At 37.1% G+C, this 57,671-nt stretch carries 48 protein-coding genes, 2 tRNA genes and 1 pseudogene (1 of these 51 running past the window's edge); 13 read left to right on the top strand and 38 right to left on the bottom strand.

Features of this window, described 5'->3' with window-relative positions:
• Positions 1-192: 192 nt before the first annotated feature.
• Positions 193-735 carry a hypothetical protein gene (locus FNN09_RS16310; RefSeq protein WP_143303502.1) on the top strand — a complete coding sequence of 181 codons (543 nt, stop codon included), beginning with the start codon at positions 193-195 and terminating at the stop codon, positions 733-735.
• Positions 736-994: 259 nt separating this feature from the next.
• On the opposite strand, the gene FNN09_RS16315 is transcribed toward FNN09_RS16310, so the two are convergent.
• Complete coding sequence (locus FNN09_RS16315; protein WP_143303504.1) at positions 995-2,107, bottom strand: IS91 family transposase; 1,113 nt, start codon at positions 2,105-2,107, stop codon at positions 995-997.
• Positions 2,104-2,970: a tyrosine-type recombinase/integrase gene (locus FNN09_RS16320; RefSeq protein ID WP_221932521.1), complete on the bottom strand. Its 867-nt coding sequence runs from the start codon at positions 2,968-2,970 to the stop codon at positions 2,104-2,106. The genes FNN09_RS16315 and FNN09_RS16320 overlap by 4 nt, the downstream gene beginning before the upstream one ends.
• Before the next feature lie 378 nt (positions 2,971-3,348).
• Here FNN09_RS16320 and FNN09_RS16325 point away from each other — a divergent pair, with 378 nt between their 5' ends.
• Positions 3,349-4,350, top strand: coding sequence for a transposase (locus FNN09_RS16325; RefSeq protein WP_255434150.1), 1,002 nt, complete (start codon positions 3,349-3,351; stop codon positions 4,348-4,350).
• 270 nt (positions 4,351-4,620) lie between these two features.
• Positions 4,621-5,154, top strand: a complete 534-nt coding sequence (locus FNN09_RS16330) for a hypothetical protein (RefSeq protein ID WP_143303508.1) — start codon at positions 4,621-4,623, stop codon at positions 5,152-5,154.
• 422 nt (positions 5,155-5,576) lie between these two features.
• Here the strand turns inward: FNN09_RS16330 and FNN09_RS16335 are convergent.
• From FNN09_RS16335 to FNN09_RS16350, 4 genes are all read right to left on the bottom strand, one after another.
• Positions 5,577-5,659: transfer RNA gene (locus tag FNN09_RS16335), tRNA-Leu, on the bottom strand.
• 17 nt (positions 5,660-5,676) lie between these two features.
• Positions 5,677-5,749 (bottom strand) — tRNA-Gly (locus FNN09_RS16340).
• 125 nt (positions 5,750-5,874) lie between these two features.
• Positions 5,875-6,924 (bottom strand): hypothetical protein, encoded by a 1,050-nt coding sequence (locus FNN09_RS16345; RefSeq protein ID WP_143303510.1) that lies wholly within the window; start codon positions 6,922-6,924, stop codon positions 5,875-5,877.
• A gap of 13 nt (positions 6,925-6,937) precedes the next feature.
• Positions 6,938-7,711, bottom strand: coding sequence for a polyphosphate polymerase domain-containing protein (locus tag FNN09_RS16350; protein ID WP_143303513.1), 774 nt, complete (start codon positions 7,709-7,711; stop codon positions 6,938-6,940).
• Between the two features lie 524 nt (positions 7,712-8,235).
• Between FNN09_RS16350 and FNN09_RS16355 the strand changes: the two genes are divergently transcribed.
• Positions 8,236-9,675 (top strand): family 16 glycosylhydrolase, encoded by a 1,440-nt coding sequence (locus tag FNN09_RS16355; protein WP_143303514.1) that lies wholly within the window; start codon positions 8,236-8,238, stop codon positions 9,673-9,675.
• An 80-nt stretch (positions 9,676-9,755) separates the two neighbouring features.
• On the opposite strand, the gene FNN09_RS16360 is transcribed toward FNN09_RS16355, so the two are convergent.
• Positions 9,756-10,889, bottom strand: coding sequence for a carboxypeptidase-like regulatory domain-containing protein (locus FNN09_RS16360; protein WP_143303516.1), 1,134 nt, complete (start codon positions 10,887-10,889; stop codon positions 9,756-9,758).
• Between the two features lie 374 nt (positions 10,890-11,263).
• Here FNN09_RS16360 and FNN09_RS16365 point away from each other — a divergent pair, with 374 nt between their 5' ends.
• Positions 11,264-11,983: a hypothetical protein gene (locus tag FNN09_RS16365; protein ID WP_143303518.1), complete on the top strand. Its 720-nt coding sequence runs from the start codon at positions 11,264-11,266 to the stop codon at positions 11,981-11,983.
• A gap of 88 nt (positions 11,984-12,071) precedes the next feature.
• Here FNN09_RS16365 and FNN09_RS16370 read toward each other — a convergent pair whose 3' ends face one another.
• Positions 12,072-13,850 carry an SLC13 family permease gene (locus FNN09_RS16370; protein WP_143303520.1) on the bottom strand — a complete coding sequence of 593 codons (1,779 nt, stop codon included), beginning with the start codon at positions 13,848-13,850 and terminating at the stop codon, positions 12,072-12,074.
• Positions 13,851-13,972: 122 nt separating this feature from the next.
• On the opposite strand from FNN09_RS16370, the gene FNN09_RS16375 reads away from it, so the two are divergent.
• Complete coding sequence (locus FNN09_RS16375) at positions 13,973-15,817, top strand: U32 family peptidase (RefSeq protein WP_185969040.1); 1,845 nt, start codon at positions 13,973-13,975, stop codon at positions 15,815-15,817.
• 186 nt (positions 15,818-16,003) lie between these two features.
• On the opposite strand, the gene FNN09_RS16380 is transcribed toward FNN09_RS16375, so the two are convergent.
• Positions 16,004-18,037 carry a TonB-dependent receptor gene (locus FNN09_RS16380; RefSeq protein ID WP_143303524.1) on the bottom strand — a complete coding sequence of 678 codons (2,034 nt, stop codon included), beginning with the start codon at positions 18,035-18,037 and terminating at the stop codon, positions 16,004-16,006.
• 190 nt (positions 18,038-18,227) lie between these two features.
• Here FNN09_RS16380 and FNN09_RS16385 point away from each other — a divergent pair, with 190 nt between their 5' ends.
• The 5 genes from FNN09_RS16385 to FNN09_RS16405 all read left to right on the top strand — a co-directional run bounded on the left by FNN09_RS16385 (position 18,228) and on the right by FNN09_RS16405 (position 24,531).
• On the top strand, positions 18,228-19,298 hold the full coding sequence (locus FNN09_RS16385; RefSeq protein WP_143303525.1) for a DUF4097 family beta strand repeat-containing protein: 1,071 nt from the start codon (positions 18,228-18,230) through the stop codon (positions 19,296-19,298).
• Positions 19,299-19,306: 8 nt separating this feature from the next.
• Positions 19,307-21,085, top strand: coding sequence for an aminopeptidase P family protein (locus FNN09_RS16390; RefSeq protein WP_143303527.1), 1,779 nt, complete (start codon positions 19,307-19,309; stop codon positions 21,083-21,085).
• A 4-nt stretch (positions 21,086-21,089) separates the two neighbouring features.
• The gene (locus FNN09_RS16395; RefSeq protein WP_143303529.1) at positions 21,090-22,001 is read left to right on the top strand and encodes a glycosyltransferase family 2 protein; all 912 of its coding nucleotides are present in this window, start codon (positions 21,090-21,092) and stop codon (positions 21,999-22,001) included.
• Positions 22,002-22,157: 156 nt separating this feature from the next.
• Complete coding sequence (locus FNN09_RS16400) at positions 22,158-23,573, top strand: TlpA family protein disulfide reductase (RefSeq protein WP_185969041.1); 1,416 nt, start codon at positions 22,158-22,160, stop codon at positions 23,571-23,573.
• 1 nt (position 23,574) lies between these two features.
• Positions 23,575-24,531 (top strand): DUF4465 domain-containing protein, encoded by a 957-nt coding sequence (locus tag FNN09_RS16405; RefSeq protein ID WP_143303533.1) that lies wholly within the window; start codon positions 23,575-23,577, stop codon positions 24,529-24,531.
• 1 nt (position 24,532) lies between these two features.
• Here the strand turns inward: FNN09_RS16405 and FNN09_RS16410 are convergent, their stop codons facing one another.
• From FNN09_RS16410 to FNN09_RS16455, 11 genes and pseudogenes are all read right to left on the bottom strand, one after another.
• Entirely contained in the window at positions 24,533-26,704 is a 2,172-nt protein-coding gene (locus tag FNN09_RS16410; RefSeq protein ID WP_185969042.1) for a trypsin-like peptidase domain-containing protein, read from the bottom strand.
• Positions 26,705-26,772: 68 nt separating this feature from the next.
• A complete protein-coding gene (locus FNN09_RS16415) occupies positions 26,773-28,050 on the bottom strand; it encodes a cation:proton antiporter (RefSeq protein ID WP_143303537.1) in 1,278 nt (425 codons plus the stop codon).
• Positions 28,051-28,121: 71 nt separating this feature from the next.
• A complete protein-coding gene (buk, locus tag FNN09_RS16420) occupies positions 28,122-29,198 on the bottom strand; it encodes a butyrate kinase (RefSeq protein ID WP_143303539.1) in 1,077 nt (358 codons plus the stop codon).
• Positions 29,199-29,331: 133 nt separating this feature from the next.
• A complete protein-coding gene (locus tag FNN09_RS16425) occupies positions 29,332-30,228 on the bottom strand; it encodes a bifunctional enoyl-CoA hydratase/phosphate acetyltransferase (protein ID WP_143303541.1) in 897 nt (298 codons plus the stop codon).
• 32 nt (positions 30,229-30,260) lie between these two features.
• Positions 30,261-31,478, bottom strand: a complete 1,218-nt coding sequence (locus FNN09_RS16430) for an acetate kinase (protein ID WP_143303543.1) — start codon at positions 31,476-31,478, stop codon at positions 30,261-30,263.
• Positions 31,479-31,540: 62 nt separating this feature from the next.
• Positions 31,541-31,909: a 3-hydroxyacyl-CoA dehydrogenase family protein gene (locus tag FNN09_RS21620; RefSeq protein ID WP_370511666.1), complete on the bottom strand. Its 369-nt coding sequence runs from the start codon at positions 31,907-31,909 to the stop codon at positions 31,541-31,543.
• A pseudogene (locus FNN09_RS21625) lies at positions 31,904-32,524 on the bottom strand (3-hydroxyacyl-CoA dehydrogenase family protein); the annotation flags it as partial. The gene FNN09_RS21620 and the pseudogene FNN09_RS21625, both read right to left, overlap by 6 nt.
• Positions 32,525-32,606: 82 nt before the next feature.
• Positions 32,607-33,611 (bottom strand): phosphate acetyltransferase, encoded by a 1,005-nt coding sequence (gene pta, locus FNN09_RS16440; protein WP_143303591.1) that lies wholly within the window; start codon positions 33,609-33,611, stop codon positions 32,607-32,609.
• Positions 33,612-34,127: 516 nt separating this feature from the next.
• On the bottom strand, positions 34,128-34,757 hold the full coding sequence (locus FNN09_RS16445; protein WP_143303547.1) for a TonB family protein: 630 nt from the start codon (positions 34,755-34,757) through the stop codon (positions 34,128-34,130).
• Between the two features lie 124 nt (positions 34,758-34,881).
• The gene (locus FNN09_RS16450) at positions 34,882-35,121 is read right to left on the bottom strand and encodes a hypothetical protein (protein ID WP_143303549.1); all 240 of its coding nucleotides are present in this window, start codon (positions 35,119-35,121) and stop codon (positions 34,882-34,884) included.
• A gap of 267 nt (positions 35,122-35,388) precedes the next feature.
• Positions 35,389-36,162, bottom strand: a complete 774-nt coding sequence (locus FNN09_RS16455; RefSeq protein WP_143303551.1) for a nitrilase-related carbon-nitrogen hydrolase — start codon at positions 36,160-36,162, stop codon at positions 35,389-35,391.
• A 211-nt stretch (positions 36,163-36,373) separates the two neighbouring features.
• Between FNN09_RS16455 and FNN09_RS16460 the strand changes: the two genes are divergently transcribed.
• Positions 36,374-37,711 (top strand): BamA/TamA family outer membrane protein, encoded by a 1,338-nt coding sequence (locus FNN09_RS16460; protein WP_143303553.1) that lies wholly within the window; start codon positions 36,374-36,376, stop codon positions 37,709-37,711.
• 22 nt (positions 37,712-37,733) lie between these two features.
• On the opposite strand, the gene FNN09_RS16465 is transcribed toward FNN09_RS16460, so the two are convergent.
• The 5 genes from FNN09_RS16465 to fabG all read right to left on the bottom strand — a co-directional run bounded on the left by FNN09_RS16465 (position 37,734) and on the right by fabG (position 43,412).
• Positions 37,734-38,876 carry a DUF819 family protein gene (locus FNN09_RS16465; protein WP_143303555.1) on the bottom strand — a complete coding sequence of 381 codons (1,143 nt, stop codon included), beginning with the start codon at positions 38,874-38,876 and terminating at the stop codon, positions 37,734-37,736.
• 32 nt (positions 38,877-38,908) lie between these two features.
• Positions 38,909-40,315 (bottom strand): D-alanyl-D-alanine carboxypeptidase/D-alanyl-D-alanine-endopeptidase, encoded by a 1,407-nt coding sequence (dacB, locus tag FNN09_RS16470; protein ID WP_143303557.1) that lies wholly within the window; start codon positions 40,313-40,315, stop codon positions 38,909-38,911.
• A complete protein-coding gene (locus FNN09_RS16475) occupies positions 40,312-41,355 on the bottom strand; it encodes a DUF6340 family protein (protein WP_143303559.1) in 1,044 nt (347 codons plus the stop codon). Before FNN09_RS16475 ends, dacB begins: the two co-directional genes overlap by 4 nt.
• An 8-nt stretch (positions 41,356-41,363) precedes the next feature.
• Entirely contained in the window at positions 41,364-42,527 is a 1,164-nt protein-coding gene (locus FNN09_RS16480) for an iron-containing alcohol dehydrogenase (RefSeq protein ID WP_143303561.1), read from the bottom strand.
• A 138-nt stretch (positions 42,528-42,665) separates the two neighbouring features.
• Positions 42,666-43,412 (bottom strand): 3-oxoacyl-[acyl-carrier-protein] reductase, encoded by a 747-nt coding sequence (gene fabG, locus FNN09_RS16485; RefSeq protein ID WP_143303563.1) that lies wholly within the window; start codon positions 43,410-43,412, stop codon positions 42,666-42,668.
• 282 nt (positions 43,413-43,694) lie between these two features.
• Between fabG and FNN09_RS16490 the strand changes: the two genes are divergently transcribed.
• Positions 43,695-44,915 (top strand): hypothetical protein, encoded by a 1,221-nt coding sequence (locus FNN09_RS16490; RefSeq protein WP_143303565.1) that lies wholly within the window; start codon positions 43,695-43,697, stop codon positions 44,913-44,915.
• Positions 44,916-45,249: 334 nt separating this feature from the next.
• On the opposite strand, the gene FNN09_RS16495 is transcribed toward FNN09_RS16490, so the two are convergent.
• The 13 genes from FNN09_RS16495 to gwsG form a co-directional block, all read right to left on the bottom strand.
• Complete coding sequence (locus tag FNN09_RS16495; protein ID WP_143303567.1) at positions 45,250-45,720, bottom strand: hypothetical protein; 471 nt, start codon at positions 45,718-45,720, stop codon at positions 45,250-45,252.
• A 217-nt stretch (positions 45,721-45,937) separates the two neighbouring features.
• Positions 45,938-47,128, bottom strand: coding sequence for a hypothetical protein (locus tag FNN09_RS16500; protein ID WP_143303569.1), 1,191 nt, complete (start codon positions 47,126-47,128; stop codon positions 45,938-45,940).
• 62 nt (positions 47,129-47,190) lie between these two features.
• Positions 47,191-47,352, bottom strand: a complete 162-nt coding sequence (locus tag FNN09_RS21185) for a hypothetical protein (RefSeq protein ID WP_185969043.1) — start codon at positions 47,350-47,352, stop codon at positions 47,191-47,193.
• Between the two features lie 132 nt (positions 47,353-47,484).
• Positions 47,485-48,834: an HlyD family efflux transporter periplasmic adaptor subunit gene (locus FNN09_RS16505; protein ID WP_143303571.1), complete on the bottom strand. Its 1,350-nt coding sequence runs from the start codon at positions 48,832-48,834 to the stop codon at positions 47,485-47,487.
• A 706-nt stretch (positions 48,835-49,540) separates the two neighbouring features.
• Positions 49,541-51,733: a peptidase domain-containing ABC transporter gene (locus FNN09_RS16510; RefSeq protein ID WP_221932522.1), complete on the bottom strand. Its 2,193-nt coding sequence runs from the start codon at positions 51,731-51,733 to the stop codon at positions 49,541-49,543.
• 3 nt (positions 51,734-51,736) lie between these two features.
• The gene (locus FNN09_RS16515; RefSeq protein ID WP_143303573.1) at positions 51,737-51,994 is read right to left on the bottom strand and encodes an SPASM domain-containing protein; all 258 of its coding nucleotides are present in this window, start codon (positions 51,992-51,994) and stop codon (positions 51,737-51,739) included.
• Between the two features lie 264 nt (positions 51,995-52,258).
• The gene (locus FNN09_RS16520; protein ID WP_143303574.1) at positions 52,259-53,338 is read right to left on the bottom strand and encodes a radical SAM protein; all 1,080 of its coding nucleotides are present in this window, start codon (positions 53,336-53,338) and stop codon (positions 52,259-52,261) included.
• Positions 53,339-53,507: 169 nt separating this feature from the next.
• Complete coding sequence (locus FNN09_RS16525; RefSeq protein WP_185969044.1) at positions 53,508-54,692, bottom strand: S41 family peptidase; 1,185 nt, start codon at positions 54,690-54,692, stop codon at positions 53,508-53,510.
• A 211-nt stretch (positions 54,693-54,903) separates the two neighbouring features.
• On the bottom strand, positions 54,904-55,095 hold the full coding sequence (locus FNN09_RS16530; RefSeq protein WP_143303578.1) for a hypothetical protein: 192 nt from the start codon (positions 55,093-55,095) through the stop codon (positions 54,904-54,906).
• Positions 55,096-55,164: 69 nt separating this feature from the next.
• Positions 55,165-55,488, bottom strand: coding sequence for a winged helix-turn-helix domain-containing protein (locus FNN09_RS16535; RefSeq protein WP_143303580.1), 324 nt, complete (start codon positions 55,486-55,488; stop codon positions 55,165-55,167).
• A gap of 421 nt (positions 55,489-55,909) precedes the next feature.
• Entirely contained in the window at positions 55,910-56,728 is an 819-nt protein-coding gene (gwsS, locus tag FNN09_RS16540; protein WP_143303582.1) for a grasp-with-spasm system SPASM domain peptide maturase, read from the bottom strand.
• A 15-nt stretch (positions 56,729-56,743) separates the two neighbouring features.
• Positions 56,744-56,962: a hypothetical protein gene (locus tag FNN09_RS16545; protein WP_143303584.1), complete on the bottom strand. Its 219-nt coding sequence runs from the start codon at positions 56,960-56,962 to the stop codon at positions 56,744-56,746.
• 152 nt (positions 56,963-57,114) lie between these two features.
• Positions 57,115-57,671: the 3' portion of a grasp-with-spasm system ATP-grasp peptide maturase gene (gwsG, locus tag FNN09_RS16550; RefSeq protein WP_143303586.1), read on the bottom strand. 421 nt of this gene lie beyond the right edge of the window; 557 of the gene's 978 nt are visible here — the last part of the coding sequence; its start codon lies beyond the right edge, outside the window — the gene reads right to left on this strand; the stop codon is at positions 57,115-57,117.

The following is a 57,671-nucleotide window of genomic DNA, read 5'->3' on the forward strand; positions in this document are numbered from 1 at the left end:
ATCATTGGCAAGTTGGATTAACTTGTTAAATTTGGTATCGATTGTATAACAAGAGCCGTGTGATGGGAGACTATCAAGCACGGTTCTGTGAGAGGCTTAGGGTGAAATTCCCTTTGCCTACTCGACTAGCCAAACGTTGTGCCCTATATGGTATTCTGTATCAGAAAATATTTCTATTAATCGAATAATAAAATGTATAGAAATTTCAATAATCATCAAATGAGAGGTCATAGAAGCAGGAAAGCCAAATTTACCCTGTATGATAAGATTAGTATGACCGTATATTTACTTTTGACTGGTTTTATAACTTATAAGGCAATTTTTGATTCATGCAATGACACAACCTCAGCCTGGCTGATTGGATATTCGGTAGGAACACCACTGTTTCTTTATTTAGCAAATTATCATTCTCTAAGAAATATACGCGTTTATCTAATTTGGTTAGGTTTCTCCATCTATCACTTAGTATTGTACTTGAGATTAATTGAAATTGATTGTTTAATATTGCCTCGTGGTAATGCTGCAAGTGGATTAAGATTTACAATTCTATACTTGGTATTATGGCAAGTTTTGCGACTAGTTCATCTCAAATTGACAAATATTGAATTAGTAGCACCATCTCGCGGAGGTAGTTTTGATTTCTTTGATAACCGAAGAATAAATATTCTAGACTATTTAGCATTTGCGATTTATATGGGACTTTTTATAATTCTAAATGTTTTCGGAGTAAAATAAAAATACAGGGCACAATAACTAAGCGTTCTGGCTGGTTGAAAACCAGAGTCTGAACGCGGTGTTGCCGACAACCGGGTAGGAATCACTATCTATGGGGGTTGATGTAAGTAGAGTGAGTTTTCAGCAGTTCTTCAAGTGGTTGTTTTCATCGTATCTTGGTTATTAAAAAGTCTTCATCAACACCTTTCAATCACCCTTTCATGTTAAGTCAACTCAAAATTTTAGGATAAGGCCATAGCTTCCCAATCGCCTTCCGACGTTAGATTTGTGTGAGGTAAGCCAATAAATCAAGCGGTGGTGGCCCACGTGCGTCAAAGGTAATGAGTGTCACCAGTTGCCCCTTGCTGCAGGTATAACAAACACGGTGTTTTAAAGGCGGTCGTTCTTTAATGGTCGCTTTACCAATTTGTTGCTCCACTAACTCGCGCACTTTTTGTTTTAGTGACGAGGCCAGTATGCCGTAATGGCGGATGCGCACAAAGCCCTTGGGCAGTATATGCAAACTCAGACGTCGGATAAATTCCTGATGCGATAAGCTTATAACATGTTTTTGCCCACCTTTTCGGTAATCTTTAGCGGTGAAGCTCATCGAATTCAAATCAACAGTGCGAATCCGGTGATTACTGATGGCTACCTTATGGGTATAACGCCCCATGTATTCAATCACCTGTTGGGGTCCGGCAAAAGGCTGTTTGCAATACACGACCCAAGGCGTTTGAACCAGTTTCCTGGCCAAAGATTGCTGCAAGTGCGTTTCTTTCCGCAGAGCCGCCATCATACGTGCCCTGAACACCTTACTCATGGCTTTAACTGGAAAAAGGTATTTACCGTTTCTCTGTACCTGTTTCCATTTGCCAGCAGTTGTGATGCCACCACCGGGAACGATACAATGTAGATGAGGATGTAATGAAAGATTCTGGCCCCAAGTATGCAGAATGGCTACCATGCCTGTTCTGGCACCTAAAAACTTGTGATTGGCAGCAAACGATTGGATAATGCTATTGGCGGTTTGAAACAACAAAGCATACAGCATCTCAGGTTTACACAATGCCAGCCCGTTCAATTGCTGCGGCAGAGTAAACACCACATGGAAGTACGGAGTATTCAATAAGTCGGCTTCGCGTTTACGTATCCATTCCTCCCGTTTGTGCCCCTGGCATTTGGGGCAGTGACGATTACGGCACGAGTTATAACTCATGTGTAAAGCCTGACAATTAGGGTTGTCACAACGGTCGACATGACCACCCAACCTGGCAGTACGACAAGCAGCCAGAGCATACAAAGTACGTGCCTGCCAACTGTTGGCACACAGTTGTTCTATCTGGTCAAGGTGGCGATTTAATACATCGGCCACTTCAAAGTGCGGCTTCATGACTTGGGCTTTTTGTACATCTTATCCAGTGGTGAAAAGCCACGGAACTTGTCCAGCTGCGCCACATGCAGGTATACCATGGTGGTCTTGATATCCACATGCCCCAAGAGGTCTTTCAGCGTCATGATGTCGAGCCCCATCTCCAAGAGGTGCGTGGCATACGAATGACGCAAAACATGCGAGGGCACTCGTTTTTGAATACCTGCCTTTTTAGTTGCTTCACGAATGGCCCATTGCACACCTGTGGCTGAAAAGGCTTGCAATTGACCATTATCGCCTCGGCCATTAAAGAGCCACCGATAGGGCTTTTCGTATTGCAGATATTGTCGCAAACCACGGATAAGAACCCAACCCAGGGGCACATAGCGGTCTTTACGCCCTTTCCCTTCACGGATGTGCAGCATGCCACGCTCCAGATCAACATCGCTGACCAACAAATTGAGCAGCTCAAAACGACGCAGACCACAACCGTAAATAAGAGCAATAAGCATACAGTGCTTTAATAAAGTAGCTGCTTTAAGCAGGCGTTTAACTTCGCCCTGGCTGAGCACGACTGGAAGTTGCTTGGGAAACTTCATTTTGGGCAGAAACACCTGCTTGGATGGCACGCTCAGTATCTTGTATGCTAAGCGCAGGCCATAAACAGTGTGTTTAAAGTAAGAAGACGAAGGCGTGCGACTGTTCGTTTTTAGTTGCTGCAGGTAATCCAGCACTTGTTCTTCATCCAGTTCAGTGGGGCAGCATTTAAAATGCAAGGCCATGGTCGAGAGGCAGCGCCCATAATTGTGCAGGGTGCTTACACTTTTACCTGTCAGTTCCGTGTGGCGCTTCAGTTTAAGGTAAAGTACCTTAAACCCGGGCACTGAAGAACAGGCTTCATCGATTCTTGTAAAGCTTTTTTTTCATAATAAGCTATTATAAGGCTAATTGAACTTGCCAGTCAACCGACTTTAGCTACCTTTAGGTTTAGTGCAACACCCCGCAATAAAGCCCTTAGGTTTGCATAGCCATGGTTAATACTATTGATTTTGTAGTTTAGTAGTAGTTAACCAGTCATCAGGAGTAAACTAGGCATAGAGCAAGGAGTACGAACCTACCTTATGAATTAGACTTCTGTTGACATGGCTTAAGATACCAGATAGAATTATAGGTAAAACCTAATAAGGGTGTTAGTACAGAAAGCCATTGGTTAATCCATAAAACAATGGATCAACAGTATGAAAAAGAGTGTAGTTATTTGAATTGATTTCTCAAAGTTAACCTTGGATGTAACTTTTTTTAAGGTTGAACAACCAGATGTAAAACATTACCAACAGTTTGATAATACAGAAGAAGGCTGTAAGCAGATTGTTAAATGGGTTAAAGAAATTTGTTGTGATTGTAAAAAGTGGTTGATATGTGGAGAATACACAGGTTTGTATTCGATGACTGCAGCAATGGCATTTAACTCAAAAGGAATAGATTTATGGCTTGAAAATCCACAGCAGATAAAACTCTCAAGTGGCATAAAAAGAGAAAAGAATGATAAGGTGGATTCGAATCAAATAGCTATGTATGCTCTTCGTTTTATGGATCGAGCTAAGCTGTACAAGCCAAATGGTGATGTATTGCTAAAAGTTAGAGAGTTAGTGCGATATAAAGATCGACTAACAAAGGTCAGAACACAGATCGTTGTACCCAGTCATGAACTTAAGCAGGTAAGGAAGGAATGGAAAGAGGCTACATTCATCTATAATCAGAGCGGAGAGGTTATGAAGTTGCTTGAGAAGCAAATCAAGGATGTAGAACGTAAGATGTTGGCGTTACTAGCAACGGATCCAGAACTGAAGCGACTCTACAAATTAGTTAACTCTGTAGTTGGTATTGGTATGCAGACAGCCATATATCTACTGATTCATACTTGGGGATTTACAGCGTTTGATAACCCTCGTCAATTAGCATGTTATTGCGGGGTAGCACCATTTTCGAAGCAATCAAGGACCAGTCTTAATGGAAAAAACCAGGTCAGCCAAATTGCCAATAAGAAACTAAAGTCACTGCTGCATATGTGTGCGCTAAATGCAGTTAATTTTGATCCTTTTATGAAGGCTTATTATGAACGGAAAATGGAAGAAGGCAAGCACAAGATGAATGTACTTAATAACGTTAAAAATAAATTAATATACAGAATATGTGCTGTTGTATCCTCCGGTCAAGAGTATGATAGAAGCTACTCCTTTCATGAGGTTTATAACGCAGCATAATTTCTTTAAATTTAAACCTTAAATTCTTGGATTAACCATAGAATTCATATGGAGCCCAGCTAATTTTGGCTGGTTTGTTGCTTCGACTATCAACGCCAAATCGCTGATTTGGCTTTAGAAATGAAAAGTTAAAAACATATACAACGCTTTGGCTCCGCTCTTTTTGGAAAGTTAGTAAGGTTAATTCGCCTTACGCACCATGCGGCTGGCCGTTAGCCGCAAACAAACCGCACAACATAAATAATATTAAACACTAGACTATCAATCAGCGTGACTGAATCGAAGAACAATATTGAAACAAACGTGATAAAACGTGACCATAATTCATTTTTAGAAAGAATGGTTATTCGCATGACTCCTATTTGGATTGTTTTATCTGTCGAGATTTTTATGTGGCGTGAACTTAATGACAAAACACCGCTATTAATCATTAACGCACTTTTGATAATACTTTATGTTCTTCCTCTGATTATTAAGGAAAAATATTATTTGAATAAGGTTGAAGTTTATAATGAAAATGTGATTTTCAGTGGAACAATATTCTTTAAGTCTCGAGTTATTAGCGTTGATAAAAATAGACTTGAAATAAAAAAGAAGTTTTCTATTCAACGTGGTCGGGAAAGCTATAAACTATTAATCTATCAGAATAATAAGTTGATTTTTAAAGTTTATTCATTGACGAGGAGTGAAGGCAGATTTAGAAAAGAAGTTTATGAAACTATTAGAAAGTATTTAGTAAACAAAGGTATTCCAGTAGTTAACGCACAAATCAACATAAGTACTGTGGCTAACAATGGTTTATAAAGCAAAAGTGAGCCGGCTCATTTTGGTCCGTTCGTAGCTTCAGCGACCACCGCCAAATCGTTGATTTGGTTTTTTGAAAAGTAAAAGATAAAAAACAAAACCAACGCTTTGGCTACTTAGCATTTTGGAAGGTAAATTTGGTAACAAATCACTTTCACTTCATAGCCGTGACCGTTAGCGACCATAAAAAAAACAATATGCCATATAGACTTAAGCATTCTGAACTCTTGCACCCCCATTACATACAGATATTCAACACCTTAACACATCCAGCGACCTATTTTTCAGAAAAAACCAATAGGTCACATATTGGTCTTATTTTTGTGCTATTTAGATGCTTTTTAATGGCTTTTGGAAGAAATCAAAAAGCGCCTAAAATATTCATTTTAAGCGCTTTTAATCAATTTTGAAGTTCTATTTCGTGCCCAAGGCGGGACTTGAACCCGCACGTCCGTAGGACACACGGCCCTCAACCGTGCCTGTCTACCAATTTCAGCACTTGGGCGTATTATTGAAATTGTGAGCGAAAAACGGGACTCGAACCCGCGACCCCGACCTTGGCAAGGTCGTGCTCTACCAACTGAGCTATTTTCGCAATTGCTTGGCAAAAATATAAAAAATAGGCTTGTTTACACAGAAAAAGCTAGCTTTTTGAGCATAAAATCACTCAATAAAACAAACTCCTAAGCAATAGTATTTTACAAAAGGGGAAACTACGAATTACTTCTTGGCTTCAGCAATAAAGGCTCTTCTTGCAGCCTGTTTGTTATTAATCGTTTCGTAAAACGAATCTACAATGGCCAAGCATTCTTGCTTTTTATCCAAATCAAGGTAATCAAAATTAAGTATTGTATTCACCAAGGCCTTTCGTTTGGCTGTATAATTGTCGATTGCTTTCTCCAAAACATCCATTGGCACTTTCTTACCTTTATAACGATTTTCTAAAAGCTCACGTCCCATATAAACTTTCATATAGCAGGCATCAACAAATTCTGACATATCAAAATCATACGGAACAGCAACTGGAGGCGAATGTCGGTCACTTCGAAGTAGCGTTACATTATGTAATTTTGGAACAGACCAATCGGTATTACCAATCATGTAGTTGAAAAGAGCCAGCTGAATAATATTATCTTGAATTAACTGATCTTGAGTTAAGTTAGCCATCTCTACTTCTTCCAGCCCGGTTCTGCGAGACATTTGATCTACAGACTCAATGAAAAAGCCATATTTAACAATTTCATCGTCATATTGCGTATCCACATACTTCATCTTAACCATCCTAACACGCAAACTATTATCACTTAAGGAATTGTACATTTTATAGGTCAAATATTCGCGCAATACGGCCTGCTGCATAAGTAAACTGGTATCACGACAATGAGTCACTAACTTAAGCTTATCTTGGCCTTCAAAAACAGTATTTATTACATGAGAAGTTTTGAACTTAAATCGCAAAGGAGGAAAATCACAATTCTCGTTTTTCAGCCGAAAATTACCACGCGTCTTAACTTTTGATTTAACTACAACATTACCCCCATCCTCTTGCAAGGTTATAGTTGCTTGATGATATTCATTCGTTGCTCTGTCCCTATCTGACCTCAAGGCTGTGAAGTCAGCCTCAACAGTCATCTCAATAATAGATTCCTGATCAAAAAAACGCTCAGCACTTTGTGCGATTCTTTCCCTGGTTGCTAAGTCTAAATCCTTATTATTAGCATTGGCTAAACTAAGCAACAACAAACACACAAATAATAATGATATCTTCATCCTATCAATAAATTTACACCACCATTGCCAGTTCTTCCTGAGCAATAAGATTTTCAACTTTACGTAAACGTGGTTTGAAACGATTGTATTTTACGCTATTGTTTAATGCTACCGTACCTAAACAATACTTACTAATGGAAAGAGGTAAAACACCTTGTTTTTTTAGGCTTCTAGCAAATGTCGAATACACATCTTCTTTATCTCGTTTAATCTCAACAATTAAACAATTACCTAAGGAGTAACGATTCTGATCTTCATTTTCAAAACGAATATCCATATCGATGGTAATACGCTCGCAAGCCTTTTTGTTAACCAAGGTAATTCTATTAAAAACAGTCGTTAATTTGGGTTCAAGGTCCTCAGCTCTATATGGAGTACAATCATGCACTAAGCTTTCTAACCCTTTTGATATTGGATAAGTAAAGTTTTTAACACTAAGGCGCTGCTTTACTGTTCGGTTTTTAACTTTCTCCTTAACTTCAATAAACTTATCCCCAGTTTCTTCATATTGTCGGTAACGCACTTTATAACGATGATTTTTACCGTTATGATGCTCTTTATACATCGACAAATCGTCAGTATCAAAATATATGGTATTGTATGAAAGGCATCTTTTTTGATTTACCTCCAATACCTCGTAATCGTTAATGTGCTCAGATAAAACTTTAACAAATACAGCCGGAGATACAATATACTTAGTATCCACTCGATTCAACAGCTTAACACCATTCATCTGATCTAGAGATGTGGAATCAAAAAAGCTAACCAACTGTAGTAAATCGTTCATAATTCAAATGATTTTTTAATCTTATCAAAAACTCTTTGTCGTTAAAAATCGCTGCAAAAGACTTGTTTTTGTGGTTAACGATATATGACACTTATCAGCTTTTGTGTTGTGAACCTATAAATTAACACTTCAAACATGACTTACATCAACTACACAAACGCAACTACTTGACTACCACACCACTTGACATACTTACAATTCTCATACAAACAAGTGTAAAAAATGTTAATAATCGTAAATAAGCAATCTTTTGTGGCTTAAAAACTTTCAATTTGCAACCTATACACATGCACCCGTTAGTGCAGTACGATAATCTTAAGCTCAACAACTAAACCAAAAAACACAAACAATTAATAAAGTGAGACTTAAGCAAAAAGCAACTAAAACCGAAACGTTCATAAACGAACAGAACTGACCCCAAAGGCGTACACAAATAATATTGTGGAAAAAATTAATGCTTAAGATTAAACTTTATCTTCAAGTTCTCGTATATAAATCCTAATAACGCCCAAAACTGTTTTTTAATGGCACTATTTTCATCAAGCAAATACCCGAGCACAGATAAATATGAGGCTCAACAACAACAATTAATTTCTGACTTTGAACGTTTCAGCAACTATAAAAATGCAGACGAGCTGCATCGCATTAACGAATTAAAGGAGCTTATTAATTCAAATGATTTTACTTCAAAGGTTGAAAAACTTAAGAAAGACCGATTTAAGAATACAAGTGAATTCAAAAAAGAATCTGATTACTTATCAAAAAAGAAATCAGCCAAGTTTAAGACCTATTTTAAGTATTTAAAGGCAGGTTTGCCTGAAAGAGTAAAGCAAATAGCATCTTCGGATAAACTTACTGAACTTACTGAACTAATTGAGTATGTTGCTAGTGATGAATTTGCAACAACTAGACAAGAAAAAGGCTTTAAGAAAACCGATGCGTATAAAAAACTACAGCAATTTAAACGCTTAAAGAAAGATTCGGATATTAAATTCTATAATAAACAGATCAAATCTCCGCGCTATAACAACTATATTAAATTACACGACTCTGACGAACTCAATAGCTATCTTGAACTTGAGAAAGAGGTCACTTCAGAAGCCTTTTTAAAGTTCAAAAGCTACATGAATGATAAAAAGAAGTATCATAAATCAGAAGAGTTTGGCAATATTCAAGAATACAATAAGCTATTAAAATCGTCGGATTATTTATGGTTTATTAAAACAGATAAATCAAATCAATTTGATGAACTGAATAACTGGACCCTTTGTTTTGATGACAGTTTTGATACTGCACAATTAAACAAAAACAAATGGATAACAGGTTATTATTGGGGTAAAGCACTCTTGAACAAGACCTATGTATTGGAAAACGAAAAACAGTTTTTTATAGATGACAATATTGAACTTAATGGAAGTGGCATCCAACTAAATACTAAGGCCACCAAAACCAAAGGTCTTGTATGGGATTCACAACGTGGGTTTATGCCCAAAGATTTTGACTACTCATCTGCTATTATTAGCAGCGGTCAGAGTCACAGACAACGATATGGTAAATTTGAAGCTAAGATAAAGGTTGAACATTGCCACCCGGTATCTCATGCATTTTGGATGGTTGGCGAAAAAGTTTCACCTCAAATAGATATCTTCAGGTTTGGTGATAAAAAAGCCAATAAGTTGAATGTTGGCATACAAACTTTGAATGGACAAAAAGCGATTAAGAATACTAAGACTGTAAAAGGAGCCAAGTTTAATAACGACTACTTCATTTACTCCTTAGAATGGACAAAAGAGAAATTGTGTTGGTTTATCAATGGTGTAAAGGTACACGAACAGACTTCTAACATACCAAACACCCCAATGTATTTAGTCTTTAGCTCCCACATAACTCAGGAAATTAATGATTTAAAAACAGCTGCTAACATGAAAATTAAATGGGTCAGGTGCTATAACAAAACGAATTAAAATACATCTATCAACAACCGAAAGAGGGGGATTCTGCAATTGCAAAATCCTCCTCTTTTATTTTTTAATATTCTCTTGAACTATTCAGGTAATGAAAACCTACTCCAGAAATCTTTATTAATCGTTTTATCAGTATAAAACTGCTTATTCTTAATTCCTGAATCTGCCGAATATTCATATACAATCCATTGAGCCTCCAACGAACTATTCTCGCTCCTGCCCTCATAACTAATTTTGCCAACTGCGTACTTGTCATTTTTGGTTTTACGATAATCGACAGTTACTTTACATGCATGCATCTCTCCAGAATTTGATTCGGTATATGCACCACGACCACCAAAACCAAACTGATCTGTTGTATATTCCAACACACTTCTAACCACAGAATAATCTTTTTGACGAATAACAATTACACCCTTGTATTCTCCAGTACTGGCATTGCCCGTTTTGGCTAAATCGACTTTCTCTAGCTCATACCCAATTACCCAAGCAGAATCACCATCAACTACCACTTCCTCTTGCAAATTTAGCTTGTAGTCATCAACAAAGTCAACATCTAACACATTACCACGCTGACGAACCAAGTCAAATGACAACAACTCATTAGCAAACAAAACGCCACTTTTGATTGGTCCAGCTTCAAAATTACGTCTCACTTCTTCTACCTCATAATTACGATTTTCATAAGCCAATGCTAAAGAACGATTACCATAACCTTGTCTATCAGAGTAACGAAGAACAGCTTCTGTTTTTTCATCGCCAAGCTCTTGAGTATAATAAACACTTGCTCCATAAGCTGTTTCGTATGAATCCTCAATAATATTCGATGCAGTTTTTAAAATACCATACAGACGCTTTGAATCCGCTTTAACATCAATTTGTTGTATCCCATATGTTTGTGCGAAAAGCTTAATTGACTCACCATTTAAAACATTGAGTTCGTCAACCGTAAACTCTTTAACCTGATAACCAACAGCAGAAATTTGAACTTTATAATTTACAAAGCTCTCTCCAACTGTTAATTCATAAAAACCATCAAAATCGGTGGCGGTTCCCATATAGGTTCCTACAACACCAATATTAGCAAACTCTACAGGCTTATTTGTTTCTGCATCAACAACCCGTCCATTAATCGCAATATTTTGAGACATTACTATAGTACTAATAAACAAGCTCAAGGTCAGCAAGCTTATTTTTATTGAATTAATTCGCATATTTTTATATTTAAGTCAGTTTACATTAAAATAATTGATGAAGATAGTATTTTTCTCTCTCCCGCCTTCACTTACAACAATCGTGACAAAAAATGATATTTCGTAAAAAAACTTTCAGAGAAAAAATATTTACACCTAATATACTAGCAATTAAACTCGGATTAAAAAAAGAACAAAAAACCTCACTAACAACTAATTATCAAGAAAATAAGCCATCACAGCACCTCAACAAAACAATACACTTCATAAAATTAAAATTCTTTTATTTCATCTCATTTGAATGATTGGCACAAAACATGCATAGAGAGGACGTTAATTATTTGATCTATATTTATGGTCTCATAACAATGTATAATCAACTTAAAACATAAAATATGACTAGAATACTCATAGTTTTTACAGCACTTCTACTCTCAATGAGTAGTTGTTTGGTATCGAAAAAGAAATACGATGCCTTATTACTTGAAAACAGTGAATTAGAGCAAAATCTAAGTGATCAAACAGCTACCAGCAATAAACTACAGGCAGATCTGGAAAAAGCCGTTAATGAATACGAAGCCATGCAAGGCGATTTTGGCAAAAGTAATGCTTTGAAAACGGATGAAATTAGCGACCTGATGATAATGGTTACGCAGCTTAAGGATGAAAGCGAACAACTAAATTCCAAGTTGAACGAAACGGTAACACAAATAAAAGCCAAAGAAGCAGCTTCGTACATGGCGGATGAAGAATTAAGGCAGACGATAAAATCAATGGAGAGTTTAAAACGTGATACCGCCAGCATTAATTACTCCTTGGAACTGGCTAAAAAACGCAACCAAATGCTTCAGGGCGAACTACGTCAATCACAAGAAAAAGCAAGTGCTAGTGGTATTAAAAGGGTCGAAATTCAGAAGCAGCTTGACGAACAGTCGACACAACTTAAAGAAATGGAAAGACAATTGGTAAAAAGCCAGCAAAACATGTCTGAAGTTTCCACGGCATTTATAGCACTCAGAAAAGAACTGCTAAAAGCCAATACGAATAAAAAGCCGCTCGATCCAAACAAGAGTAAAGAAGTTAATAAGGTGGCTAAATTGCTAGGACATTACTAAAACCAAAATAAAAACACGCATCAACGCCGGGAGCTTCGAACGCTTTCGGCGTTTTTTTTGCTCATCATGCCATTAAACCCATGTTTGATTAAAAATACATCAAACTTAACACAGTAATGGTAACTACCATATATATGACAGTTAGCGGAAAGCCTATTTTGAAAAAATCTTTGAAATTATATCCTCCAGGGCCATACACCATTAAATTAGTTTGATAACCAATAGGCGTAATAAAGTTAGCAGCAGCCGCAAAAGAAACTACTAAAACAAAAGGCATAGGATCTAAACCTAAGTTACTGGCTGCGGTTATAGAAATCGGAAACATTATAGCAACCGAAGCTTTATTGGTTATATAGGCTGCTAATACACTTGTTATTAAGTAGATACCTACCAGAAGAGAAACACGTCCAAACGGCAAAAACACACGTATAACAGTGTTTGCGATCATATCGGCCACTCCGGTTTTTATCATTGCTGTACCTAGTGCCAACGAAAGTGCAATAATCACCCCTAAATTATAATCAATACTTTTGGGCAAGTCTTTAGCCGAAACCACCTTCAGGATATTAATCATCGCCAAAACAATTAAAAGACCCAAAAACAAAGGCACCAGTTTTACGGCTGCCAAAAATATAGCCAAAAGAGTTCCTCCAAATAAAGCCCAAATCTTGTACTTTTCGGGTTTGCGCAACTCTTTTACTCGTGAAATCACATAAAAGTCAATTTCGTTTTCAATGTGACTCGTGAAATTATCTCCAGCAAGCAACAACAATACATCACCAGCTTTTAGTTTAACATCATCAATACCCCCCTTTATTCTCTCCCCATTTCGATGAATAGCAAGCAAAGCTGAATCGTAATTCCCTCTGAAATAAATGTCTTTAACCTGCTTTGTAATCAAGGAGCTATTGTGCGATATAACGATTTCAACTATTTGCGAACGTTTCAATTTCGACATCATACCAACTGATGGCACCGTTAAATCGCTATTGTCTGATAACAACCTGGCAATATTGGTATGATCGCCTGCAAAGCGCAGTACATCACTTTCTTGCAATATAAAATTTCCCTCTCGTATCTGAAATATTTCTTTCCCTCGACATATTTCCACAACGAGCAGACCATACTTACCCTTAAAATCAACCTCTTTAATAACTTTTCCAATAAGCCCTGAATTACTGCGTATTTCTGCTTCAACCAAGTACTTACGCTCCGTATCATTAAAATCCTCTATTGCTGATGTTCTATTTGGTAATAATCTAAAACTAAAAAAATACAGGTATAAGAAACCAATTACCAACATTGGCAGTCCTACCCAGATGAAATCAAACATTTCAAGCGGAGCCATATTCGGTATAATATCTTGGTCAATCACCATACCACTAACAATAAGGTTAGTAGAAGTACCTATTAAAGTGACACATCCTCCTAAAATAGCTGCGTAAGAAAGCGGGATAAGTAATTTTGATGATGAAATATTATTACGACGACTCCACTGATGCACATAAGGCATCATAACTGCCACCAAAGGAGTATTATTTAAAAAAGCAGAGAATCCACCAACCCAAACCATCATTCGGGCCAAAAAACCTTTATAAGTTGATGAAACTGGAAAAATACGCGCAAAAAATATTTCTATTACAGACGTTTGCCGGATGGCATCACCCAATAACAGCAACATAATAATAACAGCAATTTGCTCATTTGCAAAACCTTCTAATATTTCGGCAGGTGTTAATATTTTAAAAACACCCAATACCAATACCGCAATAAAGAATGTAAAAGCTGCACCCATCCATTCGCGATACAAGGATACAAGGATAAAGGTAATGACAACAAAAACAACTACTACGTCGATATATGGCATGTATTAAGGGTCAAATAAATGTACTATTTTTGCAACAAACTAAAGTCTGACGCATTCTAACAAAAGTAAAAATTTATACTTAAATAACGAATTGCTTCAACAATTTGAATCAAGCAAACATGATGGACAGCGATAAAAATAGAACGATAGAACTACTTTCTCCGGCCAAAAACATAGAGTGTGGCCTTGCTGCCATTAACCATGGTGCCGATGCCGTATACATTGGCGGACCAGGCTTTGGTGCACGAAAAAGTGCAGGCAATTCAATTGAAGACATTAAAGCCTTAATTAGCTATGCTCATTTATATGGAGTTAAGATTTACGTTACTATAAACACCTTGCTATTTGATCAGGAAATAAATGCCGCCAATGAACTCATACATCAACTTCATAAAATTGGAGCAGATGCTGTGATTATTCAAGATATGGGATTACTTGAGACAGAACTCCCTCCCATTCCCATTCACGCCAGCACGCAAACCGACAACAGGAGCATTGAGAAAGTACAGTTTTTAGAAGACGTTGGTTTTGACCAAGTGGTTTTGGCCCGAGAACTATCAACATCTGAGATTAAAAGCATTAAACAAGCCACTTCGGTTCCCCTTGAATATTTCATACACGGCGCCTTGTGTGTTTGTTACAGCGGACAGTGTTACATGAGTGCATCCATTAATAAAAGAAGTGCCAACCGAGGCGAATGTGCTCAACCATGTCGTTTAAAATACAGTCTAAAAAATAAAAAAGGACAAGTTTTGTACAAGGATAAACACCTTCTATCCTTGCACGATTTAAACTTATCGGAACACATAGAGCAGCTAATTGACGCAGGTGTTTCATCGTTTAAAATCGAAGGCCGATTAAAAGATAAAGACTACGTAGCAAATATTACGGCACATTATCGTCAATTATTGGACACTTACATCCAGAAAAAAAGCAAGCTAAAAAAAGCATCATCTGGGTTCGTTGCTTCCAGCTTTGAACCCCAAGCAGATAAAAGCTTTAACAGAGGTTTTACCAACTACTTTGTTAACGGTCGGGAAAAAGGCATTTGGTCGATTGACACGCCCAAAGCCTTGGGGGAAAAAATTGGTAAAATTAAGCAAATAGGAAAAAATAGTTTCACACTTGATTCCGCTATCTCGATGAATAACGGCGACGGCATCTGCTTTTTCACAAAAAAGAAAGAGCTAACTGGTCTTAAAATCAACCAGGTGGAAGGCAATAATATTTTCCCCAATCAAATAACAGGTTTGAAGGAAGGCATGACTTTATACCGAAACTTCAACCGAATATTTAATCAACAAGTAAATAACAACACGAGTAAGCGAAAGATTAATGTCGACATTGTTTTTGAAGAATTAAACGACAATACTTTCTCTTTATCAATGCTTGACGATGATCAGATCAAGAGCACCATTGAGGCTCAAACTTTAACACCTGATATTGCCAACAATCCAGAAAGAGCACTTTCGCAAATTCAAACACAACTTGCGAAACTAGGAAATACAGCCTTTGCTCCTGCCAATGTTCACATTAATCTAAAACAAAATTGGTTTTTTCAGGCCAAAGAACTGAACGCCTTACGCCGCCAATTAATTGACAAACACGAAGTAGCGCGAAGAGAGTATTTCAAAGCTAAAGAAAGGGCATTCTCTAAAAGTGAGGTTCCTTTTCCGCAAGAAGAGTTGAACTATACAGCCAATATTATTAATAGCAAAGCGCAAGCTTTTTACAAGCGACATGGAGTAAATAACAGCACTTGGGGGTTTGAAAAAATAGAACATATTAAAGGAGCCGAACTGATGCGAACCAAGCACTGTTTGCTATACATGAATGATCAATGCTTAAAGGAACACCCGGAAGCAAGACAGCAACTACCGCTAACTTTGTACAACAACAAGGATAGCTACGAATTAAGCTTTGATTGCAAAAACTGTGAAATGATTGTAAAGAAAGCGCCTAAGTAAGGAATTATAATACAACACTTTGCTTTATAGACAAATTGCATAAAAAGTTGATCGATATTAAGGCGCACTAATTACAAATTCATCCACTTCTTTTGTTAACGTGTCATGCAAATGCAATTATTTAGTGTACTAAAAAACCCATTTGACATACTTGCCAAATGGGTTTCTCAATTTAATTTTGTTTGATTACAAATTCAGATTTAATTGCACGCCTGCTTTTACCCATAAACCAGGTTGTTGCAGATTTCCCAAATCGTAATACGTTTCATCAAATACATTGTTGGCATCTATAAATATTTTATACTTAACATCCGACCACTGAAAACGAAGATCTGTTAACCAAAAAGGTGCAAAATCAGTCAACTCACCAGATGGGTAAGCCACATAATCACCTTCTCTATCCTGATACAAGGTGTTGATGGTTAAGCCCAACTTACTAACCAACCGAAGATCAATACCAATATTAGCCTTATGCTTTAGGTAATCCAATACGTATACTGATTCATAGTTATCAGGAACGTTTTTATCTTGATCTATGTAGGCATAACCAACTTCAATGCTTTTGATTGGTGTTCGGCCTATCAACTCATCCATATTAATTCTTCCTTGGGCTTGAAAACCCCATGATTCCATAGATGAAAGGTTTCGGGTTTGATATTTTTCTTCTCCTGCCAAACGCCCCCAGTCTATTAAATTATCTGCCTCGCGATAATAAACACTCGTTTGACCATTGAACCATGAATTAATAACTTTTAATCCACCTTCGTATGTTAAAGCCTCCTCTGGAAGCAAGTCCGGGTTCCCAATATTTGTTGGTCCCGCATAAAATAAATCGGTAAAAGTTGGCATACGCAAGGTTTTATTAACACTGGCAAACACCTTAATTTTATCGCTAACCCAATAACTTACATCAACACCTGGAAAGAAATCAACACCAAGGCCTAAGTCTGAATTCCAATTCATTAACACACCTGCTGACACTGAAAACTTTTGATAGGTATACACGTGCTCCAAAAAGGTAGATGTATTTGTTCGTTGATACGATCGGGTAAACTGAGCATCTTCACCAGGCACATCAATTGGTGTATCCATATCGTAACCAAGTACATTACTCCACACATTCTCACTTCGTACTTCTCCACCCAAAGATGTTTTACCAAGTACCCAGGGTATAACTACATTTAAATTTCCTCCATACACATCGGTAAGATGATAATTATGTGTTGTATACCAACTGGCAGGATTATCTCTAAATAGCTCAAAGCGATCTTGATGACGACGCCAATATAATGCCGGATTGACCTTTACCTTAGCGCCTGTAGAAAGCTTTAGAGCAGCAAATGTTGTTTTGTTTTGCTCAAACTGATTGGGATATTTAGGCGTATAAAATGAATTAGCTCCAAAAGCTTTATCGTTATGCCCAATTTGTAAGTCTAGTTTGTCCTGGCCAAAATCGAATTGCCCCTGGTAGAAAATGCTGTGATTTTTGAAGTCGGTATTATCAATATACCCATCACTTGAGGCGATATTTGCAGCTACATAATTTTTGAGCTTGCCTGTTTTAACTGTTGCATTGGCCGATGCATTGTACAAGCCATGTTGTCCTCCCAAAACATTAACAGTTAAGTTATCCTGCGTTTTGGTTCCTGTTACAAAATTAATGGCCCCACTAAAGGCACCAGGTCCGTATACCCTTGCTCCAGGGCCTTCCAGTATCTCAACACGCTCAATACTTTGTATATCCACTGGCAAGTTTAAACTCAAATGACCTGTTTGCGGATCAGTTACATTAATGCCATTAAAAAGAATCATTACCTGATCAAATGAACCTCCTCGAATGCTAACATCAGCTTGAATGCCCAATGGACCACGTTGACGCACATCCACATTCATGGCATATTTTAACAAATCCTGCACACTATAAACAGGTAGCGCTTCAATTTCCTTTCGCGGAATAACATGCAGGACACGCCCCACTTCGGAATACACCGAGCTTGTGCGGCGCGCAGATACTTCGACCTCTTCAAGATTTATTTTTTTATTAATTGAAGCAGTATCTGTTTGTGCCAATGTTTGCTGATAACCAAACACAGATAAATAAATGGCTGCCAAAGTACCTATTTTCACAATTTTATGCATGCTACTAAATACAGCATAACTCTTTCCATTCCAATGCTTAAAACAAAGCTTGTTAAGCTCTAAAAAATTCTGTTTTTTCATGACTTATTTTTAAATTAAAATTCGTCGCAAAGTTATAAGAATATTAAGCTCGTTAGTACTTATGCAGTCCTTTTAAAACAATCTTTTTGAAGATTTTTAATGCATGCCTATTTTGTGTAATTTAGCCTCTACATTTTATAAATGGCCTTGAGCACCAAAACGCTTAAAATTTGTTTAACAACACCTTGATATGAGACAACTTATCACTCTTTTATGCTTAATATCCCTACCTCTTGTTTATACGACAAAAGCACAGAACTATGCTTTTAATAAGAGTGAAGAGGCAAAGGATGAAATAAAAAATGGTGAGCCCATTGAAAAAAATTACGATGCTGCCCCTATAAACGAACTTGTTATCAACAACGAGCACGGCTACATTACTGTTTCTCCTTGGGACCAAGAGTCCATCAATATTAGAGCGGTTGTTCACATCGAAACAACTAATGAAGAAGAAGCCAAAGAAATACTGGAATTTCTGTCTTTTGAAGAAAAACGCTTCTCGCACAAGCTACAGTTTAGCACTGTATTTGACGAGCACTTTTTTTCAAATTACACTTTTACAGTTAACTACGACATTAAGGTGCCTTCACGTCTAAATATTTCTGTAAACAACACCATAGGTGATGTAAAAATTAATGATATCAAGGGTATAATCAATCTCAAACACAGTTACGGAAACTTAGACATCAGCAACATTGGCATGGATAAAGAGCATACTTTTGAATTATCGTTTATTGAAGGTGTGATTAACACATTAGGAAGCGCCAAGGCCAAACTTTCGAATTGTACACTTAACATCAATAACGCTACTTCTATTAAGGGCCAAACGAGCTATTGCATGGCCAGCATCGTCAATACCCAATCGCTTAACATTAATACATTTACCGACAGGTTAATTATTAGTAATACCGATAGCCTAACCCTTAAAGGGGAGCAATTTATTGGTAAGGTAGAACAGTTAAAAAACTATTTGTTTTGCGAACTTAAAAAAGGCAAACTAACAGTTGATACACAGGAAAGCTTAAGCGAATTAACCATATCTAACAAACGAGTAGAAACGAGTATTACAGTACCTCCATCCTTATCATACATTATTAATGGAGAGGTTACTAATGGTAGCTTTACTCATCCGTCGCCACAAATGCTACAAGTGTTTAAAGAGAATGATAATGTAACCTTTTCGGGAAAAGTTGGTAATGAAATAAATGCTGCCAACCTGATACTTTTTAATAAAGACGCATCCATTACAATAAAAAATTAAAATTATATATGTCAACCTCTGATCGATTATTTAAGCTGCGAAGCCACATGGCAACGCTCGGAGTAGATGCCTGCATCATCACATCGGCTGATCCTCATTTAAGCGAGTATCCTGCTGACCATTGGAAATTCAGGGAGTGGATGTCGGGTTTTAACGGCTCGGCAGGCACCTTAGTGATTACCAATGAAGAGGCTGGCCTATGGGTCGATTCACGCTATTACCTTCAGGCTGATCAGCAATTGCAAGATTCTGGCATTACCGTTTTTAAAATGGGTAAACCTGATGTACCCGATTACCAATCGTGGTTAACAAGTGTTTTACCATCAGGTAGTGTTGTAGGGGTTAATGGAAAAACCATGACGGTTGATGAGTTACGACAAGTAGCAAAAACACTAAAGAAAGCAGATATAAGACTTGACTCAAAGCTTTTTCTTGAAGATGATATTTGGGAAGGTCGTCCCATCATTCCTGAAGATGGTATTTTTGAACTTGATACTGACTATTCAGGTCTTACGCGCGAAGCTAAAATAAACATAGTGCGCGATAGGATGAAGCAATACAACGCCACTCATTATGTGATAACCACGCTTGATGAAGTAGCCTGGATACTGAACTTCAGAGGCACAGATGTAGAGTTTAACCCTGTATTTCATGCTTATGTAATCGTATCAAATAACCAGGTTAGCCTTTTCATCGACCCACATAAACTAACTTCTACTATTGGTAAACAATTGGCCAAGGAAGATGTACGTATTTTTACTTATAACGAGTTCTACAACTTTATAAATGACATGCCACCGTTGGCAAAGGTTTTAATTGATACAGCGCGCACCAATAGTACTGTATTTAGTGGTTTACCACAGCAATGCACACGTATAGAGAAAACTAGCATTGTTACCATGTTAAAGGCGCAAAAAAATACGGTTGAGGTCGAAAACATTAAAAAAGCTCTTGTTAAAGATGGTGTTGCCATGGTTAAGTTTCTATACTGGCTTGACAATTCAATTGGCAAAGAAGAGTTAACCGAATACACAGTTGCCCAAAAGCTAGGTTCCATAAGAGCCGAACAAGAACATTTTCATGGTAATTCATTCAATACCATAAGTGGTTATGCTGGTAACGGAGCCATTGTTCACTATGCTGTACAAGAGGAAACAGCTGCCAAGCTACAGGCGAAAGGTTTATACTTGATTGATTCGGGAGGTCAGTATACCGAGGGCACCACAGATATTACACGAACAATTGCTCTGGGGCCTTTGAGCGGCGAAGAAAAAACAGACTACACTCTGGTATTGAAAGGCCACATTGGCTTAGATCGAGCTGTTTTTCCGACTGGAACAAGAGGAGTTCACCTTGACATATTAGCGCGTCAGGCTATGTGGAAACAAGGAATTAATTATGGACACGGAACAGGACATGGCATTGGTCACTTCCTTTGCGTTCATGAAGGTCCGCAAAGCATACGCCCACAAGATAATGGTGTTGAGATTAAGGAAGGAATGGTATCGTCGAACGAACCGGGCATTTATAAGGCAGGAAAACACGGCGTTAGAATTGAAAACTTGATTTTAACGGTAAAAGATCAACAAACTGAATTTGGCGATTTCTTAAAGTTCGAAACGGTCACACTTTGTCCTATTGATAAGCGACCTATTGATAAGTCACTCTTGGATGAAAGTGAAATTGAATGGTTAAATACTTATCATGAGAACGTTAACACACAATTGTCACCCTATTTAAATGATGAAGAAAAAGCGTGGTTGAAAGTAAATACAGAGGCAATTTAAATCTATGATAAGCATATGTATCCCTGTATATAATGTTGATATCAGGAACCTTGTTAATGATTTATCTAATCAGGCACAAGCGATTGATTTAAAAATTGAAATATTGGTTTTTGACGATGGCTCGACTGAGGCTTTTAAAAAGAAGAATCGCCATACTGCCGGGATATCAAATGTTATATATAATGAATTAGATACTAATATTGGAAGGGCTGCCATTAGAAACCTAATGGCTAATTCCTCTCATTTTCCAAACCTTATATTTATCGACAGTGATTCACAACTAATGCCCAACTACCTTAGAAACTATCTAGATGTATTGGTTAGTGATTATCAAATTGTTTGCGGAGGAAGAGTACATCCCAAAGTTTTACCTCATGCTAATAAAAGTCTTCGTTGGACGGTAGGCAAAAAGAAAGAAGATCATGCGGCTAGTGTCAGACAAAAAGGCAAATCACAAGGCTTTATTTCAAATAATTTCATCATTAAAAAAGATATTTTTGATCTAGTACAATTCGATGACAATATTACCCAATATGGGCATGAGGATACCCTGTTTGGAATTGAAATGAGAAAAAGAAACGTCAAAATTGATCATATTGATAATCCAATCATTCACATTGGGCTGGAAGACAATGAGGAATTTCTTGATAAAACTAAGATAAGCCTTGAAACACTTTTGTTTATTTGTAATAAGATGGAGAATTGTGATTTATTAAAGGAACAAGTAACATTGTTAAGGTATTTCCAAATTGTTAAGTCCTTAGGCTTATCACATCTACTGTCTAAAGTCTTTAATAAATACGAGAAGCTCTTTGAACGAAACCTTTTGTCGAGAAAACCAATGATGCTTATTTTTGATGTGTATAAATTAAGCTATTTTGCCAAGCTAAATAAAATGAGTAAAACGACTATTTAGACAATGAGCCACATTAAATAATAAGTTGAATAGTGGACAATAAATCATATAACTTAAACACACGAAACGTATATGTAAATTACATTATCTTTTTAATAACCAGATGATTAAAATTTACTTCAGAGTTGCTTGTGACAAATGAAAATAAATATAGACATGAAAAAGTTATTACTCTCCATATTGACACTAGTTGCTTTTGCTTCATCATCTACTGTAGCGCAAACAACTAAAATTGATGTCAACATTAAAGGCTACAACGATTCAACACTAATCCTAGGTTATTACTTTAACCAAAAGATGCTTGTAAAAGACACAACCACCATCAATAGTAATGGTAGTTACACTTTTACATCTGATCAGAAACTGGATGAAGGACTGTATATTATATACCTCGACGATAAAAGTTACTTTGATCTATTAATTGGTGCTGATCAAGATTTTTCTGTTACAACTAGTAAAACAGATCTATTACAGCAAATGAGTATTAGTGGCAGTGCAGAAAGCGCCGATTTTCTTGCCTATCAGCGTTTCCTTGTCAGTAAACAAAAGGAAGCTGAACCTATTCAGGAAAAGCTAAAAGTAAGCAACGACCCACAAACCAAGAAAGCATTACAAGATCAGATTGCTGCACTATCATCTGATATGAAAAGCAAATATGAAACAACTATTAATAAACATCCTGATAGTTTTTTAAGCATTTTCTTAAAGGCAACACAAGAAGTAGCAGTTCCGCAAATGCAAGCGCCAGCCAATAGCTCCAACCCTGATTCTGCGGTACAACGCATGCGCTACGATTACTATAAAGCACATTATTTCGACAACTTTAAAATGGATGATGACCGTATTTTGCGCACACCTCTATTTGCTGGTAAACTGGACCAATATTTTAAGAAAGTGGTGCTTCAAATGCCCGATACCATAATAAAAGAATCGCACCGTGTAATAGCCATGGCCAATGGCAACTACGAAATGGAAAGATACCTGATTCAACATCTGTTTAACATGGCCAATGAAAGTAAACAAATGGGAATGGATGCAGTAATGGTGAGTTTAGGTGAAACGTACTATTTAAGTGGCCACGCCGATTGGGTTGATGATGAATTTATAAGCAAACTTCAGGAAAGAGTGGATAAAATTAAACCCAACTTACTCGGACAAACTGCTCCTGACTTCAAAATGCAATCGTATACCGAAGAGTATTATAAATTGAGTGAGGTAAGAGCCGAAATTACGATACTCGTATTTTGGGAGCCTGAATGTGGACATTGTGAGAAAGAGATACCAAAACTAAACGACGAAGTATGGAAGAAATTTAAGGATCAGGACATTAAAATAATTGCTGTTTATACCCAATGGGAAAAAGATCCTTGGGTTGAATTTATTCATGATAAAGAGTTAACAGAGTGGATTCATTTGTACGATCCACATAACCGAAGTAATTTTAGAAACAATTACGATATTTACAGCACACCTGTCGTTTATATCCTTGATAAGGATAAGAAAATATTGGCTAAAAGAATTGGTGCAGATCAAATACCAGGATTCCTAAATCATTATTTTAAATTGAATTAAGATGTATAAATATATTTTCTTCACCCTACTAATCGTTTTGCTCGCCTTCTCATGTAAACAAGAGGAAAAGGTAGTTCCTCCACCTGAGATTTATCTTCAAATGCCTGAAGGCGGCTTTGACTTTGACATTGATAGTGTTGAACTAATTGAACCCAAAATTACCTACGATATTGATTCGGAGTATAGCTGGGTTGAAAATGGCATTGAAATACTCGATGAAAAAATATTGACTTTTGAGAATCGTGCATTAGGTGAATACAACTTTAGTTTTAGTGTGCGAACACCAATGGGTGAAGATATGATGGACATTAAAGCACACTCACTCGACATCAACACCTTTGAAGAGTTTATAAACTTTAATGAGAACGGATACAACAATCAGGGAGAGAATGGCTTTCATCAGTTTAAATATGTGCAATATCCATGTAATTACGATGCTGCACTCCCAAATGACTGGAATGGCTTTGCTATTAGCAAAAATGCAAGTACCAGTGACTCGAGCACAAAAGGGGAGTTTAGTGTTTACGGTTCCTCAGCGGCTGATGAATCAGATAATTTTACCATTTTCAAACAAAGCAGCTCGCCCAACAACATCCAGTTTTCAGATTCACAGGCTCATAAAGTTAAAAGTATTGCTTTAAACAACTGCACTCGTAGCTACTTGTATATGGAGGCGGGCTTTCAAAAGAAAGAAGGTAAAGATTATCTTTTATTGACCATTAAGGGACTTGACGAGGCAGGCACTTCTATTGCCACTCCAATTGAGGTGCTACTAGCTGATTACCGACCTGAAGAAACGGCTCAAAAATACGTCATAGCCGATTGGATTAGTGTTGACTTAACCAGTTTGGGTGCGGTTCATCAAATTTCATTCGAGCTAAGTTCTTCGCGCGATGATGATGAAGATTTTGAGCTACCGATGTACTTCTGTCTGGATAACCTTAAAATAATTGAGTAATCTACTGCAAAATCAATATCTTTTTAACCAACGATGCTGTTGGAGATATGAATTTTAACATATAAATTCCATCTGGCAACCCTTGAACGCTGAACGAATCATCAGTAGCATTATGAATGGTGTATACCTTTAGTTTACTACCATTTAAGCCATAAATCTCAACTAGATTTAAGTCCTCAATATTTGAACGAAATTCAACAACTCCGTTGGAAATAGGATTACTCCTTATCAGTACCTCAGGATAATCAACCTCAATATCTCCAGTATCTGTAGGTATATAATCATTATACACCAAAAGATCAATCAGGTACGAGCCATTTTCTCCTGATGGGTGAACGGAATTGTATGCTTGCCATGCATTGTTAGAGCGGATATAAGCAGTATTCTTCAACGGCGCCGCCCCATTCGGAAATCCCTGATAAATAGCCAAGGTATCAATTGGCAAAGGCGAATAATTGAGTTCCAAACCAACAAACACAGGTCCACTTATTGACAAGGGTTCGTCAAAGGTAAAGAGTTGCTTCGCTGTTGAAATATCATCCAACGCAATATCGTCCATAGCCCCTAATACTTCATCGGGCTGACCACTCGATTCGCTCCAAACTTTTAAACTAAAAGTTTGCCCCTCTCCCGTAGCATCAATCTGACCAGGACTAAGATAGACTCCTGCAATTTGTGCTACTGAAAATTCATCGTAATATTCGGCATAGGCATCATACCCCATACTGTTATGCCCCGATAGAGTTCCATCTATCTCGTCAACTCTAACCAACTTTTTCTCGTCCGCTTCTTTGGCATGACTAATAATCTCCTTATTGCTATAATAATCAACCCCATTTTGAAGGTTGGCATCTGAATTTTGTGCATCGAGCCAGTAAGCTAATTGCTCTTCCCTAGCCACATTAAGGCTCCAAGCTTGATTAAAACGAGAGTAGTAATCATTGTATGGATTACCACAATAAGCCTCTCCTCCCGATAAGCTTCCTATTAAATATTGATCATCAGTAAACAAGCCACTACCAGAAGAACCGCCCTCAGTTACACCACTAGCCCACACATCAATCTTCCAATGAACATCATTTCGGAACTTAACACCATTATATTTCGTATAATTAAAAGTTGTTGAAATAGGCGCATTCATCGATTCTGACACTTTTTTCACATCACCCCAAGGATGATGCACACAAAAAACTTGGCTTGAAACCATCCCATCACGTTTCCAGCCCGCCCAATAGGCCTGGTATTCAGGAGGCGGCATCTTGCTCATTTCAAGCAATGCAAAATCCATATCTTCTACAAATGCTTTAATATCGGCACCTGAAAGGCTTTGTAATTCACCATTTGGTAATGCACTAGGATCGCAAGTAGGGGAATCAAAATTGAAATAAAAAATGATATTTTGAGCACTAATGCTACTAGATGTAATATTATAATTATCAAAACAATGAGCAGCGGTTAGAAAATAAGGTTTTCCATTTTCAGAGGTATTATTAAGCAAAGTTCCAGAACACAACATACTTCCTCCGACAATAACCTTACACACAGATCGGTTTATTTCAGCACTATTAACGTCGCCACAAATGGCATTTATATTACACTCCCCGGACTGACCAAAGTCGCTTTCTCTTTTCAAATAATTTAATACTCCTAAAAAATCGTGGTTAACAGCATTAATAGTTATTTCATGCTCAACAGTTGGTTTGCGTAATGTTTGTAATTCAACAATTAATTCATCACCCAAAACAGGTGCAATGGAAAATAGTTTTGACGCATTGTTATTAGCATTTGTAAACCCTCCTAGCACATGCGATTTATCAGGATTATACACAAACAAACGATCACCATCTTTCAAGGTAAAACGGTCAAAAACAAGGTTTAAACTTTTAGCTCCTTCTGAACGAATAAACAAACGCCATATATATTTTCCATCTTGCCAATCCCATTCTCCTGAATTCTGAGGTGTAAAATTGGTGAATATTGGTTCTGCAAATCGCAAAGGAAACTTATTGTTTTCCAAATCTACGGCACTGACAGCTTTCGGCTCCACAGCAGGTGATAACTCTAATGGCTTTTGGCGCTCTTTTAACTCAAAGGGTTTACCTCCATGCGAAATCTGACTATGACACACAAAACCATTAACCAATACCAATAGAAGAAAAATATATCTATACATACAATTATCTACTTTTTTTAGGCTCCAAAAGTTACACATTCTATAATTAATTGAGCAAACTTTAATAACTATGCTTTATCATTCGTTTTTTTTCGATGCATCAAGTTCTTTCCGCGATGAACAGCTTTTTTAAACGATATAAAACGTTTCATGCGCCCAACCTTTCCGAAGCTATCAAATACCAAAGCCCATGCCATTAATAAACTTGTAACTACAATCGACAATAAAAGTATGCCTAATTCAAAGTCATTAATTCGAAATTCTTTGGGAATTGCGAAAAACAATAATATTGAAATTAGACCTCGTGGCGCTACAAAAAACTGCGGAAAGTAATTACGCTTGAATATTAATTTGAAAATCAACCAACGGAAAGCAAATAAGCCAACTAAGAAATAAAGCGTTAGCAACAGTATTTTGGGCACAAAAACCCCGGCTAAAGTCATTGACATACCGAGAATAAAGAAGAAGAAAGTACGTACCACAAACGAACTCTCGCGTGTTAGCAACTTAAAATCTATTAGAACACGTTTAATATTCTCCTCGTATAAATACTTTCGTAAAAACCCACTGAAGAACAGCAATCGGTTTTCGAGTATCATTCCAAATACTAAAATCATTAGTAATGATGACAGGTGAAATAACTTACCTAATGCATAAAAAAGAATAAGAACAGCAAAAAAGAGGAAGAGCTTAACATCGGACTTTATGCGTTGAAAAGCTAAAATCATGGCATAAGAAAGGGTAACACTTAACAATAAAGTACCTCCTATATTTGATAGAACATTTAATCCTACCATGGTTGCACCATTCGTATCCAAGTTCTCAACTAACAGATAAAAGAACATGATACCCAGGATATCAGAAATCGTACTTTCGTATATTAAAAACTCCCTTTTATCTTTTTCCAAGCCATTTACACTTGGGATTACGATAGCGCTACTGGTAATTGATAAGGGAATAGCATAGATGACTGCTGTTAATAAATCGAGATTACCTATAAAAAATTGTATGCCAAAAGCCAGGAAGAATGTGTTGAAAAACAAAGATAATCCGGCCACCAAACTTGATTGCCAAATCAGGCGTATCTTTTCTTTTTTTAGTTCTAAATCGAGGGCAGCCTCCAGAACTATTAATATCAAGCCCACAATTCCCAATACTTCAAGCGGCAAAAACCATTCATCTTCGTTAAACTCAATGCCCAAAGCCTCCTTAGTAACATATCCCGTAACAATGAGCAGGATAACACTTGGAATATTGGTTTTTTGAGCCAATATATTATATAAATAGGACAAAATAATAATCGCAGCTGCTCCGATTACTAGGTAATATGCATTAATTCCTTCCATTATGGGTAATATAAAAAAAATCCCGCTCGCTTAGAACGGGATTCATAAAAATCATTTGATCGAGTCGATTATTACTCGTATATCTTACATTCAACTTCACCAGCTAAAACGGCTACTCCGTTTTCAGCTAAAGCCCACATCTCATCTTCACCAGGATACACTTTTAAAGGTGCTATCCAACCAATCATATCGCGTAAGTATTCAACAAGAATCTTATCGTAAGCAATACCGCCTGTGATAACGATACCATCAACTTCTCCTTTTAATACACCAGCACAACCACCAATTGTTTTACCAATTTGATATGCCATGGCAGAGTGTACCAATTTGTAATGAGGATCTCCTTCGGCTGCTTTTTTCTCCACTTCGTGAGCCTGATTAGTACCCAAGTGAGCAACCAATCCACCTTTGCCATTTACAATCTTACGCATTTCTTCGTAAGAGTACTTACCGCTGTAACAAGCATCAATTAAGGCACCTGTTGGTAAAGTACCAGCTCTTTCTGGTGAGAATGGTCCGTATCCGTCCAAAGCGTTATTAACATCAACTACCTTACCTCTTAAGTGGGCTCCTACAGAGATACCTCCACCTAAGTGAGCAACAATTACATTAATATCTTCGTATTTCTTCTCAATTTCTTTGGCATAGCGCTTAGCTACAGCCTTTTGGTTTAAAGCATGAAAAATTGAGCGACGAGGCATATCAGGATGACCTGTAACTCGTGCTACATCTTGCAACTCATCAACCACAACAGGATCGGCGATAAATGCACGAGCTCCGTCGATATTTTTAGCCATATCATCAGCAATTAAGCCACCTAAATTACTGGCATGCTGACCAAGAACACCCTTTCTTAAGTCTACTTTTAAAGCTTCGTTTACTTCGTAAACACCTGAAGAAATAGGCTTAACCATTCCTCCACGACCTACAATAGCATCAAAATCATCGATCTCAATATCAGCTTCTAATAATTCTTTGATGATCGTTTCTTTTCTAAATTCAAACTGAGACGCAATATTCTCAAATTGTCCAATTTCTTCAGAAGAGTGTCTTAGCGTCTTCAAAAAAACTGACTCACGACCAAGGTATACAGCAATCTTTGTTGATGTTGAACCTGGATTAATAACAAGGATCTTTTTCTTATCCATAGCTTATTCAAAAATTAATTGGGATTTTTTCAAATTACTAGAGGTAGTTACTTTGCCTCTAAACATATTTTACTGTCACTTAAATACTGGGAATAAAAAACACCCAGCCTAGGAGAAGACTGGGTGCATATATTTAACCCATTGCGGCTAATAAAATACTATTAAACTTCGATTCTTCTGAATCACTTCTTGACGTTAATACAATAGGGGCAGATGCTCCTAATATTAAAGAAGCAACTTTAGCTTTAGCAAAAAACACTAAGGTTTTATAAAGCACGTTACCCACTTCAATATCTGGCATTAACAACAAATCTGTATCACCAGCTACTTCACTTTTAATACCCTTATGCTTTGCACTTTCAAAGCTAACGGCGTTATCAAAAGCTAAAGGTCCATCAATAATACAGTTTTTAATCTGATCTCGCTGATTCATTTTCGATAGCAAAGCAGCATCAAGCGTAGCTTGCATACTTTCATTCACCATTTCAATGGCACCAAGAACAGCAACCTTAGGCTTTGCAATACCCATTTTATTCATGTAACCAACCGAATTATTAATAATACCAATCTTATCTTGAAGATTTGGTGCAATATTCATTGCCACATCGGTTACTGCAATAAGCTTATGGTAGGTATCAACCTCAAACAAAGCAAAGTGTGATAATAAATTTCCTGTACGTAAGCCCCATTCTTTATTCAACACACCTTTTAATAAAACAGGCGTAGCCACTTTCCCTTTCATTAATATATCAGCTTTATGATCGTGCACCATGCGCACAGCCAATTCTACCGATTTTGTATCATTGGGTTCGTGAATAAAGGTAGCACCATCGAAATCAAAACCTTTCTCAGCAATGATACTTTCGGTATCAGGGCGAGAACCAATTAAGATAGGATCGATAATGCCAGCTTTAAAAGCAGAATGAACTGCTTCTAAAGAATGAGCGTCTTGCGATACAGCAAGCGCTAACTTCTTCTTAACCTTATTCTTTTGAATAAGCGTTTGAAGATCTGATAAGGATTTAAACATTTTATATTGAATCTAAAGATTTAGTGTGCCTATTAACGGTTTGCCAATTCTTCAACAATCTCTTTGGTATCCAATGCAATTACAAGTTCTTCGTTCGTTGGTACAACCATTACTTTGGTTTTGTTACCTTCCGGGCTGATCACCATTTCGTCTCCACGTAATCCTTTATTGATTTTTGGATCAACCTCAATACCAATAAACTCGAGTCCTTCACAAACTCCTGCACGTGTGCTATCGCCATTTTCACCAATACCTCCAGTAAAAATCACAACATCAACTCCGCCCATTGCAGCTGCATATGAACCAATGTATTTCTTAATACGGTAATCGTAAATCTGAAGACCTAACTGAGCTCCATCATGACCTTCAGCAGCTGCGCTCTCAATCTCACGCATATCTGATGAAATACCTGTTAAACCTAACATACCACTGTGCTTGTTAAATAAAACACTTGCAGAACGTGTTCCAATCAATTCTTTATCCATGATATAAGTAACGGCACCCAAATCTAAGTCACCCGCACGCGTACCCATTACCAAACCTTCCAACGGCGTAAAGCCCATAGAAGTATCAACAGATTTACCATTTTTAATGGCACAGATTGAAGCACCATTACCCAAGTGACACGAAATAATTTTTTGAGTTGAATAATCAATACCTAAAATTTCACAAGCACGCTTAGATACATAACGGTGGCTAGTACCATGGAATCCATAACGACGAATACCATACTTCTTATATAATGATTGCGGGATAGCATACATATATGCTTCCTTTGGCATTGTTTGGTGGAATGCAGTATCGAATACACCACACTGAGGTACACTCGGCAACAACTGCGTAATAGCCTCAATACCTTTAAGGTTTGGAGGATTATGAAGAGGTGCTAAATCAATACACTCCTCCATTTTACGAACCACATCGTTTGTTATAAATACACTAGAGTTAAACTCCTCACCTCCATGTACAACACGGTGCCCTACAGCGTCAATTTCCTCTAAAGAGGCAATACATCCATGGCGTTCGCTTACCAAAACGCCTAAGATATAGTCAATACCAGTTTGGTGATCTAAAATTTCACCTTCCAATAATACTTTTTCATTACCTTCTTTCTGGTGTTTCAAAAATGATCCTTTCAAACCTATTTTTTCAACAACCCCAGCAGCCAACACACCCCACTCTTCAGTGACCATGTCGAACAATTGATATTTTATGGATGAACTTCCGCAGTTCAATACTAAAATTTTCATTTTAAATCTCTTTTTAATGGCGTTGAACCATCTAATTCGTTAATGCTACTTACTTTTCTCCCTTAGGCTTTTTTACCTAAAATCGTTTCATCTTCAAGAATATTACCTTCCTGATCGTAACGATAGAAACCAACACCTACATGTGATCCTAAACGTTTAGCACGTACCAAACGACGAATTAATGGAGACGGTGCAAATTTTTGATTACCGAATTCTTCGTGTAGATTTTCCATCCAACGAACAACTTTGTCTAATCCAATGATATCGGCAGCTTTAAAAGGACCTACGCGCATACCTAAACCAATTTCCATGGTTTTATCAATGTTCGGCATGGTCGCAACGCCTTCCATCAATGTGGCACAAGCCTCATTCAAAAGAGTAACATATAAACGAACACTAACAATACCTGCAGATTCTTCAACAGGAATCACATCGCGATTGATTAATTTTACAAACGTGCAAACACGCTCATAAACCTCATCGGATGTGTATAAACCTTTTACTACTTCAATAATACGAGCCTCTGGTGAAGTAACAAAGAAGTGCACACTTGCACAACGCTCACGGAATTCCAATTCAGAAGCTAATTCCGTAATAACAATTGTAGTGGCATTAGTTGCAATAATAGTATCTCTACTCACAACTGCCTCTACTTTTCGGAATACATCTTTACGCGCATCAATACTACGAACGCCAGTTTGATCATCAGCTCTGATTGCTTCAATCACAAAATCGCAATCAGCTAAATCATTATAATCAGTCGTTCCTTTAATGCGACTCATGATAGCTCTCTTTTCGCTACTGGTTAATCCCCAGTTTTCGATTCTGCTATCTAATTCTTTACCAATATTCTCAAGTGCCTGAGAAATTTTCTCCTCATTCAACTCAACAAATACTACTTCAATTCCATGCCAGCTGGCGATGCGAGCAATACTTTGCCCTTCTTTTCCACATCCTACAACACCAACTTTTGAAAACAAAGTTTTCCCTTTTTTCTTTTGACCTAAAGCGTACTGTTCAATAGGTTCTACAAGAATTTCAGCCATTTATAGTTATTTTTATATTCCTTATGGTTTTTATCTATACATCAAAATAATAACTAAAAGCGGGTCGCCCCGCCTCCATTTATTACATATTGCCCGCAGCCTGATTGGCTGTAATAGCAACTAAATTTACAATATCACTTACTGAACAGCCTCGTGACAAATCATTTATTGGAGCAGCCATACCTTGAAGTACCGGACCAATTGCTTCGGCATGCGCCATGCGCTGAACCAATTTATAAGCAATATTACCTGTTTCTAAAGTTGGAAATACTAAAACATTAGCTTGTCCGGCAATATCAGAACCCGGTGCTTTCTTTTGTCCGATTTCTGGTATAATAGCAGCATCAGATTGCAATTCACCTTCTATTTTCAAATCTGGCGCCATTTCCTGAGCTAATTTAGTTGCAGTAGCTACCTTATCAACCATTTCATGCTTAGCAGAACCTTTTGTTGAAAAGCTTAACATGGCAATCTTTGGCTCAATGCCTGCAATCGCTTTGGTTGTGCGCCCTGTGGCTACAGCTATTTCTGCTAATTCTTCAGCAGTAGGGTTTGGATGAACAGCACAATCTGCAAATACCATCATACCATCTTCACCAAACTCTTTATCTTTTAAAATCATGATAAAAGCACCAGAAACAACACTAATGCCAGGAGCTGTTTTAACATACTGAAAAGCTGGACGAAGTACATCACCAGTTGCATTATCGGCTCCTGCTACTTCACCATCAGCATCACCTGCTTTAATCATCATAACAGACAAATACAATGGATTCTTGATCAGCTTAAGCGCTTCCTCTTTTGTCAAGCCCTTTTTCTTTCTAATTTCAACCATCATATCTGCGTAAGCATCCATTTTATCATGGTTATCCGGATCAACAACTGTTGCTTTGCTAATGCTATCAAGACTGTAACTAACGGCTAGTTCACTTATCTTCTCAGGGTTTCCAATAAGAATGACATCTGCAAAACCTTCAGCTAAAATAGTATTAGCTGCACGAAGCGTGCGTTCTTCTAAACCTTCAGGCAAAACAATTCGCTTTTTGCTCTCACTTGCCTTCTGCTTAAGTTGTTCAATAAATTCCATTTCGTCTTTAAAAGTTATAATTATCAAATTGCTGCAAATTTACAGTGAAATTCACAGTTAATACATGTCTTTTATCATTTATTTAAGATGTTTAAAAACAGAAATAACCATCACTTTTTAATCTTTCAAAGCAACAACTTTTAGATTGTAAGCTATCACTTGTTTTAGCAACTAAAAATCAGCTATTAAAACTATTTTCAAAACAACCAATCGCTAAATTACTTTCAAATTGAAAGTATCCACAATTAATCCCACTAAACCTTTAAGCTAATTGCAAAAAGGATAAATAAACATCATTTAGATTTTTTGATATAAACTAACCATGTAATAAAAATTGTTTCTACAATACTATTGATCTATAGTCTTAAACAATTATTTAACATGGATTGGCTAGCTAAACCATTTCTTGAAGGAGAGCACAAAGAAACGTGTTTTTCTCGTTAATACGAAAAAAACACATGGGAAAATATTATTTAGTTATTGTCAAATTTCATAACCGTATAACTATAAAGGCATTTAATACAGAGGAGGGGTGCCATTTTTTGAAGTTATCACAACAACGCCATTTTCAGCTCTTTCACCATAAAGACGAATTGCCTTATCGCCTTTGAGAATACGAACCGACTCAACATTATAGTCTTCAATCATCATTATACCATCAATCATTTCATTGTTTAGGACAAACAAGGGGCGTTTACCTGCTTCATCTAAAGCTTTAATTTGCAAGGCTATTTGACGCTCATAATTAGTGAGTGTAAATCGAACAGCCAATTGCATTTGCGTATTAACTTTTTGCTTATTAAGCTCACCTGGCTTCCATTTTTTAGTTGCCAAAATAGCTTCAACCACTTCCTTGTCAAGCTGACTATCAACACCTTTCTCTACCTCAACCTGCTTAACTTCTCCATGAGAAGAAACAACAAAACTCACCCACACATCTCCTTCAACACCTTTAAGCTTATACGAATCATTATAATCGATTTGCTTTCGGATATATTCACCCAAATCATTACCAGAACCTTTCAATCGAGGTGATTTATCAACAACTTCGTAAATGTTAATATCTGGCAGTTTGACTTGTGCAGAAACACTAATACCAATTATCAATGCAAAGGCTATTGTGCAGGCTTTTATCAAGGCTTTCATACTATAATTGATTTGGTTAATAAATTTATCGGATATGCCTTAGCTATAATATGACCATATTGCAACTAATCGACACATACAGATCAAGCAATAATTATACCAAACAACAATGTTCAATTTTTTTTTATGCTTTCTTCGTCCTCATTGCCTCAATCCTACTTATTACGTCTTTCAGACTCTCTTCCCTCACCTTAGCTGCCTTTTTCCTTGCATCTTCATCAACCTCATATATTTTGGGTAATTCAGGTGCTTCTTCCTTGATTCCTTCACCCGAATCAAGTACCCACTCAATACTTAAATTATCAAATAGTTCTTGGACAAACTTCACTTTATCTTTTGGCACTTGTACTTTAAATGTTTTCATATTTCAACTGTTTTATTCTTTCTTATGTGAGAAAAATATAAATACCTCTTTTGTTCCAATTGTAATACCGAATTTCACCAAAAATCGTTATTCAACAACCAGATTTTTATAGGTGGTTATTCATCCTACTATTACTTATCAAAAAACACTTTCAAGATTGTTAATCTTATGATTTTATGCAGTATCTTTTCAAATTGATTCATAAACTAAAGTTAGAATAAAATCACACCGATTTCAAGCCCAATCAAACCACTAAATATGATACACTTACACTTTTACCAAATATTCATCCCCATCTAATAATACAGGAAACTTATTTCGAAACTCCTCTAAAGCTTCTTTTTCCAGATCAACATAAGCAATATCAGCCTTTTCATTAAGATTGATCATAACACATCCCTTAGCATCAATTAACTGAGTATCTCCCTTGTAACAATTACTCACATCTGTTCCTATACGATTAACGCCTATCACATAACATTGGTTCTCAAGAGCTCTAGCTTTTAGCAAACAATTCCATACATCTCGACGCGGTGCTGGCCAATTCGCGACATACATCAACACATCATACGCCTCCTTTGTATTTCTACTCCAAACCGGGAAACGCAAATCATAGCAAATTAAAGGACATAACTTCCAACCCTTTAATTCTATAATTATTCTTTCATCTCCACGCGTATAAAATTCATCCTCACCCCCCATGGTAAACAAATGCCGTTTATTATACCATTTCACTTCATCGCCATTCACATAATACAAGCGATTATAAAAATGATCTCCCTCGGCAACTACAACACTTCCAATCAATGCAAAATTATATTCAGCTGACATCTTCTGCATCCATGGCAGTACAACGCCTCCGTTTTTTTGAGCACAATTGGTTGGCGTCATGCTAAAACCACAATGAAACATCTCAGGCAGAACCACAAGATCAACATCCGGTTTCATATACTCAAATTCCCTCGTTAAAAAATTTAAGTTTGCAGGGGTATCCTCCCATTGTATATCAAATTGAATAAGAGCAATCTTCAGATTATCCATCGTATAAATTTTAAAAGTCCAAATTTACTACTTTATTAGAAAAGGTATTACGAGCATAAACAGGCAGGACCATCACACTTAAATCTTAAATCTATTGAAGAAACAAACGCGTAAACCTTACATAATAACAGCTAAGTAGTCCACCAGAAAAGTGGTGGGCTTTCCATTTAATATATATGGTGGTATATTAGGGCATCCAAAAACACAATATATGCTCAAAAAGCTACTTAGCTCCTTGCTATTGGTCGCAACCATAGCAACTTCGACCTTCGCACAAAAAGATACTAGCTATCACAAAGAGGGTTTTACCTTTGGTTTGTTACCTGCTATTTCGTATGATGCCGACCTAGGTTTCCAATACGGAGGCCTTACCAACCTATACTGGTATGGCGATGGCTCTAATTACCCGGATTATAATCACTCCCTATACCTGGAGTATTCGGAGTACACGGCCGGCTCTACACTTATGCGACTGTACTATGACTCTCCCGTTATTTTTAAAGGTATCAGAACAACAGCTGATGTGACATATTTTAGGGATTTAGCGATGGATTTTTATGGTTTTAACGGTCGCGATGCTGTATTTAACAAAGATTGGGAAGATGATACTTCTAAGGATTACCAATCGCGAGTCTTCTACCGACATCACCGGGAGATGTTTCGTATCATGACCAACTTTAAAGGCACTATTAACAGCGATCATCCTGAATGGCAATGGTTAGGCGGCCTTGTTTATTTCGATTTCAAAATAGACCCGGTTGACATCGATCGTTTAAATAAGAAAAAAGACGATGATGATAAACTCCCTGAGATAGACGGCTTGTATGACAAATACCTTGATTGGGGCATTTTACATCAAGAAGAGGCTAATGGTGGCAAACACGCTTATTTAAAAATTGGCTTATCGTACGACACTCGCGACATAACGGCTAATCCAAGTGAAGGCATGTGGACCGAAGTATTTATTTCGCACATGCCAAAGTTTTTATCGAGTCAGAGTAGCAATTACACGCGTTTAAACCTGTTCCACAGGCAATACTTTTCACTAACCGATAATAAGAATTTAATTGCAGCTTACCGCATAGGTTATCAGCATAAAATTAGTGGCGACATCCCTTTCTACATGTTACCACATATGGCTACCAGCATCCTAACATCGGCCACTTCACAGGGTTTAGGTGGCTCTAAATCATTACGAGGAATCAATCGCAACCGTATAGTTGGCAACGGCAGTTTATTAAGCAATGTTGAATTGCGTTGGAAAATGTGGCGTACGAATCTGTTTAAGCAAGATTTTTATTTGGGCAGCAACTATTTTGTTGATATGGGGATGATTACCCAGGAATATGAGATTGACAAATCATTAGTCCCAACAGAAGAGTATCATCTATATTTTAACGATGTGAAAGATAAACCACACTTTAGTTATGGCTTGGGTTTGAAAGCCGCCATGAATGAAAACTTTGTTCTATCGGCTGATTATGGAATTGCAGCCGACGAGCAAGATGGCGGATCAGGACTTTACATCACACTCAACTACCTCTTTTAAAGAGGTTATAAAGAGGCAAAAACTAAAATATGTCCAGAGCAAGCGACATTAAAAAGCCCAGGTAATTACCCAGAGCATAGCCAATTAATCCAATGGTAAGTCCTGGCACTATCAATGATCGATTTCGCAAAGCCCCTGCCACAACAGGCACAAAAGGAGGACTACAAATAAGAGCAGCTGATGTAACAATCACCGTGTCGGCATCGATCTTTTTTAAGCGTGATAAGAGCACATGCAAGGATAAACTCACAAATACAACAAAGGTAATATAGGCAAATATCAATGGATTAAGCTCCGCTAAGTTGCCTAATTCCACTTTAGAGGATACCACAATACTGAAAATTAATATCAGATACATTCCCAAATCGAAAGTTCCTTTTGCTGTATGTATCTTTTTAACCGATGATCCCCAAATACCTAAAGCTGTAATCAGAAAAATAAATACAACCATTTGTACACCGGTTGGTACTAAAAGCATTATGCCTCCCGACACAGCCACCAACAAAAGAGCAATTCCTAAAACTAGCAAGAGCCTCTTACTAGAACTTCTATCTTTTAGAGCGAGCCATAAACCATCTTCTGTTTCACTATGGGCAATGTCAGTACCAGAGTGTTTAAATTTGGGCAAGACCAATTGAAATAAGCGTTGTCCAATACTCATTAAAAAGAACAAGTACACCGCGCTAATAACCATATCGTAGGAATGAACAGCCAGATAGATCTCTTCATCTACATCCAACATCATTTTTAAGGAGGCCAAATTAGGTGTTCCTCCGCTATAAATGCCAACCAACAAACCTCCTACTTTATTAAAGCCCTCTATCTGATGACCATCAAAGAAAACAAACCCGCTTACTACAGCTATAAAAACAGCGACAAGTGAAAATAACAAGGAATAAAATGGTTGAACGGCCAATTTCTTCCAAGCTCTTACATTGGATGAAAATAATAAAAGTGGTATTGCCAAAGGAACAGTTACCGACATCAACACCTCTTGCAAATCATAAAAATCTGGAGTTAACAAACCTGAAAGGCCCATTAGTAGACCAAAAACGTAGGAAAGCACCACAGAACCAATACGATTTAGAAAACTGTAATGATGACACAGATACAACACCAGGGCTGGTAAAAAAACATACAGAAGAGCAACTAAGAAATGTGTCATGTGGTAATTTTTAGCGCAAAAATATCAAAAGTTTAATTCTGAAGAATTATCTCTTTCATCAAGTTTTCCATATTTTGCCTAAGCTCTTTAAAAGGCTCGGTAAAACGATTGGCCATGATACAAAAAGCAAGTGTTTGCCCGCTGTTGCATGTTAGGTATCCACAATAGGCCAAAACGCCATTCATCGAACCACTCTTCCCAATCACCTTTCCTTGAAAAGCCTCCTCTTTTAAAATACTTCGCAATGTTCCATCGGTGCCAGCAATAGATAAGGATTGTTTAAACGCATGACTATATTCTGAGTTATCCATCGCCTTAAGAGCCATCACCATATCCTTTGCGCTAAAGGCATTAAAAGGCGAAAGTCCGCTCCCATCGAAGAACTCACCCGTAAAATCAGGAATTATTCCATTCCAGTAGTTATTTAAACTCAATGCACCACTATCCCAATCTGCTTTGCCCACTTGTCCCCTGCCCAACTCAAACAATAGGTGGTCGGCCATTAGGTTATGGCTCTTTTTGTTGATAACTGATATGATTTCGGCCAATGATGGCGATTGATGCTTGTATAGAAGCTTATTCGATTGTGCAACTCCTTTTTGAGACTCAACACTAACAACTTTCACTCCGTTTGCATTCAGAAACTCCTGTAATTCATTGGCTAGAGTTAACTCTGGATTGGGCAAGGCCCCTTTAATACTGAAGCGTTCTCTATCCTGAGGAATACTTCCACTCACATACCATTGCGACATTTCCGAATGCCCGTATATGTAGGCACTATCTTTGTTATTGGCTGCCGTTCTAACCTTACAAACAATTGGCTTATTAATAGATGGTTCTACAGAAATGATTTCAACAGGCTGATCAACACCCTTGGGCGATTGCATGCTCAGGTGAAATGTATTTTCGCGATAGCTCAAACCATTGGGCACCGCCCCGTAATAATTGGCCATGTCTTCCCACAGGCGCTTTGATGGCAGCTTTATTCCTGAATAATATGAATTATCAACTGTGATAGATTGTAACCCTTTTACACCACTTTTCTTAAGAGCTGCAAGCACAGGTTGAAATATAGCATTAGGTACTGTACTATTGAAACGAACCGAACCCAGAGTAGGGTCACCGCCACCAACAACCAACAAGTGGAGCTTGTCATTATGTTGTTGCAAATAAAATTGAGTCGTAAAGCGATAATCATCGTGCAAAACATTGATTGCCGCCCCCGTGGTAAATACCTTCGTTAATGAAGCAGGTGTCATTCGCTGCTGGGCTTGGTGCCCCAGAATAACATTGTTATTGGACACATTCACAAACATGGCTGATAAAGAACCATGCTTGGTAATATCCAGCGAATATGTATTTTCTACAGATGAAACTTGTTGTGATTGGCCACTGCATGCAGAAAGCACCAACAGCAATAATCCTATTATCAACCTCATAACTCTACTCCTAACTGCTCATTCAGTTTTTTTTGATCGCGATAACGACGTACCATATCCAGATACAACTTTTTGGATGATTCACGCTCTTCATAACTGCCCATCTGACTCTTCATCTCAAAAGCCTGGTAACTTTTATAAGCCCACTCCATAGCAAGCTTAAGCTCACCACGTGCCTCCATCGATAGAGCAATATTATTGGCAGCCCTCCCCTTTTCACGAGAGTTACCATGCTCAAAAATGAAGCCCCATAACTTTTCTGCCTCAAACCTATTATCATTATTAAGCCACTCGGCAGCATTTACAAACTGTGCACTACCTGAGGTATATACTTTTCGCGCCACCGCCTCCCAGTAAGGCACAATTTGATCGACATAACTTGTCCCCAGGTATTGCCCCGTTTCAATGGTTGCTTCGCTCATTGATGGAAAACCAGCTACACTTGCATTAATCTCTTCACCAGCACCACTCCAGTATAGTGTATCGCGGTGCACATCGCTATAAACTTGTTCGTATGAATAACCATCGTACATGCGCCAAAAAATCACTGCATTAACAGCCATAGTAGAAAAGTATTCAAACTCCATATCTTCTACCAAAACATTTGTGCCGTACTCAGCTGCGGCCAAGGCCAAAACTGCATCGGCCTTGTATTGCTTACAAATGTTATCGACCTGAGTTGGGGTTAATGAGCGATATGGCCTACCACTAGCTGTTGGATTGTAATGCGTTGTATCGATGTATACGGTATCAAAAAATCGACGCATGTCCAATTCGGCCTTAAGGTGCCCAAGAACAACTGTTGAAAAAGAATCAATTCGAATTGTATCTAATCGTACCTCCTCACCTACCACGTGCGCAATATGTGCATCGTCCGGATTAAAAGGAAAGGCATTATTAACCAACACAACAGAAGCAATGTGTGGTGGTATTGAAATTGTAGCAGGCCTTAACACATCGTAATGCATTAGCTCGTATGGCTTGCAGGCCGCCACCATCATCAGTAATAATAAAAAAAAAGTAGTTCTGTTACGGATCATACAGGTTGCTATAACGACTTGATCAATATTTCTTTTACGGCATCAATATCCAGTTTTTTAAACATTCCAATGGCGCCGTATTTACATGCCCCTTCTGCCATAGCATCAACCTTACTACCGTCAATATCCACATCGGCTAAAGTGGCTGGCATGTTTAAACTAGAGAAGAACGAACGTGTTTTTTCAATGCCCTCTTTGGCTGCCTCAATATCATCAGGATTACTTACGCCCCAAACATTACGGCTATATTGTGCCAATTTAGGAGCAGTTTTTTCGTCCAGTACATAGTTCATCCAAACAGGAAATAAAATAGCCAAACCAGCACCATGGGTTAAGTCATAAATAGCACTTACCTCGTGCTCAATATTGTGAGTTGACCAATCGCCAGCTAACTTACCGGTCCCAGTTAAACCATTTAAGGCCAAACTAGAGGCCCACATTAGGTTAGCGCGTGCTTCATAATTATCTGGTTCATTTAATAAAATTGATCCATAATGAATACACGTTTTTAAAATACCTTCGGCCATGGCATCTTGCACAAAAGTACCCTTATCGAGCGTAAAATACTGCTCAAAAATATGACTCATTACATCGACCACACCAGCAGCTGTTTGCCATTTGTTAACTGTAAAGGTGTAAGTTGGATCAAGAATCGAAAACTGCGGACGCAAGGAATCATGTCCAGAAGCTCTTTTCTCTTGTGTTGATTCGTTTGAAATAACAGTATTGCCGTTCATCTCACTTCCTGTGGCAGCAAGGGTTAATACCGACCCAATGGGTAACACTTTTTCTATTTTAGCTTTGCGGATAAAGAAATCCCAGGCATCTCCCTGATAGTGCACTCCCATGGAAATGGCCTTGATACAATCTATCACACTACCTCCTCCTACACCTAAAATAAATTGCACATCATTCTCGCGACACAAGCGTATACCTTCGCGCACACTTTCAATGCGCGGATTAGGCTGAATACCTGACAACTCCACTACCTCAATGCCAGAGGCACCTAGCACCTCAATTAACTTGGCGTATAAACCATTCTTTTTAATGGAACCACCACCATAGGCTAATAGTACTTTTTTGCCATAGGGCAGAATTTCTTTTCCTATTTCGGCCACTCTGTTTTTGCCGAATAATACTTTTGTAGACGCGAGGTAAGTGAAGTTTTTCATTATTTAATGTATCAAATAGTGATTAATAAGAATCAAGACAAAAGCAAATATAATCAATATGGTGGCTTTACTCTAAAGATAAAAATAAAAAAGGGTGGTTAAAAAAACCACCCTTCTGAAATATATAATGCTAATGTATTACATATTCATACCACCACAAACGTGAATGGTTTGGCCACTTACATAAGCCGAAAGATCTGAACCAAGGAAAACACAGATATTAGCAACATCCTCAGGTGTACCACCTCGTTTCAATGGAATTTTACCTTCCCATTCTTTCTTCACATCATCAGGTAACTGACCAGTCATTTCTGTGATAATGAAACCTGGAGCAATAGCATTACTACGGATACCACGTGAACCTAACTCTTTAGCAACTGACTTAGTAAAACCAATCATACCAGCTTTAGAAGCTGCGTAGTTAGCCTGACCAGCATTTCCGCTAACACCCACTACAGAGCTCATGTTTACGATTGAACCAGAACGCTGACGCAACATGGTTGGCTGCACAGCTTTGGTAAAGTTAAATACCGATTTTAAGTTAACATTGATTACCGCATCCCACTGATCTTCGGTCATACGCATTAACAAGGTATCTTTAGTAATACCTGCATTGTTAATTAAAATATCAATTGAGTCAAAATCTTTAGCAATTTCAGCCACTACCTTTTGAGTATCCTCAAAATTACTGGCATCAGAAGCATAACCTTTAGCTTTTACGCCCATTGCTTCCAATTCCTTTTGTGTTTCTTCTGCTGCTTCGTTAATTACTAAGTCAGTAAATGCAACATTACAACCTTCTTGCGCAAAACGCATAGCGATAGACTTACCAATGCCTCGTGCAGCACCAGTTACAATGGCTGTTTTTCCTTCTAGTAACTTCATATTATTTTCTATTTAAGTTTTGATAAGCACTTTTCAATGACCTGCTCATCATTACAATAAACTAATGTATTAGAATTGATAGTTAGTCTCCACATACACTATCTATTCTAAATTTAATCGGACAAAAATAGAACAATTCTTAGCTTTTCGCTATTTTTTTTGTTGAAATGCCATTTTACCTACGAAAGCCCACGATAGCCGTACACTGAATACCATGCCTAAAACATTTGTTTAGCAAAAGCTTTATCTATAATTTCGTGCAACCAACTAAACCTGATACTAATGGCTAAATCAAAAAGCAGAAAGAAAACACCTCCCCCGCAACATAGTAAAAAAGAGTACTTCAAAAAGGTATTTGAGGCGGCAACTAATATGCAACTTAATGTTAATGACTTTTGCAAGGAAGAAAGAGAGCTCTTATTTCACACCAGACCTAAGCTTCATCAGGTGGTCAACCCCGACAAAAACATATCACCAACAAAGTTAAACCTCTTTAAAAGGCTTATCAACGAACTAAACAGTAAAACCAGAACTACAGAGGGGGTTTCATTCAGAACCATTGATTTTCTTTATGTCTTTGCCCTTTTCAACGCTAAACTTATTTATTTAGTGAATCAGTTCCCCAATGAAGAAAAAGAAAACAAAAAGTTGTATTCCGAACAGGAGGAAACACTTAATGTATTTTACAACTGTTATGCTTCAGATATATTCTGTGCAATTATACGCTATTCAAATCCTACAAAAGCCTACTACACAGCCGATGTCGAAGAAAACTACGTCAACCAATATAATCAGAGCCTGGAGCTGACACCAAAAATGAATTCAATCCCTATTCGTAAAAAACAGCTTAAAACAAAAGACCAGATACGAACCATTTACCAAATGGGAAAGATGCAAGCCGGTAATCAATTCGAATGGATATCTGTTTATTATCAGTCTCATGACTCTGAGAAAAACTACAAATCTCAAAAGCTAAACCTTTTTATTCAAGCACATGCCATTAAACGCATGAGCGAGCGTCTCGATATTATTGACGAACAAAGCATTAACTTCTCTCTATGGAAAAACACCTGCGATAACATTGAAATAATACAGCATAAAAACACTTTACTTACGCCAGTTAAAATTTACGATATTAACATTGGCTACTTTGTTATTGAGCCAATCAACGATATGCTCATTATCAAAACCTTCTTGTTTATTACCCACAACTGCACACCCGAAGGCGATAAACTAAAAGAGCTTACAGGCTTAGGAAAAAGTGACATCAGCTATTGGAAGATAGACCGCCTCAGTACCTTTATGAATCTCAATGAGGAGAAACACCCTCAGCTGATGCAGCTGTTTACCGATGTAGGCATGCAAGAACTAACTCAATTAAAAGATAAAGACTTTGATATTGACAGCATTCAGGATGCTAACCTCGACAAGTTGAAGGAATACCTCAACAACAGCATAAAGTATAAAAATGCTAAGGAGGAGGATGTGGTGATTCATGCTTAAAACCCAATTATTCTAACTCAAACACGCAATGGCGTGGCTCTTAAGCACGTTGATGTATGAAATTTGCAAAATCACCTGACTTTTTGATAAAACACTCTGGCTTTGAGTGAGAATTTTCTGGCTTTGACCCAGAACATTCTACCAATAACCCGGAACCCCCTTACTTTTTCATTGATGATTATGTGATTTTCGGAGAAGCTTCTACTACAAAACCAGAATCATTTCTGAATTTCATAGACGATTGAGTAAAAAAGTTAGAAGAATGAATCGAAACCAGAAAAAAGAAAGGCCAATAGCATCGGGATTAACTATTGACCTATAAAAATAACATTTGTTATTCAGAAGCTTTTTTAGTGCGGGTACGTGGGAAACGTTGCTTGAGTTCGGCAACCTTTTCTTTGGCTCCCGGATGCCCCATTTTGGCGGCATTTTTCATTAGGCTATACACCATTAGTGAGGCATTATAAGCCTCGTGACCAGCCAATGCTTTTGAATCGTCAAGGGCCGAAGCAATACGCTCCATCTTAAAACTTAAAGCCCTAAGGCGCGAAATGGCATTCACATCCTTTTCCAAAGCCAGCACATCCACAAAGGCATCCAACAAAGCAGTATCTTGTTTGGCTATCTCCAGGCTTTTATCAACAAAAGCCACCGATTTGTCACCCATACGCAACAATTCTGCTTTTTCACTCTTTTCCAATACATACATTTGCGGCATTAATACCGTTTCCAAAACATTAATGGCGTCTTCAATCTGCGTTTCCTGCTCGGCGGTTAGGTTAAACTCGAATAAACTTTCTTGCATCTTTTTAAGGGTTTAATGATTAAAAATTTAATTGTCATTGCGAGGATAAAAAATAATACTCCGATTTTTTCGGAGTGGAAGACATTTGATCAAATGCATAGAATAATTTATCCTAGCAAACAGCTTTTCTCTAACTCAATATTTATAAGCGATCTGAGCAATAAATATTATGTCGAACTCGGGTTAATAGCTTACCATACTGCTTAATAAAAAAAAATCAATAGTTAGAAAATAAAAACTCCTTTTCGAGTATTATCTCGTTATTAATCCCTTCAATCCGTATAGCTACTACATTCCTTGCTAACTCAACTGACAATCTATTATTTATCTCACACGACGTCAAAGAAGGTAAATCACTAAGATTAAACCCATTAATTGACTCAAGACGTTGACCTGGCTGTATCATACACTTTTCAGCATAAGAATCAATCCAAATATTTCGAATATAAACTTGACCATTTTCAACAATAGTAGAAAAGCCAAATTTATTCCACCGCTGTAAATTATAGTCTTTTTCATTTTGCTTTAAGTACATTTTCTTCCCTGGGAAATCGAATATTATCGTAAAATACTCAAAAACTTCTGCACCTATACTCCACCCTTCTTCATCTGACTCTACGTATACAATAGGGTTATTAACATCAAAACTACCAAGTCCAATCTTTCCTACTTGAATTACCTTATATTCACTATTATTAGTTGCTCCTTGCTCGCTTAAAAGCATCTGAACAGTTCTTCCTTTACATCGTCGTTCTGCTTTCTGCTCAATATATTTTTCAGTAAAACGACTAACTTGCATAAAGCCATTATCTCCAGTATCAATTAATGCCGTCCCTCTAGGAGTTCCACAAGACACTATTACATAAGGAACAGACTTCTTCCAGCCTTGCATTATAAGCTTTTCTTCAACAAATCCTTCCTCTTTAATTTCTTGAAAATCTATATCTTTTACAATTTGCAAATTAGGACCATCAAAAACCCAAATAGCTTTACGCATCAGGTTGTGACCTATTACACCAACAACATCGCAAAAAATACCTACTCCAAAATCTATACTATCCACCACATAAACACTTATATTTTTAAAAGAGATACTTTGTATATTAATATCAAACTTTGTACGGTAGGCATTTACTGATTCATAACCATCTGTGATACTTTTTATCTTTTGATTTGAATCATTCTTGCTTCGAAGTACTCCTTTCTTTATAGCAGTTGGCGAGCCGGTATCTACTAAAAAACGGCCTGATATTATTTCACCATCAACTTCTACATTACTTACAAAGTATAAGCCATTTATAATCTCAATATTTAAATCACATACATCATGCGTTTTTTTTATTCCCTCAGAACAAGCATTCTGAATAAAACTGAATATCAGACACAATACAAAAGTAACTCTAGCCATATTTACATTTTTAAATGGGTACTTAAATTCAAAGAAAAATAAGTACCCAGTCCTATTTTTGTTTAATTCACCCTAATCTTTTGCTTAAATTTACCTGTTCGATCATTATAAACAGTTTTAGTATCCCATTTACCATCTCCATTAAGATCATATTTGTTTACATGCCTTTTCCCACCTTTAAATTTTGTTAATTGAGTTAAAGGTAACTTTTCAAAATTTTTCATTTTTTTAATGTATAAAAATAATTACCTACTCGTTCCCTTTTCGGCATCCGGGACATTCGTATCACTGGCCAGCTTATTAAAATGCATTGCAAGTATAAGATACCTCACTTTTATTTTTTCGGAGTCAGCCCCTTAATTCACATGCTCCTCAAAAATAGCTCTTAAAGGATAAATCATTCGTTCGGCCAAGGTGAGGTCATCGGTAATTATTTCGGCCATTCCTTGCATATTTTGCTTAAAAGGCAATTGCTTGCCGTAGTTAGATACTAATGAGTCGTTTAAATAAATGGTGCCAATATAAGCCGAGTCGGGCACTTCAGAGATAGCATTTAACAGGGCATTGACCATTCCATACTCACGATAAGGAAAATCGGCGAATTTAAGATTAACACTTTGTTGAACTTTCACCTTTCCGGCACGGCTAACAGGTATAATCACTTTTGCCAATAGTTGCGAACGCTCAAAAGGAACTATCGTCATTACATGTTGGCCTGAGCGTATATTCTGGTTTTCTTCCCATATACCAGACAAAGCCACACGCCCTTTAATAGGGCTAATAAGGCAATAGCGTTTTTCCCATTCAGCCAACTCTCCTTTTAACTTTTCCAGAGCTTGCCCAAAGGCCAGATCTAAGGCATCGCTTTCTTGCGTTTGCTTAAGCTGCAACTCTATAATTTGCGACTCCAGTTCGGCCAAAGCCATTTGCGAATTAGATAGGTTTAACTCCGTATTGGTTAAACTCATTTTTTGATTGACCAGGTTTTTCTGTGCTTTTTGAAACTCAGCCGCAGCAATGGTGTTATCCATAAACAGTAAAGAATCACGCGAAAACTCTTTTACTGCAATGCCATAGGCCTTTTGTGCAGAGTGTAACTGTTGCTTTTGTAACTTAATCTGTTTGAACGTTTCTGTTTGTTTATTCTCGAGCAAATCAATCTTACGTTGATGATAATCCAGCTGTCGGAAATTAAGGTAGTCTTTATAACTCCTGTATAAATTACTATAAACAGTTTGTAAAGCTCCCAGTTGGTTAATGACTGGCAGTACATTAAAAATCGAATCAGTTTCACAACTTAACGATACAGCAGACAATAAGCTGCCATCTTTATTTAGTTTTTTGTTCAAAACAATACCCTTCACTTGTAAATAGGCATCTATATCCGTGGAATTCTCAACCATTGCCAATAATTGACCGTTTTGCACGGTGTCTTTGTCCGCCACCAATAAAGCCTGCACCTTACCATTGGACGCAGAAAGCATAAAAGTCGGCGGATTGGCCGATTGAACGTAAAAGGCACCATTAATCACATCGGGGTATTTAAAGAAAAAGGAAAAAATAAATATACCAGTAATAATAAAAGCGATAATACTAATACCATAGCGTATAATACGGGTAGGAATATGCCCCATAATCTCCTTCACCTCATCGCTACGTAGGTTGAGCTGTTCGGTTTCTTTTTGTGTTACTTTCAGACGCTTCATAGTTTTAAAAGTTTATTAGTTAGAAGGCAGATGGCAGAAGTTGATTGGCAGCTTGGTTTATTTGGCGATTTGATAATTTGTTTATTTGGTAACAATTTTGTCTTAATTATTCTTCACTCAAGCCGTGATGGCTCTTACTTTTTTAGTGCGCTAACTTATGCTTTTAATTGTTGCTTATGATTTCCGCTATGCTCCAATTCTACAGACAAAAAAGTAAGCAAAAAGTCCGCCGGCTGCACCCGTCTAGTTCACTATTGTGTCAGTTTTTATCTGAGTTCATGATTTCCGCTTTGCTCCAATTCACTCAAAAAACTAGGATTCATGACTGAAATTGTTTTAAACTCACACTTTTCGTTCCTCAAAATGCTTAAACAGAAAAACAATTCTTAACCGTCATGTTAACCCTGTTTTTTGGCTCACTGGCTGAGGCCGGTTCGTAACAAGGCGTTTCGATCTATTAATAAAAACATTTAGGACGCTATTGATTTGGTAAATTGAAAAACTGATGAATTGACGAGTTGAAACCTGAAAAACAGAAACAGGAAACATGAAACACTAAACTCGAAACAGGAAACAGGAAACAACCTATTCACAAATCAGTAGATGGCACTTACCCCCCTTATAGGCGCCAGGAAAATTCTATCTGCAAACTTCCGTCCTCTGCCTTCCGTCTTCTATCTTCACCTCATCATAAATCAAACATCCTCTACCCTCCCAATTCCAACTGATTCTTTACCAAATTGAAATAAGAACCCGATCGATCAACCAACTCAGGGTGCGTCCCTGTTTCAACTACTTTGCCTTTTTCAAGAACGATAATATTATCGGCATTACGCACCGTACTCAAGCGATGAGCCACCACAATAACCGTTCTACCTCTGAAAAACTGATCTAAATTTTCCATTATCACTTTCTCATTGTTAGCATCCAAAGCATTGGTGGCTTCATCCAGAAAGATATATTCCGGATCTTTATACACAGCACGTGCAATTAATATGCGTTGTTTCTGGCCTTGGCTCAAGCCAACACCCTCCTGTCCAATCTTAGTATTATAACCCAAGGGCAGTCCATCAATGTACTCTTGTATATTGGCCACCTTAACAGCATACAACAAACGCTCACGATCAATGTACTCATCACCCACCGCAATGTTTTTGGCAATGGTGTCTGAAAAAATAAAACCATCCTGCATTACCACACCACACTTGCTACGCCACCAACCTTGATTAAAGTTGCTTAAACTACTTTCGCCTACTTTAATATCCCCGTCAATTGGGGCGTAAAACCCCAAAAGTATTTTAATTAAAGTTGTTTTACCACTTCCGCTGCTACCTACAATGGCCGTTATTTTGCGAGCTGGTATTGGTATACACACATTATCTAATACTTTAGGCGAATGCGGTCCTTCGTACTGAAAGCTAACATTCTTAATGTTTAAGTCAGTTTTAGTTGGTAATTGTGTTAAGCGATCGGCCTCAAAGCTTTCTTCATCTTCTTTATTGTGTATTTCACCTAAGCGCTCTAGGCTTATCTTAGCATCTTGCGCGGAGTGCACAAAGCTAATCATCTGGTCGATGGGACTATTCAGCTGCCCTAGTATATATTGTACCGATAGCATCATACCCAAGGTCATTTGTCCTTGCACAACGGCTAAGGCTGCCATTATGGTGATAATGATATTCTTGGTTTCGTTAAAAAACAAACCACCCACCTGCTGGTACTGGCTCAAAGACAAACTTTGCACATTCACCCGAAACAAACGCGCCTGTATACGTTCCCATTCCCAGCGCTTTTGTTTCTCGCAGTTATTGAGCTTTATCTCCTGCATACCTGTTATTAGCTGTATCAGGTTACTTTGCTCCGACGACATTTGGGCAAAACGTTTGTAGTCAATATCGCGGCGCTTGCGCATAAACAAATATACCCAGGTAAAATACAAGGCACTGCCAATCAAAAACACCACAAAAATTTTAACACTGTAGTAAGCCATTACTGCCCCAAACAACAAGAGGTTGACCATCGAAAACAAGACGGAAAGCGTTTGCCCCGTTAAAAAATTCTCGATGCGGGCATGGTCTTCAATGCGCTGAATAATATCACCCGTCATTTTGGTATCGAAAAAACGGATGGGCAGGCGCATCAATTTAATCAAGAAATCACTTATCAACGAAATGTTAATACGGGTACTAATGTGCAGCATTATCCACGAACGGATAAACTCTACACTCATGCGACTAACGAACAGCATCAACTGAGCTACTAGTACCAGGTAGATAAAATTGATATTTTGGGTGTTGATACCAATATCAACCACCGCCTGAGTTAAAAATGGGAAAACCAACTGTAGCAAACTACCTACCAACAAGCCAAGTATCAACTGTATGATGAACTTTTTATGCGGACGTAGATATTTAAATAAAAAAGAAAAACCACTTTTCTGCAGAGGCTCCTCCTCTCGGTTATAAAACTCAGGCGTAGGCTCTAGCAATAAACAAACACCATTGGGAACATCGTCTTTTATTGTAGATGCCCAGCTTTTTTCAAACTCCTTGCGTGTATAGCTTACTTTGCCATGCGCCGGATCGGCCACCCATACCTTATCTTTCTCGATTTTATAAACAACAACAAAATGCTCCTGATTCCAGTGGGCAACAAATGGCACTGGCTGTTCTGCAAGCAACTTATCGTAACTGACCTTAACACCCATGCTACGAAAACCAATAGCCTCGGCCGCATCGCTAATACCGAGCATAGAAACGCCTTCGCGTGTAATATGGCTATGCCGGCGAAGGGTTTCCAAAGAGTAATAACGGCCATGGTATTTAGCAATCATTTGCAGGCAGGTGGGGCCGCAATCCATTAGATCGGGTTGTGAATTAAATGGAAAAGTATCAATCACGTTTTAATCTTGCTTTTTAACGATTAACTCCAAATAGTCTTCAATACGGCCCTTAAAAGGAGTACAACAATCATTCTGTTTCCCTTCATACTTGTTTTCATACCTTCGTTTAGGACAGCCACCTCGGCATATAGGCAAGAATGAGCAATCACGACAAACAGGATCCTGATAATGATCTATCCCCATAGAATATTGAGCATTTAATTGATGATTAGACCAAATGTGTTTATCATTTATATTTCCAACTAATATTGTCCTAATTAAATTGGCGCTTCGCCCAAACCCGACTTACTTTTTGTTCTTAATGACAAAAACTAAGGAAAAAACATCAAGGCTACACCCGCTTTACTCAAAAAGACTACGTCTGTTTGACTGAAATTGATTAAACTCGCCTTTTTCCGTACCTCCAAAAGCCTCAAACAGAAATCAATTTTTAACCGTCAATTCAACCTTGCTTTTTGGCTCACCGGCTGAGGCCGTTTGAAATAAACACATTACAAACATTGAAAGAAAACGTTTAGGACGCTATTGATTTCCAACAATTAAATCAGCATCCCCCAAATCTTCAAAACATTTATATATTTCTCCTTGCCATCCAATCAACATGTTATTGGGATTCCTAACCAAACATTCAATATTAATATCGTCGGGGTATAATTTCTCTAACAGAACACCTCTTTCCTTATAGGCTTTCAGACAGAAGTCGGTTGCTTCATCTCTATCAAAGCAATTACACTTAGAACTACTTGATTCATCTAAATGAATCCACCCAGGATATATGACTATTTTATCAGTTTGATACCTCTCCTTGAGCCAATTATAGACTTCCCAAAACACATCTTGGTTTGTTTTATCTATATTTACCCTAATCGCAATTGTAAAACAATCTTTTAAGTTCCCTGTAAAATGACAGTCCAAATTAGATATAATCTTATCGAATGTGCCATTCCCATTTAATAAAGGACGCCTTATATCATGGACTTCTTTAAAACCATCCAAAGTTACTTGAATTGTTTCAACTCCAATTTCATTTAAATATTCGAATCGTTTTCTATCAAGCAAATAACCATTGGTAATAATCTCGTGTTCTAGGATATTTAATCCTAAGCCAATTATTTTATTACCTAATGATCGTAGACGATTAGATTCCATCAAAGGCTCACCTCCATACCATGTTAAATTCAGCGTTCTTAGCCCTTCACCAATCCTCTCCTCCAAGTAGCTAATAATAGCGTTCTCAGTTCCATCACTCATACGCCCAGGCGTGCGCCACTTTTCATAACAATACTCACAACTGAAATTGCAATTTTGAGTAGGAGCAATAGTCAACACTAAATGTTTCTCATCAAAAATGCGCTCCATACTATTATGATGCATCTGTTCTACTAAAAACTCATCATCTTCAACAAGTATGAAATTATCTTTAAAAAAATCAATTTCCTCAGATGTAAAACACTCCTGATCTCCCTTATCTTTTAGTAATTTTAAATCCGCAAATATCGAATTATCTAAACTCAATAATCCGTTGGTATACGTATTATATAATAAAGTTCCTGCCTGACAATTATCAAGCAGGAAATTATATTTTGACCATTTCAAACTCATACGATCTAATTAAAACCTAAGATTAGAATCACCTACTGACTCAATAGTGATTTTATCATCTAACTTACTCCACATTTTATACCTTTTCTTACAAAGCAAGCAGATTCCTCCCTTAATTTTATTAAGTTCTGCCTTAGTCAATCGGTTTTCTTTGCGCTCAATTATTATATCAATTCTTTTCATTTGTGCTCTTAATTATATCTATTAATTTTTCTAAAACAGGATCACCACCCTGCATGTATTTACTTGCTATGTATGGTATTTCAATATCTGGTTTTAAAATACCATCAATGGCATTTGTATATTCATCGTATTCAACGGTAGAAATATAACTCACCGACTTTAAGAACTTTGCAGACATAACTTCTCCATAACGAAGTGCATTTTTTTGCAAATTTTCTCCAACAATCCTACCTAGCTTATTATATTGAATAATATTTGTAAATGTTGACGCTTGCGAATGTGTATTCCTACTAACCAGAACATAGTAATCATAATCTCCCATATACAACTTAGGATTAAGAGGGATCTTTGATATAAACATTGAATCAGGTAACGAAACAATTTTTCCGATTGAATCTCTCGAAAAACCATAGTCGAAGGTTGCTTCAGATACTTTCAACTTAACTCCTTTTTGATATGGCACTTCATTTTTATCACAAAAAATAGAGATCAAATCATCAAACCGATCTCCACTTCCACCAATATTACGCCGTAAATCAATAATAATGGAATTCCCCCTTTTTTTCTTTACATCATATATTAATTTATTGAAGCTCTTAATTATATTTCCATTATTATGAAACTGATCAAATCGAATATATCCAATATCATCATAAATGCGGCATTCTACTTTTTCCTTAATGAAATTTTCATTATACACTTTAAGAGAAATTCCATCACAGACTAATTTAATCTTTTTACCACGCCGTTCTAGTATCAAATTATAATTTGATGAGAAATGAAAATGATTTTGCATCTGCATCAAAATGGTATTCATATATCTATCGCGATAGGTAAACCCAAGCAATGTACTTGCAGATATGCCATCTAATTCAATGATACGATCACCTTTATCTACATCTTTACACAAAGATTGATTAACAATAAGCGTATCGTTGATACACATCAAAGAAAACGGCAGAACGTTAATATCTTTTGCCTTCAACCTTTTATTTTTAACCCGTAATTCTGGATAGATTCTAAAATGAGGATCCTTTCTAGTAACATCAGAAAAAGCAAGTTTATAATAATAAATCACCTGTGTTTCTTTTATAGAATCCGTACCAATAATCAACAATAAACTATCAACCTTTTCAATGAAATTTTCATTATCTCTTGCTGTTAGTTTCATAGGAGTATAATTTTCGAAAGCGTCCCAAGAACGTTTGAAGTTTTCTTTTCTTAAACAATTCAGGTCATTAAAAAAAACATCATTATTAACAGATTGACAATTAACAATTTGCACCAACAAAATACAACATAAAATATAACTATATAAATATTTCTTTACCATAAAGTCCTAAAAACCCACTCTTTAAAATAAAGAGTGGTATATATTTAAATTAAAAAGTTAGAGTGCCGGTATAAGTCCATGCATTAGATGAAGACTCATACTTCACTTCATTTTTCAACCCAATTTCTACTTTTCTGTCACGCTTTTTACAAGAAATACAAAGTCCTCCTTTTGTTGAACGCAACTCATCATTAGTTAACCTATCAAACTTAGACTCATTTAAAACATTAATTCTATTCATCTTTATATAATTTTAATTGCTTTAAAAATCCCGTTAAAGCTATCCGGGGCATTCGTCTCACTGGCCAGTTTAATCAAACGCACCACAAACATAAACGACCCTACTCCTATTTTTTCGGAGCGAAGAAAAAAATGAATGTCCACCTTTAATTTTAGCTAATTCAGTATTGGAACAGCCAAAGGCAATGGTAAATTCGTTATACAATAGATAACTACGCCTGCACGGGCAGTAATTGATTTCGGCCCCTCGGCTTTTAAGCACTTTAATGTGCTCAAACAAGGTACTCTCCGAAATATTTAAGCGTTGAGCCAACTCAGCAGGTGTGCCAGTGGCTTGTCGTTTTGTAAGATTAATGATGCGCTCGTAGCGCTCCATTTGGGTAATAAATTTCATTCGTTAGGTTAAGTTAAAAATATAAACTCTAGTGCATCACTACTTAAAATAGGTACACCCTACTTTTAGCAATGAGCAACATTGTCTGATCCCAAACCTTTTAACCCATAAAAAATTCCCAGTACAATTTTAGTTGAGATTATTTAACAAAAAAATGACAAATATCAGAACTCCAACTTAACAATACATCATAATTACGAATAATCAACCTCTTTACAATTTTTACAAATCGTACTCAATAATGTAAAGAGTGATAAAAACAAACAAACAAACCTCTTCATCAAGCGCTGTCCCTATAAATAGAAACATGCATATTAATCAGGATAAATTACTCAACTCTACTAATGAACATGAACAGTACCGCCTTTGTGAAATTATTAGTACTAGATTGAAATTGAATGCACACAAGACTTAATAAAACCTACTTTTCTTTTAACCAGTCTTCTGATGAAATCCACCCATCATCACCACGCCATAGTCCAAGGTATGGATTATAGGAACATTTACTTGGTTTAGAGTAGATATTACTTGGTTCAGAAAGGAAAACACGACAATCGGTGCACATGTACCTATACTCACAATCCTTACAAACACTTATTTCATCTTTAGTAATATTCCATAGCAACTTGTACTCGTCACTATTTATTAGTTTACTAAAATCAACATCATCGTATCGTCCAAATGTCTGTATCATACTTGGGCAGTTTTTCACCTGCCCTGCACTATCAATTGATATTTTTTTATTGAGACAAGTATTAATGTGCTGTGCCTCGTAAAAAAGACTTTTATTACATGTTAAATTTCCATGTGATACTTTTCCACATGAATGTGAGCCCATAACGCTCTCTTTAACAAAAACGATAATACATTGATCCTGAGTGAGCGTTCTATCACGACTAGAATTAAAAAGATACAAGCTTGTTAACTTATTACTTGCTTTCACAATTTTTTGTAGTTGAATATGCTTAAATAAATCCGACACTATCACTTCAATACTTTCAATATTTGCAGCTTTAAATATTGTTAAAACACTTACTATCAGTCCAAAATTAAATTCACCAAAGAATCTTAACTGCATTACCCGAATACTAAATTTCCCCAATACCTCCTTTATATAGTCAAAATCATGATGTGAATGTGGCTTAACATCAATAATTACATTCTCAATAACGTATGGCGATAAATATTTATCCTCCAAAACAGGAAATCTATCCTGAATAATAGAAGAACCATAGAAGATTAACTCCTTATTATACTACAAATTAACTCCTTGCATAATAGAACTTAATTCTGCTCCGTCGAAATCGGCTTTTAGTTTTGATAGTGTTTTACCTAAATAATTACTCAAAACATTAATAAACTCATTAGGAAGCTTGTAATACTTATTGCGGCTTAAATCAATTATTACGCTTTGGGTAAAACCTCGCACAATCTTACAGTCAGCAAAAAGATTTATATACTGATGATCACTCAAAACAAAACATTTTACTAATAGGTTTATAATAGCGTACGACACGGTGCTTACAGGTCTGATATTTTGGCACTTCACTGTAATAAACCAAACCTTTGTATGATGTAAACACACTATTTCTAAGGCAAGTAGGTAAGCATTGAATATTTACCAAATCAGCAGTCTTTTTTTTCACACTCATCTCTTATTATTTCTGCAATCCGTTTCTCAATATTATAATTACAACTATCACTTACCATTTCAATGTTTCCAGCTGGATTTACTTCGAGAAAATAGTAATCCCCATCAATAGATTTAATTAAATCAATTGAGCCTGTATCCAACCCCACCTCCCCCATAAAACTTATGAGTTGTTTTTGGATGGAAATAGGAAGCTTGTATGGCACCATACGATTCATATGGGTGAAATCGTAATTGCGATAATCGATACACGTTTTATTGTTGCACTGCGAATAAATGGCCATCGAATAAAGCTCATCATGCACAATAAAAGTTCGTATCTCATAAGCTTTAAGTATTTTCTGCTGATATTGAGATGGAAAAGCAGGATTATCATCCAATAATTTATCAGCGCTTACTCCACTTGTCAACATTTTATAATGCCCATTTTTCAAGTAAATAGGAAGCACCTCGCCAATCGGCTTTGTAATAGAATCAGTACGACTTATAAAATCCTTTGCGACATTGTGCTTATTTGAAATTACAAATTTAG

It is taken from the genome of Carboxylicivirga sp. M1479 (genome assembly GCF_007097485.1).
GTDB lineage: Bacteria > Bacteroidota > Bacteroidia > Bacteroidales > Marinilabiliaceae > Carboxylicivirga.

Coding starts and splice junctions, on each gene's coding strand:
- FNN09_RS16310 (WP_143303502.1), top strand. CDS start 193: ATGTATAGAAATTTCAATAATCATCAAATGAGAGGTCATAGAAGCAGG.
- FNN09_RS16315 (WP_143303504.1), bottom strand. CDS start 2,107: ATGAAGCCGCACTTTGAAGTGGCCGATGTATTAAATCGCCACCTTGAC.
- FNN09_RS16345 (WP_143303510.1), bottom strand. CDS start 6,924: ATGAAGATATCATTATTATTTGTGTGTTTGTTGTTGCTTAGTTTAGCC.
- FNN09_RS16350 (WP_143303513.1), bottom strand. CDS start 7,711: ATGAACGATTTACTACAGTTGGTTAGCTTTTTTGATTCCACATCTCTA.
- FNN09_RS16355 (WP_143303514.1), top strand. CDS start 8,236: ATGGCACTATTTTCATCAAGCAAATACCCGAGCACAGATAAATATGAG.
- FNN09_RS16360 (WP_143303516.1), bottom strand. CDS start 10,889: ATGCGAATTAATTCAATAAAAATAAGCTTGCTGACCTTGAGCTTGTTT.
- FNN09_RS16365 (WP_143303518.1), top strand. CDS start 11,264: ATGACTAGAATACTCATAGTTTTTACAGCACTTCTACTCTCAATGAGT.
- FNN09_RS16370 (WP_143303520.1), bottom strand. CDS start 13,850: ATGCCATATATCGACGTAGTAGTTGTTTTTGTTGTCATTACCTTTATC.
- FNN09_RS16375 (WP_185969040.1), top strand. CDS start 13,973: ATGGACAGCGATAAAAATAGAACGATAGAACTACTTTCTCCGGCCAAA.
- FNN09_RS16380 (WP_143303524.1), bottom strand. CDS start 18,037: ATGAAAAAACAGAATTTTTTAGAGCTTAACAAGCTTTGTTTTAAGCAT.
- FNN09_RS16385 (WP_143303525.1), top strand. CDS start 18,228: ATGAGACAACTTATCACTCTTTTATGCTTAATATCCCTACCTCTTGTT.
- FNN09_RS16390 (WP_143303527.1), top strand. CDS start 19,307: ATGTCAACCTCTGATCGATTATTTAAGCTGCGAAGCCACATGGCAACG.
- FNN09_RS16395 (WP_143303529.1), top strand. CDS start 21,090: ATGATAAGCATATGTATCCCTGTATATAATGTTGATATCAGGAACCTT.
- FNN09_RS16400 (WP_185969041.1), top strand. CDS start 22,158: ATGAAAAAGTTATTACTCTCCATATTGACACTAGTTGCTTTTGCTTCA.
- FNN09_RS16405 (WP_143303533.1), top strand. CDS start 23,575: ATGTATAAATATATTTTCTTCACCCTACTAATCGTTTTGCTCGCCTTC.
- FNN09_RS16410 (WP_185969042.1), bottom strand. CDS start 26,704: ATGTATAGATATATTTTTCTTCTATTGGTATTGGTTAATGGTTTTGTG.
- FNN09_RS16415 (WP_143303537.1), bottom strand. CDS start 28,050: ATGGAAGGAATTAATGCATATTACCTAGTAATCGGAGCAGCTGCGATT.
- buk (WP_143303539.1), bottom strand. CDS start 29,198: ATGGATAAGAAAAAGATCCTTGTTATTAATCCAGGTTCAACATCAACA.
- FNN09_RS16425 (WP_143303541.1), bottom strand. CDS start 30,228: ATGTTTAAATCCTTATCAGATCTTCAAACGCTTATTCAAAAGAATAAG.
- FNN09_RS16430 (WP_143303543.1), bottom strand. CDS start 31,478: ATGAAAATTTTAGTATTGAACTGCGGAAGTTCATCCATAAAATATCAA.
- pta (WP_143303591.1), bottom strand. CDS start 33,611: ATGGAATTTATTGAACAACTTAAGCAGAAGGCAAGTGAGAGCAAAAAG.
- FNN09_RS16445 (WP_143303547.1), bottom strand. CDS start 34,757: ATGAAAGCCTTGATAAAAGCCTGCACAATAGCCTTTGCATTGATAATT.
- FNN09_RS16450 (WP_143303549.1), bottom strand. CDS start 35,121: ATGAAAACATTTAAAGTACAAGTGCCAAAAGATAAAGTGAAGTTTGTC.
- FNN09_RS16455 (WP_143303551.1), bottom strand. CDS start 36,162: ATGGATAATCTGAAGATTGCTCTTATTCAATTTGATATACAATGGGAG.
- FNN09_RS16460 (WP_143303553.1), top strand. CDS start 36,374: ATGCTCAAAAAGCTACTTAGCTCCTTGCTATTGGTCGCAACCATAGCA.
- FNN09_RS16465 (WP_143303555.1), bottom strand. CDS start 38,876: ATGACACATTTCTTAGTTGCTCTTCTGTATGTTTTTTTACCAGCCCTG.
- dacB (WP_143303557.1), bottom strand. CDS start 40,315: ATGAGGTTGATAATAGGATTATTGCTGTTGGTGCTTTCTGCATGCAGT.
- FNN09_RS16475 (WP_143303559.1), bottom strand. CDS start 41,355: ATGATCCGTAACAGAACTACTTTTTTTTTATTATTACTGATGATGGTG.
- FNN09_RS16480 (WP_143303561.1), bottom strand. CDS start 42,527: ATGAAAAACTTCACTTACCTCGCGTCTACAAAAGTATTATTCGGCAAA.
- fabG (WP_143303563.1), bottom strand. CDS start 43,412: ATGAAGTTACTAGAAGGAAAAACAGCCATTGTAACTGGTGCTGCACGA.
- FNN09_RS16490 (WP_143303565.1), top strand. CDS start 43,695: ATGGCTAAATCAAAAAGCAGAAAGAAAACACCTCCCCCGCAACATAGT.
- FNN09_RS16495 (WP_143303567.1), bottom strand. CDS start 45,720: ATGCAAGAAAGTTTATTCGAGTTTAACCTAACCGCCGAGCAGGAAACG.
- FNN09_RS16500 (WP_143303569.1), bottom strand. CDS start 47,128: ATGGCTAGAGTTACTTTTGTATTGTGTCTGATATTCAGTTTTATTCAG.
- FNN09_RS21185 (WP_185969043.1), bottom strand. CDS start 47,352: ATGAAAAATTTTGAAAAGTTACCTTTAACTCAATTAACAAAATTTAAA.
- FNN09_RS16505 (WP_143303571.1), bottom strand. CDS start 48,834: ATGAAGCGTCTGAAAGTAACACAAAAAGAAACCGAACAGCTCAACCTA.
- FNN09_RS16520 (WP_143303574.1), bottom strand. CDS start 53,338: ATGAGTTTGAAATGGTCAAAATATAATTTCCTGCTTGATAATTGTCAG.
- FNN09_RS16525 (WP_185969044.1), bottom strand. CDS start 54,692: ATGAAACTAACAGCAAGAGATAATGAAAATTTCATTGAAAAGGTTGAT.
- FNN09_RS16530 (WP_143303578.1), bottom strand. CDS start 55,095: ATGAATAGAATTAATGTTTTAAATGAGTCTAAGTTTGATAGGTTAACT.
- FNN09_RS16535 (WP_143303580.1), bottom strand. CDS start 55,488: ATGAAATTTATTACCCAAATGGAGCGCTACGAGCGCATCATTAATCTT.